The sequence below is a fragment of the Limnohabitans sp. 2KL-17 genome, assembly GCF_003063415.1.
Classification (GTDB): Bacteria; Pseudomonadota; Gammaproteobacteria; order Burkholderiales; family Burkholderiaceae_C; genus Limnohabitans_A.
In genome coordinates this window covers 1-40,845 of the sequence record NZ_NESK01000032.1, presented here as the reverse complement: position 1 = coordinate 40,845, position 40,845 = coordinate 1, and the positions used below count along the sequence as shown (strand labels likewise).

General features: G+C 55.9%; 37 protein-coding genes. 24 read left to right on the top strand and 13 right to left on the bottom strand.

The window, feature by feature from the left end:
• The first annotated feature begins 241 nt into the window (after positions 1-241).
• The gene (locus B9Z45_RS14735; protein WP_158270436.1) at positions 242-1,363 is read left to right on the top strand and encodes a rhamnan synthesis F family protein; all 1,122 of its coding nucleotides are present in this window, start codon (positions 242-244) and stop codon (positions 1,361-1,363) included.
• On the opposite strand, the gene B9Z45_RS14730 is transcribed toward B9Z45_RS14735, so the two are convergent.
• Genes B9Z45_RS14730 through B9Z45_RS14715 form a run of 4 tightly spaced genes read right to left on the bottom strand, consistent with a single transcriptional unit; the run spans position 1,303 to position 5,380 of the window.
• Positions 1,303-2,520 (bottom strand): O-antigen ligase, encoded by a 1,218-nt coding sequence (locus B9Z45_RS14730; protein WP_108407972.1) that lies wholly within the window; start codon positions 2,518-2,520, stop codon positions 1,303-1,305. The two genes, B9Z45_RS14735 and B9Z45_RS14730, sit on opposite strands and share 61 nt — an antisense overlap.
• Positions 2,517-3,644 carry a UDP-N-acetylglucosamine 2-epimerase gene (neuC, locus tag B9Z45_RS14725; RefSeq protein WP_108407971.1) on the bottom strand — a complete coding sequence of 376 codons (1,128 nt, stop codon included), beginning with the start codon at positions 3,642-3,644 and terminating at the stop codon, positions 2,517-2,519. The genes B9Z45_RS14730 and neuC overlap by 4 nt, the downstream gene beginning before the upstream one ends.
• Entirely contained in the window at positions 3,641-4,687 is a 1,047-nt protein-coding gene (locus tag B9Z45_RS14720) for an N-acetylneuraminate synthase family protein (protein WP_108407970.1), read from the bottom strand. Before B9Z45_RS14720 ends, neuC begins: the two co-directional genes overlap by 4 nt.
• Before the next feature lie 9 nt (positions 4,688-4,696).
• Positions 4,697-5,380: a cytidylyltransferase domain-containing protein gene (locus tag B9Z45_RS14715; protein ID WP_199221919.1), complete on the bottom strand. Its 684-nt coding sequence runs from the start codon at positions 5,378-5,380 to the stop codon at positions 4,697-4,699.
• Positions 5,381-5,498: 118 nt separating this feature from the next.
• Between B9Z45_RS14715 and B9Z45_RS14710 the strand changes: the two genes are divergently transcribed.
• Both B9Z45_RS14710 and B9Z45_RS14705 read left to right on the top strand, forming a co-directional pair.
• The gene (locus B9Z45_RS14710) at positions 5,499-6,866 is read left to right on the top strand and encodes a 3-deoxy-D-manno-octulosonic acid transferase (RefSeq protein ID WP_158270435.1); all 1,368 of its coding nucleotides are present in this window, start codon (positions 5,499-5,501) and stop codon (positions 6,864-6,866) included.
• Positions 6,863-8,116: a 3-deoxy-D-manno-octulosonic acid transferase gene (locus B9Z45_RS14705; RefSeq protein ID WP_108407968.1), complete on the top strand. Its 1,254-nt coding sequence runs from the start codon at positions 6,863-6,865 to the stop codon at positions 8,114-8,116. The genes B9Z45_RS14710 and B9Z45_RS14705 overlap by 4 nt, the downstream gene beginning before the upstream one ends.
• Positions 8,117-8,131: 15 nt before the next feature.
• Here the strand turns inward: B9Z45_RS14705 and B9Z45_RS14700 are convergent, their stop codons facing one another.
• On the bottom strand, positions 8,132-9,535 hold the full coding sequence (locus B9Z45_RS14700; protein ID WP_108407967.1) for a phosphomannomutase/phosphoglucomutase: 1,404 nt from the start codon (positions 9,533-9,535) through the stop codon (positions 8,132-8,134).
• 194 nt (positions 9,536-9,729) lie between these two features.
• Between B9Z45_RS14700 and B9Z45_RS14695 the strand changes: the two genes are divergently transcribed.
• Both B9Z45_RS14695 and B9Z45_RS14690 read left to right on the top strand, forming a co-directional pair.
• Entirely contained in the window at positions 9,730-10,260 is a 531-nt protein-coding gene (locus B9Z45_RS14695; protein WP_108407981.1) for a methylated-DNA--[protein]-cysteine S-methyltransferase, read from the top strand.
• Positions 10,257-11,153, top strand: coding sequence for a DMT family transporter (locus B9Z45_RS14690; RefSeq protein WP_108407966.1), 897 nt, complete (start codon positions 10,257-10,259; stop codon positions 11,151-11,153). Before B9Z45_RS14695 ends, B9Z45_RS14690 begins: the two co-directional genes overlap by 4 nt.
• Here B9Z45_RS14690 and B9Z45_RS14685 read toward each other — a convergent pair.
• A complete protein-coding gene (locus B9Z45_RS14685) occupies positions 11,134-12,186 on the bottom strand; it encodes an RNA methyltransferase (protein WP_108407965.1) in 1,053 nt (350 codons plus the stop codon). The two genes, B9Z45_RS14690 and B9Z45_RS14685, sit on opposite strands and share 20 nt — an antisense overlap.
• A 17-nt stretch (positions 12,187-12,203) precedes the next feature.
• Complete coding sequence (locus B9Z45_RS14680) at positions 12,204-12,425, bottom strand: SlyX family protein (RefSeq protein WP_108407964.1); 222 nt, start codon at positions 12,423-12,425, stop codon at positions 12,204-12,206.
• 178 nt (positions 12,426-12,603) lie between these two features.
• On the opposite strand from B9Z45_RS14680, the gene metK reads away from it, so the two are divergent.
• Positions 12,604-13,785, top strand: coding sequence for a methionine adenosyltransferase (gene metK / locus B9Z45_RS14675; protein WP_108407963.1), 1,182 nt, complete (start codon positions 12,604-12,606; stop codon positions 13,783-13,785).
• A 198-nt stretch (positions 13,786-13,983) separates the two neighbouring features.
• On the top strand, positions 13,984-14,637 hold the full coding sequence (locus B9Z45_RS14670) for a phosphoribosyltransferase (protein ID WP_108407980.1): 654 nt from the start codon (positions 13,984-13,986) through the stop codon (positions 14,635-14,637).
• Between the two features lie 27 nt (positions 14,638-14,664).
• Here the strand turns inward: B9Z45_RS14670 and B9Z45_RS14665 are convergent, their stop codons facing one another.
• Positions 14,665-15,099, bottom strand: a complete 435-nt coding sequence (locus B9Z45_RS14665; protein ID WP_146180927.1) for a host attachment protein — start codon at positions 15,097-15,099, stop codon at positions 14,665-14,667.
• 243 nt (positions 15,100-15,342) lie between these two features.
• Between B9Z45_RS14665 and B9Z45_RS14660 the strand changes: the two genes are divergently transcribed.
• From B9Z45_RS14660 to B9Z45_RS14650, 3 genes are read left to right on the top strand one after another with little or no spacing between them, the layout of a single operon-like run.
• The gene (locus tag B9Z45_RS14660) at positions 15,343-16,080 is read left to right on the top strand and encodes an ABC transporter ATP-binding protein (protein WP_108407961.1); all 738 of its coding nucleotides are present in this window, start codon (positions 15,343-15,345) and stop codon (positions 16,078-16,080) included.
• A gap of 7 nt (positions 16,081-16,087) precedes the next feature.
• Positions 16,088-18,457, top strand: coding sequence for an ABC transporter permease (locus B9Z45_RS14655; protein ID WP_108407960.1), 2,370 nt, complete (start codon positions 16,088-16,090; stop codon positions 18,455-18,457).
• The gene (locus tag B9Z45_RS14650) at positions 18,454-19,692 is read left to right on the top strand and encodes an efflux RND transporter periplasmic adaptor subunit (protein ID WP_108407959.1); all 1,239 of its coding nucleotides are present in this window, start codon (positions 18,454-18,456) and stop codon (positions 19,690-19,692) included. Before B9Z45_RS14655 ends, B9Z45_RS14650 begins: the two co-directional genes overlap by 4 nt.
• Positions 19,693-19,740: 48 nt before the next feature.
• Here B9Z45_RS14650 and B9Z45_RS14645 read toward each other — a convergent pair whose 3' ends face one another.
• Together B9Z45_RS14645 and B9Z45_RS14640 are read right to left on the bottom strand one after the other, a co-directional pair.
• Complete coding sequence (locus B9Z45_RS14645) at positions 19,741-20,667, bottom strand: hypothetical protein (RefSeq protein ID WP_108407958.1); 927 nt, start codon at positions 20,665-20,667, stop codon at positions 19,741-19,743.
• Complete coding sequence (locus B9Z45_RS14640) at positions 20,664-21,125, bottom strand: CBS domain-containing protein (RefSeq protein ID WP_199221917.1); 462 nt, start codon at positions 21,123-21,125, stop codon at positions 20,664-20,666. The genes B9Z45_RS14645 and B9Z45_RS14640 overlap by 4 nt, the downstream gene beginning before the upstream one ends.
• 281 nt (positions 21,126-21,406) lie before the next feature.
• Between B9Z45_RS14640 and B9Z45_RS14635 the strand changes: the two genes are divergently transcribed.
• Entirely contained in the window at positions 21,407-21,985 is a 579-nt protein-coding gene (locus B9Z45_RS14635) for an HPF/RaiA family ribosome-associated protein (RefSeq protein ID WP_108407957.1), read from the top strand.
• Between the two features lie 66 nt (positions 21,986-22,051).
• On the opposite strand, the gene B9Z45_RS14630 is transcribed toward B9Z45_RS14635, so the two are convergent.
• From B9Z45_RS14630 to B9Z45_RS14620, 3 genes are all read right to left on the bottom strand, one after another.
• Positions 22,052-22,486 (bottom strand): Hsp20/alpha crystallin family protein, encoded by a 435-nt coding sequence (locus B9Z45_RS14630; protein ID WP_108407978.1) that lies wholly within the window; start codon positions 22,484-22,486, stop codon positions 22,052-22,054.
• 164 nt (positions 22,487-22,650) lie between these two features.
• Entirely contained in the window at positions 22,651-23,403 is a 753-nt protein-coding gene (locus B9Z45_RS14625; RefSeq protein WP_108407956.1) for an SDR family NAD(P)-dependent oxidoreductase, read from the bottom strand.
• Between the two features lies 1 nt (position 23,404).
• Positions 23,405-25,300 (bottom strand): adenosylcobalamin-dependent ribonucleoside-diphosphate reductase, encoded by a 1,896-nt coding sequence (locus B9Z45_RS14620; protein ID WP_370445848.1) that lies wholly within the window; start codon positions 25,298-25,300, stop codon positions 23,405-23,407.
• A 168-nt stretch (positions 25,301-25,468) separates the two neighbouring features.
• On the opposite strand from B9Z45_RS14620, the gene groL reads away from it, so the two are divergent.
• The 13 genes from groL to kwaB all read left to right on the top strand — a co-directional run bounded on the left by groL (position 25,469) and on the right by kwaB (position 40,721).
• Positions 25,469-27,115, top strand: coding sequence for a chaperonin GroEL (groL, locus tag B9Z45_RS14615; RefSeq protein ID WP_108407976.1), 1,647 nt, complete (start codon positions 25,469-25,471; stop codon positions 27,113-27,115).
• A 52-nt stretch (positions 27,116-27,167) separates the two neighbouring features.
• Complete coding sequence (gene ftsH, locus B9Z45_RS14610; protein WP_370445850.1) at positions 27,168-29,000, top strand: ATP-dependent zinc metalloprotease FtsH; 1,833 nt, start codon at positions 27,168-27,170, stop codon at positions 28,998-29,000.
• 229 nt (positions 29,001-29,229) lie between these two features.
• Positions 29,230-29,646, top strand: coding sequence for an archease (locus B9Z45_RS14605; protein ID WP_108407975.1), 417 nt, complete (start codon positions 29,230-29,232; stop codon positions 29,644-29,646).
• Between the two features lie 3 nt (positions 29,647-29,649).
• Positions 29,650-31,080 carry an RtcB family protein gene (locus tag B9Z45_RS14600; protein WP_108407954.1) on the top strand — a complete coding sequence of 477 codons (1,431 nt, stop codon included), beginning with the start codon at positions 29,650-29,652 and terminating at the stop codon, positions 31,078-31,080.
• A gap of 585 nt (positions 31,081-31,665) precedes the next feature.
• Positions 31,666-32,883, top strand: a complete 1,218-nt coding sequence (locus B9Z45_RS14595) for a tyrosine-type recombinase/integrase (protein WP_370445849.1) — start codon at positions 31,666-31,668, stop codon at positions 32,881-32,883.
• A 364-nt stretch (positions 32,884-33,247) separates the two neighbouring features.
• Positions 33,248-33,652, top strand: coding sequence for an AlpA family transcriptional regulator (locus B9Z45_RS14590; protein ID WP_108407952.1), 405 nt, complete (start codon positions 33,248-33,250; stop codon positions 33,650-33,652).
• A 2-nt stretch (positions 33,653-33,654) separates the two neighbouring features.
• On the top strand, positions 33,655-34,857 hold the full coding sequence (locus B9Z45_RS14585) for a hypothetical protein (RefSeq protein ID WP_146180926.1): 1,203 nt from the start codon (positions 33,655-33,657) through the stop codon (positions 34,855-34,857).
• Positions 34,858-35,124: 267 nt separating this feature from the next.
• A complete protein-coding gene (locus B9Z45_RS14580; RefSeq protein WP_146180925.1) occupies positions 35,125-36,681 on the top strand; it encodes a hypothetical protein in 1,557 nt (518 codons plus the stop codon).
• A 96-nt stretch (positions 36,682-36,777) separates the two neighbouring features.
• The gene (locus tag B9Z45_RS17625) at positions 36,778-36,996 is read left to right on the top strand and encodes an AbrB/MazE/SpoVT family DNA-binding domain-containing protein (RefSeq protein ID WP_108407949.1); all 219 of its coding nucleotides are present in this window, start codon (positions 36,778-36,780) and stop codon (positions 36,994-36,996) included.
• Positions 36,997-37,192: 196 nt separating this feature from the next.
• Entirely contained in the window at positions 37,193-38,218 is a 1,026-nt protein-coding gene (locus B9Z45_RS14570) for a UPF0149 family protein (RefSeq protein ID WP_158270433.1), read from the top strand.
• A 38-nt stretch (positions 38,219-38,256) separates the two neighbouring features.
• Entirely contained in the window at positions 38,257-39,075 is an 819-nt protein-coding gene (locus tag B9Z45_RS16925; RefSeq protein ID WP_146180924.1) for a hypothetical protein, read from the top strand.
• 198 nt (positions 39,076-39,273) lie between these two features.
• Positions 39,274-39,894, top strand: a complete 621-nt coding sequence (gene kwaA / locus B9Z45_RS14555; RefSeq protein WP_146180923.1) for an anti-phage protein KwaA — start codon at positions 39,274-39,276, stop codon at positions 39,892-39,894.
• Positions 39,891-40,721, top strand: a complete 831-nt coding sequence (gene kwaB / locus B9Z45_RS14550; RefSeq protein ID WP_108407945.1) for an anti-phage protein KwaB — start codon at positions 39,891-39,893, stop codon at positions 40,719-40,721. Before kwaA ends, kwaB begins: the two co-directional genes overlap by 4 nt.
• Positions 40,722-40,845: the final 124 nt, after the last annotated feature.

Genomic DNA, 40,845 nt, shown 5'->3' with positions numbered 1-40,845 from the left:
GGAGGGCCAGAACATGCGTCCTGCCAACAGGTGCCGACGGTGTCGGCTTTGAACCCCTGTCCCCGATCAATTCAGGTGGGGGATTTTGAAGTGGCCATAAGTGGGGGAATTTGGGTGGCCATCAGGGATGCAAAATATAAAATGCGAATTGATCACTGTAGACGCTGAACTTAACATGCTAATCAACAACAAAATTAAACGCGAGCTTCTTCGAATCTTGAACCAGATGCGCAGTTTGATCATGAACACCTATGAACCCTACAAGCGTTGGAAACATGCTCGCAACAGAAGCGAAAACCCAAATATTTGCCTTAACTCAGCCCATACACGGAAGGACAAAGTAGCGGTCTATTTGGTTTTCCAACCACAGGGATTGATGACCTCCACCTGGCTAACACTGGAACACCTGAACAGAAAGGGATACAGCACGCTGTTGGTTAGCAACTCTGCGCTGACTCCCGAAGACAAAGCTCGCGCTTTGCCTCTTTGCTGGCAAATCATGCAGCGTCCGAATTTTGGATATGACTTTGGCGGTTATCAAGACGGCGTAATTGCTGTCATGGAATCAAGCCATACTATTCAACAAATGCTGATATTGAACGACAGCATTTGGTTTCCGCTTCAGCGCCAGTGTGATTTTTTGGATCGCATAGAAACCTCTGATGCTGGCTTCGTGGGTGCATTTCAACTAGAGCCCACCCGCGACAGGAGCAAGATGCAAGGCAAAAAACGGCCATTCATGGGTTCGTTTTTCTGGCACTTTAAGCAACCCGTTTTACTCAATCCTGTCTTTATGGCGTTCTGGCGGAACTACAAAGCAACCAGTAGCAAGTACGCAACCATCCGCCGTGGCGAAAGACGCTTCACTCATCACTTATTAGACGCTGGTATCGTGGGTGAGGCGATGTACAGTCGACTTGAATTTGACAGATGGATCAAAAAAATACGAGGTCCAGATGTACGCCAAGCACTAGAACGATTGTGCACAGCAGATGCTGCTCTTTCCACTCAAAGAACAGCCTTGTTGGCCAGATATCAGCTTGACGAAGCTTGGGAAACAGAAGCCAAATACCTGGCTTTTTTGATCACCAAGTCACAGAACATCATCGCTACTGCTCCCTTGTACATGGTGGGCGATCTGAAATTACCATTTCTAAAAAAATCTGGCGATGAGGCCAACTTACTGGCTTTGCAGGAACTGAACGTTTTTTTCACAAACCATCCGGAGCTGATTGACACCTGCGTACTGGATGAAATTCGACAGGTTCTCCATCGACGTTCAAACAAGCAACCCTCTGCGAATCAATCGTACAGTCCTGAAGAACCTGACGCCAACAACGCCATGATGCCGAATGAAAAATAGGCCTCCATAAAAAGCCAAAGGGGCCCATGAGCCAACGCATCGACCATAAAAATGAGCAGAAAAGCCAAAAACAAGGTTTTTTCTGACTGGCTACGTTTCCATGCCATCAATATCGCGGCCCCTAAATAGGCGCAGATCAACATGAGACCCACTAGACCATGGTCAACCGCCAAAAAAAGAAATTGGTTATGCGGATGAAAACAGCCAATTTGGCACATCGTGTCATTTGCAAAAGCCGCCTTGGCCAATTCATGATAAGCACCCGTACCATGCCCAAACCAAGGTGCCTGCATCCACAAATTTATTGACGTAACCCACATGTGCAGGCGGGCACCGGTAGAAGTAAACACATCCCCTTGCTTGTAGGATCCCGCCTCGCTGAACACTTGTTGCACGCGTGTCCCCGCAAGATCAGAAAAAAACAACACCACCAATATAGCCAAGGCCGCAATAAAAGCTGCGTAAATAGCCCATCGACGTGGCAAACTGAGCAATGGCAATAAAACAACCAAGACTAACGCAACCCCATACCCAATCCGACTGGACGTGAGATGGGTGATGCTAAATATCGCTGCAACAAATAATAAGAAAAACGATAGACGCAACAGCCATGAGCTTGCACGGACTGTCCCCAGCCAGAGTAAGGTTGAAAATAATCCTATGACCAAACTTTGCGCGATGTAATCGATGAACACAGAATGATCCACCCCAAAGCCAAGATTCTGGGTTTTTGACCACGGCAGCAATATGAAAATGTTGAGATACGTGGAGAGCAGAACCACACTACAACCGGTGATGAAGGCCCACCACATCCAGCGACGGTGGCGTTGATCTGTGAGAAGACTAATGATCATCAGCACCAAAAAGAACTTGCTGTAGCGCTCCCAGTGCTCTTGAACATCACGCCAAGGCGCACTTGTATAGAGCGCTCCCAACAACAACATAGACCAAATACCCGCTATGGGCCAAAACAAAGGTGTTTTACGAATGTTGGACCATTTATCTTTGTATTGACCAGAAAAAATACTTCCTAAAATGATCAAAAGAGCTGCAATATTAAACAGTGCTCGAGATGTAGGAATGGCAAAACCTAGCAAAACACAACCCAACACGCCTGCATGGAATGCGGTCATCTGAAGCCGCTGAACAATCTTCATTTTTGAAAACCGATCTGCCAAAAGACGAATGAAGAAACCGCATGAACGAATTGAACAGACGCCAGCCCCTTGCCGTAGGCATTATTCATGGCAGATCGCACACCCCATTGATTGGATAAAAATTTAATAATGGCTTGTGTCTCATGCGCACAGCACGCAGTGACCGACATAGATTGCGCCCGATTATTTTGCCTCGTCCCAACATCAAGGCTTGGCAACCCCAGAAATGGGGCCTCACGAACTCCCGCGCTGCTGTTGCCGACCATAACAGCCGCATTTTTCATTAACTCGCTGAAATAATTAAAACGCATAGACGGGATAATCCGAAAACGCTCAGAGGGAAGCTGCTCCAAAGTAGCAAAAATCTCATCCGTCCCCGGATCGTTGTTGGGTGCAATCACCACAAAGTTTTTGCCGCTGGCTTCGAGGCAAGCAAACAGCGATTTCGCCTGTGCACCGATGGTGTCGGCCTCTGACGTGACGGGGTGAAAAATCACGATGCCGTAGTCGTCAAACGGGATCGCATAACGTGTTTTGACTTCTTCAATTGTTACGCCCGATGGCCGTGCATGCGTGTCCAGCTCAGGTGAGCCGATGTTGTACACCCGGTCGGGGGCCTCGCCCAGCGCCAGCACGCGCTGGCGTGCGGCTTCAGAGCTCACAAAGTGGGTTGCGCAGAGTTTGGTGTTGCAGTGGCGAATGCTTTCGTCGATGGTGCCCGACACCTCTCCGCCTTCGATGTGCGCAGATCGGATGTAGCGCATGGCGCAGACGATGGAGGCGGCCAGTGCTTCGACCCGGTCACCGTGGATGATGACCAGATCCGGGCGGTGCTCGTGCACAAAATCTGAAAAGCCCAAAATGGTCTTGGACAGGATGAACTCGAGCGCGTCGCCTTCGCGCTGATTCACAAATTCAAAAAATTCGGCACCGGCAAAGCGTTTGACTTCCAGCCGCGTTTCGCCATAGCGACCCATCATGTGCATGCCGGTGATGAAAAAGCCGATCTCAAAACCCGCCTGTTGGGCCGCATGGGCCAGCGGTTCAAGTTTGCCAAAATCGGCACGGGTGCCGGTCACAAACAGCAGCTTCTTGCCCGTCACCGGCGCAGTCAGGTCCGTCATTGCGGCTTCTCCACACCGTCAAAATCGCTCCAGCGCAATTGCTGGTTGCGCGTGACCGCCTGTGTCAGGCGTGCGCCGATCAACTGGTCAAAGTACTGCACCGAGATCTCGCCAGACCCCGGGCGACGTGCCCAGATGTCGGCTTCTGTGACGACATGGCCTGCAGGCAGGTCTTTGTCAGCCACCACCGAGCCGCGCGCAAAGCGGTAAACATCTTCTTCGGGGGCCGTGCGCACTTTGGGGTTGTTGAGTGCCGTGTGGATTTCCTTGGAGCGGTCGATCAGAAAACGCAATTCGGCCGGGTCCATCGAGCAAGAAATGTCAGGCCCTTTGCGGTAGCGTGTGTCGGTGAAATGGCGCTCCAAGATGCACGCCCCCAAGGCCACGGCCGACAAGGCCATTTCGGGGCCAATGCTGTGATCTGAAAAACCGACCACCGCGTTGGGGAAAGCTTGGCGCAAATCGGTGACGCCCTGCAAGCTGACGATTTCAGGCGGTGAGGGGTAGAGGTTGGTGCATTCCAGCAGGGCGTATTCAATGCCTGCGTCTTCCAGAATCTGGACCGACGGTTTCATGCTCTCGATGGTTTGCATGCCGGTGCTCATGATGACGGGCTTGCCCATGCGGGCAATGTGTCGGATCAAGGGCAAGTGGTTGCATTCGCCCGAGCCGATTTTGAAAGCGGCCACACCAATTTCGTTCAAAAAGTCAGCCGCCGCCCGCGAGAAAGGCGTAGAGATGTAAATCATGCCCAGCGATTCGGCATGTTTTTTCAGCGCGATCTCGTCGTCTTTGCCCAAAGCGCACTGTTGCATGACGTGCCAGATCGAGATGTCCGCATTGGGCGGGAAAATCGACTTGGCCTCGTCGGTCATCTCGTCGTCCACAAAATGGGTCTGGTGTTTGACCATTTCACAGCCGGACAGACGCGCAGCGGTCACCATGGCCTTGGCCACCTCCAGGCTGCCCCCGTGGTTGATGCCGATCTCAGCGATCACCAGCGGCGCGTGGCGCAAAGAAATGTCCCGGTTTGCAATCTTCATCACTGTTTCCTATTCTTTGGGGGTCAGCACTGCTTCACAGCGCTCAAAATCGGCCAGGGTGTCAATGTCCTGGCTGCGTTCTGCGCTCATTGGCACCAAGCCAATGCGCTCGCTCACAAAACTGCCGCGGTCCAGAAACCACTGGGCCTGCATCACATACACCGCGCCATTGGGACGCACCACAGGCGGCAAACTCTGGCGGTTCGAAAAGCAATACGCTGGATCGCTCAGCGGCAAAAAGCGGTCGCCGTCGACCCGCCCCCACTTGAGGACGCCACGGTCAGCCTCGGTCACCGACATCACCAGTTCGTGCCGCCCCGTGGCAAACACATCCAGCGCCGCCAGAACATCGGCCACCTGGCGCAGGGGTGAGGTGGCCTGCAGCAAGACCACCGTGCCTCGGCAGGACGCAGCTTGCAAGGCATGCACCAACACAGGGGCCATCGGCACGGCGTCACCGCACAAATCAGCTGGCCTTTGAATGGCCTGCACCCCGATGGGCAATGCGGCAGACAAAACCTCCGGGATGTCCGAGCTCAGAATGACGCGTCCAGCGCCAGCTGCCAAAGCGAGGTCGACCGCGTGCCGGAACAAGGGTTTGCCCGCCAGCATGCGTGTGTTCTTGCCTGGCAGGCCTTTGGAGCCCGCCCGCAAAGGGATGACCGCAGTCCATGGCGCGTGCATCGGGGTCATTGAGAGGCCGTTTTGTGGTGTTGAAACAGATTGAGCGGTAAGTATACTGACGCACCCTGCCCCAATGGGGCCTTTGCCCGCCTCCCGCTTTTTTCTGCCAGACACCCACCCACCCGCCATGAAAACCCGTTTCCCACCCACCTGGGGCATGCGCCTGGCCATTGCGCTTTACCAGGCCGTCTGGGTTGTTGCCTTGCCTGCGTTTTTGGCATTTCTGTGGCAAAGGGGTCGGCGCGAACCGCTTTACAGGCAGTTCTGGGCCGAGCGCTGGGGCAAGGCGCCCACAGCTTTAAAGAACCCCATCTGGGTGCACTCGGCCTCCATGGGCGAAATTCGGGGCGCGGCGCCTCTGGTGCGCGCCCTGCTGGCGGCGGGTTATCCAGTAATGGTCACCACCCTGACCCCGGCTGGCCGCACAGCAGCACAAAAGCTGCTTGAACAGGCCATTGCGCAAGGTCAAGCCCAGGTGGCCTACTTGCCTTTTGAGCTGGGGGGATCGGTCCGGCGCTTCATTCGGCATGTGCAGCCGCGCTGCGCCATGATGACCGAGATCGACACCTGGCCGGTGCTGCTGACCACCATTCGCCAACAAGGCATTCCCCTGTGCATGGCCAACGCCCAATACCCCAAGAAAAGCATTGAGCGCGACCTGCAGCGCTGGGGCGGATTTCGAGCCAAGCTTTTTAGCGCTTACCAATTGGTGATGTGCAAATCCGAAACCCATGCCCAGCGCTTTCGGCAGGTGGGCTGCGCACGGGTCGAGGTGGTGGGCGAAACCCGGTTTGACCTGCCAGTGTCTGCCCCCCAAATCGCAGCCGCTGAGCAGTGCGTGCAAAGCTGGCAGCTGGGCCTGAGCCAACGCCCGGTGATCGCCTTTGCCAGCGCCATCGTGGGCGAAGACGAGCCATTCATCGAAGCCATGAAGCTGATCCAGCAGGGGCTGGCCGCAGCAGGGCAGGCCAAGCCGCTGTTTGTGTATGTGCCGCGCAGTCCACAGCGGTTTGATGCGGTGCACGGGTTGATGCAAAACGCTGGTCTTCAAACCCTGCGCCGCAGCCAAGTGTTCGATGCAGCACTTCAGGCGAAAAATCTGCCCATGGCCATCGGCGATGCGGATGTGTTGCTGGGCGACTCTTTGGGCGAGATGTACTTTTACCTGGCCTTGTCGCAAGCCGTGGTGGTGGGGGCTTCTTTCGTGCCCATGGGGGCGCACAACGTGATCGAGCCTTTGGCCCTCAAAAAGCCGGTGATGGTGGGCCCCAGCATCTGGGGCATCGAATACCCGGGCGTCGAAGCGCTGGCTGCAGGCGTTTTGCAGCAACACATGGACATCCCCTCGCTGGCCCAAGCAATGGTTCATTTGCTGACAGCGCCGGGTGCCTACGCGCAGGCGATGGCCGGTGCTGAAAAGTTTTATGAAGAACACGCAGGCTCAACGGCCAAACACATGGCGGTGTTGGTGCCCTGGCTCAAGGCCTTGGCATGAGCGTTTCGCGCTCATGGGCCTTGCAAGGCTATCTGTGGCTGGCCAAGGCCATGGCGCCCGTGTGGCGCTGGGCTTTGCAAAAGCGCCTACAGCGCGGCAAGGAAACCCCTGATAGCTTGGCCCAGAAGTGGGTCACTGACCCGCCCAGCAGGCCGCAGGGTCCGCTCGTCTGGGGGCACGCGGTGGGCGTGGGTGAAGCCATGGCGCTGGCGGGGCTTTTTGCGCAAATGGGCGTGCACTGGCCACAAGCCCGCTTCTTGATCACCACCACGGCCCGCACCTCGGGCGATGCCCTGCACAAGACGGGCTTGCCGCCGCGCTGCATGCACCAGTTTGCCCCCGTCGACACGCCCGACACGGTGGCCCGATTTCTGGACCACTGGCAGCCCGCGCTGGCGGTGTGGTGTGAAATGGATTTATGGCCCGCCTTGATCCACGCCACCGCCCAAAGAGGCATCGCGCATGCCTTGGTCAATGCCCGACTGGACGCCAAAGCTGTTGCCAAACGCCGCTGGGGCAGATTGATTTACCAGGCACTTCTGCCAGGCTTTAGCACCTTGTGGGCGCAAAACACCACCACCCGAGACGGATTGATCGCGCTGGGTGCAAGGCCTGATCGCGTGGTGGTGACAGGCACCATCAAATCCATGTCGCCCCCACTGGCTTGCGATGGTCAACACCTGCAAGCGTGGCGGCAGTGCCTGAAAAGCAGACCTGTCTGGCTACTGGCTTCGAGCCACCCGGGCGAGGAAACACTGGCATTGCAAGTGCATGGCTTGTTGCGCCTGCAGCACCCAGACGCCTTGCTGGTGATCGCGCCCCGAGCCCCCGCCCGAGGCCCAGAAATTTTGGGCTTGTGCCCCGATGGCAGCTTGCTGCGCAGCGCCAGTAACGCGCTACCCATGCCCAGCGACAGCGTTTATGTGGCTGACACGATCGGGGAAATGGGCTTGTGGTTCCGGCTGGCCCCTGTGGCGATGCTGGGAGGTTCATGGACGCCAGTGGGTGGCCACAACCCGCACGAGCCCCTGGCACTGGGCTGTAGGGTTTTACATGGCCCCCACGTGTGGAACTTTGCCGAAAGCTACAGCGACCTGGACGGCCAGAACCTGAGCCAAATGCTCAGTGAAACAACGGCCCTGGCCCAAGCCGTCAGCACCAACTGGGCGCAGCCTGCAACGCCAGCAAGCGTCCAGCCGCAAGCAGCGCTTGAACCCTTGCTCAGCCTGATTCAGCTGGCGCAAGATTGAGGCTTGAGTGCCTTTTCAGTGCGCCGAAGCCTGAATCTGCGCATCCGGCTTGACTGAACGCAACAAGGCCAGCATCTCGGCCTCGATGCGGTGCAAGGCGGCCTCGGTCTGGCCTTCAAAGCGGAGCACCAACACGGGCGTGGTGTTGGACGCCCTGATCAGGCCAAAGCCGTCTGGCCAGTCCACGCGCAGGCCGTCAATGGTGAAGATTTTGGCGGGCGCCTTGAATACGTCACCAGCCAGCACTTGCAAGGCGCTGGTCACGCTGTGCGGCTCGCCCTCGGCGCAAGTCACGTTCAACTCGGGTGTGCTGAAACTGCTGGGCAAAGCGTTCAGCACCACATTGGCATCTGGCGCTTTGCTGACAATCTCCAGCAAGCGGCAACCGGCGTAGGTGCCGTCGTCAAAACCATACCAGCGTTCCTTGAAGAAAATGTGCCCGCTCATCTCGCCACCCAGTGGCGCCTGACCGCCCTCGGCCTCAATGGCTTTCATCTGAGCCTTGATCAGCGAGTGGCCGGTTTTGTACATCAGGGCTTTGCCACCCGCCGCTTCAATGGCCGGGGCCAGACGCTGCGAGCATTTCACGTCGAACAAAATGGTGCCGCCCGGCACGCGGCTGAGCACGTCCTCAGCAAACAATTGCATCTGGCGGTCGGGGTAGATGTTGTGGCCATCGGCAGTGACGATGCCCAGGCGGTCGCCATCGCCATCAAAGGCCAAGCCAAGTTCTGCGCCGGTGGTTTTTAAAGCCTGTATCAGGTCTTGCAGGTTTTCGGGCTTGCTGGGGTCAGGGTGGTGGTTGGGAAAGTTGCCATCCACCTCGCTGAACAACTCAATCACCTCACAGCCCAAGGCCCGGAAGATGCCTGGCGCAGAGGCCCCCGCGATGCCGTTGCCCGAATCGATCACGATCTTCATGGGGCGCGACAAGCGGATATCGCCCACGATGCGCTGGCTGTAGTCGGCCAGCACATTCAGGTGCGTCACTCCGCCGCCAGCCTTGTGCTGCCAGGTCTCGGTTTCCATCATCTGGCGCAGGGCCTGGATTTCATCGCCATAAATGGCACGGCCAGCCAAGACCATCTTGAAGCCGTTGTAGTCCTTGGGGTTGTGGCTGCCCGTGACCTGAATGCCACTTTGACAGGCGGTGTTGGCCGCAAAGTAGAGCATGGGGGTGGTGGCCAGGCCGATGTCGATCACCTGTATGCCCGTGGCCACCAAGCCCCGAATAAGTGCGGCCGACAAGCTTGGCCCGCTCAGACGGCCATCACGGCCCACAGCCACCGTGGTCTGGCCTTCGGCCATGGCTTGCGTGCCAAAAGCTTGGCCCAGCCCCTCGGCCACTTGCTCATTCAGGGTCGATGGCACCACCCCACGGATGTCATAGGCTTTGAAGATGGAGGGGGTGACTTGCATGAGACTTGCCTAAAAAAATAAGGCCACCGGGGCCCAGCTTAATCATCGAATTTGTATTTTAGGTGGGAAATTTTGGGTGGGCTCCCGAAATTTCCCACCTGATCTGCCAGTGGGCCACCGCATCCCCAGCAGCAGGTCTTGCGTTCAAGCCATTGCAGCTAACATGGGCCGCCATGCCATTCCCGGAATTTGCGATGACATCACTCAAAACCCTGCGCATCGAAAGCCCTCTCGGGCCGATCACCCTGGCGGCCAGCCAGATGGGGCTTTGTGGCCTGTGGTTTGAAAAACAAAAGCACAGCCCCACCGATGCCGACAGACAAAACTGGCAAGCTGATGCACAGCACCCTTTGCTGCAAAGTGCCGCAGCCCAGGTGCAGGCTTACTTTGCCCATACACCGGTGGTGTTTGACCTGGCGCTCGATTTGTCGGCAGGCACCCCTTTTCAGCAATCGGTTTGGCAGGCCTTGCTGAGCATTCCGTCGGGCCAAACCCGAAGCTATGGTGACCTGGCAAAGCACTTGGGCAAAGCCAGTGCTGTGCGCGCCGTGGGTGCCGCCGTGGGGCGCAACCCTGTGAGTATCATCGTCCCCTGTCACCGTATTGTGGGCGCCGCTGGCCAACTCACAGGCTATGCAGGGGGTCTGTGGCGCAAACAGGCGCTGCTGAAACGGGAAGGGCATCCCATGGCCCTGCCCGTTTCGCCCCCACTTTTCTCAGAATGAACACCTCACACACCAAAGGCTGGTTGGCCGATTTCTTGCTGCTGGCTGCCATTTGGGGCTCCTCTTTTTTGTTCTTGCGCGTGGCCGCACTCGAGCTGGGTGCACTGCCCACAGCCGCCATGCGGGTCGCCATTGCCTCGGCGTTCTTGCTGCCCCTGCTGCTGGCCAAAGGTCATTGGCCAGCGCTGCGCCAACACTGGAGGCCTGTGCTCTTTGTGGGTGTTTTCAACAGCGGTATTCCGTTTGCCCTTTACTCTTTTGCGGTGATGCACATCACCACCGGTTTTTCATCGATCCTGAACGCCACCGTGCCCTTGTTTGGCGCCCTCGTCGCCTGGCTTTGGCTGGGTGACAAACCCAACCTGTCGCGCTCAGTGGGTCTGGCCATCGGCTTCGGCGGTGTGGTGCTGCTGGCCGGTGGGCAGGCCAGCTTCAAGCCCAATGCTTCGGGCATTGCCCCCGCCTGGGCCGTGCTGGCTTGTCTGGCTGCGACCACCTGCTATGCCTTTTCTGCAAGCTTCACCAAAAAATACATTCACAGCCTGCCCCCACTGGTCACGGCCACAGGCAGTCAGGTCGGCGCCACCCTGGCTTTGGCCCTGCCTGCGCTCTGGTTCCTCCCAGATCACTGGCCCAGCGCCTCGACTTGGTGGTCTTTGATGGTGGTGGGTGTGCTTTGCACCGGCGTGGCCTATGTCCTGTATTTCAAACTGATTGAAAGTGCCGGTCCTTCACGCGCCCTGACCGTCACGTTTTTGGTCCCGGTCTTTGCCATCGCTTACGGCATGTTTTTTCTGGGAGAAAACATCACAGCCTGGATGCTGGTGTGTGGCGCCGTGATTTTGCTCGGCACATCCTTGTCCAGCGGCCTGATTAAGTTGCCAGGGCGTTGATACGGCGGTGAAACGTGACGGGCTGCGACTGCTGCCCCAATTCACGCGCCCGCAGTTGGCCGCAACCGCCCTCCACATCCTGCCCCGCAGACTGGCGCAACTTGGTCAGCACCCCACGCTGGTGCAAGCTGCGCGCCATTTCGGCAGCACGCTCCCAACTGGGACGGGCATAAGGCAAGTCGGGCACAGCGTTGTAGGGAATCAGGTTCATCAACGCGTATTTGCCTTTGAGCAAACGGACAATGCCCTCCACTTCTTCTGTGCTGTCGTTCACGCCCTCAATCAGCGTCCACTGGTACTGGATCGGGTAACCGGTGGCGCGGGCATACGCTTCACCCGCCTCCACAAGGTCTTGCGGGTCAAAGCGCGGTGCGCGCGGCAACAACTGCGCCCGCAAATCAGCCCGTGTGGTGTGCAGCGACAAAGCCAGCGCAGGCTTGACCCGGCCTTGCGGCAAGCGCTCAAAAACCCGCACATCGCCCACCGTGGAAAACACCAGATTCTTGTGCCCGATGTTGCCCACCGTGCCCAGCAGATCGATGGCCTCCATCACCTGGTCCAGATTGTGCGTGGGCTCCCCCATGCCCATGAAAACGACCTTTTTAACAGGCCGAAGCGTGCGGGCCAAAGCCACCTGCGCCACGATTTCGGCGCTGCCCACCTGACGGATCAATCCTTCACGGCCCGTCATGCAAAACACACAACCCACCGCACACCCCACCTGTGAAGAAACGCAAAGCCCGTCTCGCGGCAGCAGCACAGTCTCGACCGTTTGTCCGTCGTGCAAACCCACCAGCAAACGGGCCGAGCCATCTTGCCCCGGGTGCTGCTCGCGCAATGTACCCAGTCCAGCCAATGACAGGCTCAACGCGGGCAAAGCCTCGCGCAGCGACTTGGGCATGAAGCTTTCTAGCGGCCTGCGGCCACTGTCCTGGGGTTTGGCCTGTGCCCAGAGGCGCAGCACGCGTTGCGCATGCAGGGGGCTGGCGCCCAAGGCCCACAAATGGTCACGGACGTCTTGAATGCTCCACATGGCGGTCAAGACCTGCTTCAGTAATGTGGCGGAATTTCATCGCGCAAATTGCGCATCTCGGCACCACCGCCCGACTCAGGCAGGCGGTCGCGCATCTGACGCAGCTCTTGAATCAGCGCGTCAATTTGCTGCTGCTGGCGGTACACCTGCGCATTGAGTTGGTCGAGCAGGTCTTCAGTAAAGCCGGCCTTGATTTCGAGGTCAACCAGGCGATTTTCGATGTGGGTTGGAATGTCCATGCGCTGTATTGGACATGATTTTGGCGGGGGTCTCTCACATGTTTTACAATTTAAGCCATCGCCGAGTTAACTGAACTACTTGCAGGGCGATTCATAAATTCTGCTAAAGCGTTCGCCAGGCTCCGGGTTTTCAGGGTCGGCAACGCCGACAAACCCCTGAAACCAAGGAACCTTTTTCATGTCCAGCAATTACCTCTTCACCTCCGAATCCGTCTCGGAAGGCCATCCCGACAAAGTGGCTGACCAGATCTCTGACGCGATTCTGGACGCCATCTTTGAGCAAGACCCCCGCAGCCGCGTGGCCGCCGAAACACTGACCAACACCGGTTTGGTGGTGTTGGCTGGAGAGATCACCACCAACGCGCACGTGGACTACATCCAGGTCGCCCGCGACACCATCAAGCGCATTGGCTACGACAACACCGAGTACGGCATCGACTACAAGGGCTGTGCCGTGATGGTTTGCTACGACAAACAATCCAACGACATTGCCCAGGGTGTGGACCACGCCTCCGACGACCACCTGAACATCGGCGCGGGCGACCAGGGCCTGATGTTCGGCTATGCCTGCTCTGAAACCCCTGAGCTCATGCCCGCCCCCATCTATTACGCCCACCGCCTGGTCGAGCGTCAGGCACAGTTGCGCAAGGATGGCCGTCTGCCCTTTCTGCGTCCCGATGCCAAAAGCCAGGTGACCATGCGCTACGTCGACGGCAAGCCGCACAGCATCGACACCGTGGTGCTGTCCACCCAGCACAGCCCCGACCAATCGGAAACCGCCACCAAGATGAAGGCCAGCTTCACCGAAGCGATCATCGAAGAACTGATCAAGCCGGTGCTGCCCAAAGAGTGGCTGTTGGACACGAAATTCCTGATTAACCCCACCGGCCGTTTTGTCATCGGTGGTCCTCAGGGCGATTGCGGCCTGACTGGCCGCAAGATCATTGTGGACACCTACGGCGGTGCCTGCCCACACGGCGGCGGTGCGTTTTCGGGCAAAGACCCCTCCAAGGTGGACCGCTCGGCGGCTTACGCAGCCCGTTATGTGGCCAAAAACATTGTGGCCGCCGGTCTGGCCACCCAGTGCCAGGTGCAGGTGGCCTACGCCATCGGCGTGGCACGCCCCATGAACATCACCGTCAACACCGCCGGCACAGGCGTGATCTCGGACGACCAGTTGTCCGCGCTGGTGGCCGATCAATTTGACCTGCGCCCCAAAGGCATCATCCAGATGCTCGACCTGTTGCGCCCGATCTACAGCAAGACGGCTGCATATGGCCACTTTGGCCGGGATGAGCCCGACTTCACCTGGGAGCGAACCGACCGCGCTGCCGCATTGAAAGCAGCTGCAGGTCTGTAAGCCACAACCCACGCAAAACTCAGGGCGTCCAAGCCCAGAGCACAAGCCGCTCGGCGCAAGTCGAGCGGCTTTTTTCGTCTTTGGTCTCTGAAAAGGCCCATCGAACAAGTCCCTGGCATGAAACCATTTTGTGGCGCCTGGTACAGACAAACGCTGCGGCTTGTTTTGACAATTCAGCAAAACACCCCAACAGGAAACATCATGTTCAAAGACCGACTGGATGCTGCACGACAACTGAGCAAGGCTTTGGCGAAATACCAGGGGCAAAACCCACTGGTGCTGGCCATTCCTCGGGGCGGAGTGCCCATGGGTGCGTGGATAGCCCAAGCGCTGAATGGGCAACTCGATGTGGTGCTGGTGCGCAAACTGCGGGCACCGTTCGAGCCCGAAGTGGCCATTGGCGCAGTGGATGACACAGGTTTGGCCTATCTCTCACCCTATGCCGCCACCTTGGGCCTGGACCCGCAATATGTAAAGGACGAGATCAAGCTGCAAATGAAAACCATCAAGGAACGCCGCAAGCAATACAGTCAAGCCCGAGTACCTGTAGAGGTCAAAGGACGTGTGGCCATCGTGGTGGACGATGGCCTGGCCACAGGCGCCACCATGATGTCGGCCCTCAAAGCCACACGACAAAAACAGCCACGCCATTTGGTGTGTGCCATTCCGGTGGCCAGCCCGGACGCCCTGGCAAAAATCAAACCACTGGCCGATGAAATCATCTGCCTTTCAGCCCCCGAAGACTTTATGGCAGTGGCACAGTTTTACCGCCAATTTCCACAAGTGGACGATGAGCAGGTGTTTGCATTTTTAAAAGCCAGCGCACAAGCAGCCCCAGAGGGTCACCACTGAAGGCGCTGCAGGTCATGTGACAGGTGATCACAAACGGAATTCGGTGCGCAGCCGATTGTCCAACTCTTTGACGTTCAAAGACGTCAGGTCCAGCACATGTTTGGCATCGATAATTTTTTCTACGGGTGCATCCAGATGCGCCAACAACTCGCCCATGAAAGGATTTGACACGACCAGTGCCAAAGAATTCACACGGTGGGTCAAAGCAGCCTCGTGAAAATAGGTGGCCAAGGTTTTTGCAAACTCACTGCGGTGCAAATGCTTGAGGTCTGCCCGAGGTGCCAACCCGGATCGTCCAGCCAGAGACTGCCCCAGCGGGGATCGCTCGGTTTCACTGGCTTGCATGCGGCTTTCCGGATGTTGCCAATCGGTCAACTCCAGCAGGGGTTCGGTGAACGATGTCCGCTCAAAAACCCGTGCCTGCGAAGCGTTGGCCACCAAGATCCAATGTTTTTGAGCCATGCCCGAATCCTTTTTTTTACCACGTGAACGAAGCTTGAATTTTTCAGTCAATCAACGCAGTGGTCAATTGATCGGAGGGTATAGAACCACTGGCGCAAGGCTTGCGCAGAAGGGCAGGGGTTGATCGGCATCAAGCCTTTTTTAGAAAAGACATGCGTCAATTCAAGGCTGCCAAGGAACGCCGCTGACACAACCGATCGGACTCACACGCCACATGCCAAAACCTGCCACTTGTACAACGTGATGTCGCACACTCCAAAGTCGCCCGAATGCGTTTTCATGGCCCAGAACCTCACCAAGGTCTATGGCGAAGGCGCCGCTGCGGTTCATGCACTGCGCGGGGTGAACCTGCGTATCACACAAGGCGAGTTTGTGGTGCTGCTGGGCGCTTCGGGCAGCGGCAAATCCACCTTGTTGAACATTCTGGGTGGGCTGGACAATGCCACGGCAGGCACAGCCCAATGGTTTCACCAAGGCGAAACACACGCGCTAACAGGTGCCAGCGATGCCGAGCTCACCCGCTATCGACGCGAGCATGTGGGCTTTGTGTTTCAGTTCTACAACCTGATCCCCAGCCTGACGGCGTTGGAAAACGTGGCGCTGGTCACCGACATTGCGCAAGACCCCATGCAGCCTGAAGACGCTTTGGCCTTGGTCGGTCTGTCGGACCGCATGAACCATTTTGTGTCGCAAATCTCGGGCGGTGAACAACAACGCGTGGCGATTGCACGCGCCATCGCCAAACGCCCGCAGGTGCTGCTTTGCGACGAACCCACAGGCGCTCTCGACTGTGCCACCGGCATCGTGGTGTTGCAGGCCATCGAAAAAGTCAACCGCGAGTTGGGCACCACCACCGTGGTCATCACCCACAACGCCCCGATTGCCGGCATGGCCGACCGTGTGATGCGCATGGCCGATGGCCGGATCGTCGACATTCAGGTGAACCCCCACAAAGTGGCTGCGTCCAGCCTGATCTGGTGATCTGCGCATGAAAGCCCTCCACACCAAACTCTGGCGCGACCTGCAACGCTTGTGGGCGCAGGTGCTGACCATCGCCGTGGTGGTGGCCATTGGTGTGGCCGGTTTTGTAGGCATGTTTTCGGTGCATGAATCGCTCAAGGGCTCACGCGACAACTTTTACCGCGACAACCGCCTGGCCGAGGTGTTCACGCACGTCAAACGTGCACCGGTGGTCCTGCGCGACCAACTGGCCGCCATAGAAGGGGTGGCTGAAGTCCAGCTCAGTGTGGTGATGGACGCGCAAATCGCCCTGCCTGATGCGCAGGCCCCGGTCACGGGCCGCTTCATCGGTCTCGACCTGGCACGGGTGCATGGACAACGGCAAGGCCTGAACGCACTGAGCCTGCGCAGTGGCCGCTGGCCAGAGCGGGGCAACACGGTGGAAGCGGTGGTCAGCGACCGTTTCGCTGTCGCCAGGCACTTGCAGCCTGGTGACCGTGTCAACGCCATCCTGAACGGTCGGCTGCAGCCAATCCACCTGGTGGGAACGGTTGTGTCACCCGAATATGTTTTTGCCTCGCGCGGTGGCGCACCCGACGACAGGACGTTTGGTGTCTGGTGGATCGACCACGAACGCATGGCGCAAGCCTTTGACATGCAGGGCGCCTTCAACCAGGCCTCACTGCGCCTGCACGCCCCCTCTTGGCTGCAACCCGTCATTGAAAGAACCGACCGCCTGCTGGACCCCTATGGCACGCGGGGCGCCGTGGGCCGGGACAAGCAAATTTCTGCACGAATTGTCAGCGACGAACTGTCGCAACTGAAGGTCATGGGAACAGTTCTGCCCTCGATTTTTCTGGCTGTCTCGATGTTCATCCTGAACGTGGTGGTCAGCCGCCAAGTGGCTACACAACGCAGCCAGATTGCTGCACTCAAGGCCTTGGGCTATGACAACAGGGCCATCATCTGGCATTACCTGGGATTGGCCATGGCCATCACGGGCTTGGGTCTGGTCACCGGTTTGATGCTCAGCCGCTGGATCGGCCTGATGGTTTTGGACATGTACGACGAAATATTCCGCTTCAACCAATTGGCCTACGGCACCACACCTTGGCTGGTGATCGTCGCGGCATGCGTGGCCTTGACTGCGGCCATCCTGGGCACATGGGGGGCCATTCGCACCGTGGTGAGGCTGAAGCCAGCCGTTGCGATGCAACCCCCGTCACCCCCTTCTTACCGACAGACACTGATCGAGCGACTGGGACTAGGCCAACACCTCAGTGCTGGCACCCTCATGGTGGTGCGCAATTTCGAGCGCCGCCCCTGGCGCTCGGTGTTCACGGTCACGGGCATTGCATTGGCTGTCGCCCTGCAAATCTCGGGCGCATTCTGGCTGGATGCGATTGCACACATCGTGGACATCCAGTTTCGCCAAACACAGCGCGGCAATGTGGTGGTGAACTTTCAGCAGCCTGTGCCGCCCTCGGTGGTGCAAGACCTGAAACGCCTGCCTGGCGTGATCCACGCAGAACCCTACCGAAGCGAGGCGGTGCGCGTGCACTGGCGTGGCGTGACCGAAGACGGTAACTTGCTGGGGCTGTTGGGTAACACGCGGCTGTTGCGGCCTGTGGACGAGCAACGTGGCCCCCTGCAAATCCCGCCTCAGGGCATTGCCGTTTCGTGGTTGCTGGCCAAAAAGCTAGGGCTCCAGGTGGGTGACCGGGTCGAGGTTGAATTTCGCATGTGGCATCAGACCCGCGCCACCGTCGAGGTGGTGGACATCGTGCACACCTTGATGGGCAAGCAAGCCTTCATGGATTTTGAAACCATGAACACTTTGTCGCGCGATGGCACGGGCGCAAGTGAAGCTACGATGCAGGTCGATCCTCTGGCCATGGCCGCGTTTTGGGAAGCCGTCAAGCAGGCACCCGTCATCACCGCCGTGTTCGACAAGGCCGCCTCACTCGCCAGCTTTGAGGAAACCACCTCGCGCAGCATGAGCGTTTTCAGCACCATCCTCACCTTGTTTGCCGTGGCCATGGCGGTCGGCATTGTCTACAACGCCGCACGCATCAGCTTGTCGGAACGGGCGTGGGAGCTGGCCAGCCTGCGCGTGCTGGGCATGACACGCGCCGAAGTCTCGGTCTTGCTGCTCGGCCAACTGGGCAGTGAAGTCTTGCTGGCCCTGCCCATTGGCGCGGTGACAGGTTGGGCCTTGGCGAGCGTTCTGATGCACTTGATGTCCTCCGACAACATCGACTTCCCCGTCATCATCGCGCCTTCTACTTATGCATGGGCTGTGCTCATTGTGCTGGCAGCTGGTCTGCTCAGTGCCCTGCTGGTACGCCGAAGAATTGACCAGCTTGACTTGGTGGCTGTTTTGAAAGTACGCGAATGAACCTAAATTCTTTCCTTGTTGATTTGAAGCGCTGGGCACCTTGGGGCTTGGCCGCACTCGCCTTGGCAGGCTTGGCATTTTGGGCGCTGATGCCACGCGCACTGCAGGTAGAAGTCGGCATGGTCACCATCGGCCGCTTTGAACAAGCCATTGACGAGGACGGCCAGTTGCGTTTGAAAAACCGTTACGTCATTTCAGCGCCCATGGCTGCCGAGTTGATCAGGCCCGAGCTCAAAGTGGGCGACAGCCTTCGTACTGGGGATGTAGTGGCCACACTGAAACCACTGGCCCCCAGCATGATCGACGAGCGCAACCGACTGGTGTTGCAACAACGTGTAGGCCGTGACGATGCCGCACGCATGGCTGCGGCCGCCCAACTGCAACGACTGCAAACCAGCTTGGCGCAAACCGAGCTGGAAGTTCAAAGAGCCCAAAAACTCGCCAGCGACAACTTCATCGCACCCGCAGCTCTGGACCAGGCGGTTTTGGCCAACCGCGCCGCAGCGCAGGCCCTCGCAGCAGGCCAGGCGCAGTTGCGTGCTGCGGAATTCACGCTGGCCGAATCGCAAGCCGCTTTGGCCAGCGCAAAACCCGCCAGCCAGGGCACAAAAAACGCCTGGAGAATCCAGAGTCCGGTAGACGGCCAGGTACTCAAGCTGCACCTGACCAGCGGTGCGCCGGTCATGGCAGGCCAGCCCTTGCTGGAGATCGGAGACATCCAGGTGATGGAAGCGGTTGTGGATGTTTTGTCCTCTGATGCCCGGCAGCTTGCACCTGGTGCCAAGGTGCTCGTTTCACCAGGTGTTGGTGCACCCCTTTTGTCTGGGCAAGTCACGCGCATTGAGCCGGTGGCCTTTACCAAGGTATCCGCCCTTGGGATCGAGGAGCAACGGGTCAATGTGATCATCGAACTCGAGCGCTTGCCTGACGGCGCTCAGCGCCTGGGTGAAGGCTTTCGGGTGGATACACGCATCACCCTGTCTTCTCACGAAAACGTGCTCTTGGTACCCAGTGCGGCACTGTTGCGAGAAGGCATGCGCTGGCAGGTACTGGTACACCAAAACGGTCGTGCGCGCGCCAGGAACGTCACCATCCAGGCGCGCAATGCCGATGTGGCCTGGATCAAGCCCGATGACACGAACGGCGTGCGGGCCGGTGATGCCGTGCTGCTCTACCCGGGGACCATCACGGATGGTCAGCGCGTCAAAGTCAAACCCGGCAGGGGGCAACGGTAAATGCTTGAGCGCAGCACCAAGGACATAGTTCTTGGTGAACAGCGGCCCTCAGCCACCGTTCAGGACACCTTGAACATGCCCATTGGCATGCAGGCTCAGGGTGTAAGGGTGCGCACCGGTTTTCAAGGACTTCAGCCTGCGGGCAGCATCGACCATGGCCCGTGCAGCAAACTGGTGAACATCGAACCGGGCTTCGAGCAACAGACCCGCATGCTGGCCTGCATCTGCACTTTCAAGACGTTCCAGCACCAGGCCTTGGCGCTCCTGCGCTGCCAACGTACTCAGACTGTCTATCTGAAAAATCCGGCTTGACTCGCCAGCAAACAACGGGTCGGACTCGATGAGATCGTGAACGGTCTCCCACGAAGCACCTGGCATCAACTCGACATACACATAGCGCACCAACTGGCCATCCGGACCGCTGAACTCACCCTCCAATGCCTGCTTGACCCCTGGCAGATGGCTCACAGAAACGCTGTGGTGCATCTGAACCGCCGGATGCCGGTGCGCCACGCTGCGGCCTCGCGGTATCAGGACATGGAAAGCGTTGTTCATCAGGGGCAATACCCCCGGGTTCCAGCCAGCGCCATAAACAGCGGTTGCGCGGTAACGGTGGGCTTGTTCCTCCAGTGCTTGGTAATGGGCCATCAAGGCCACCCCCTCAAGACGGGCGCACTCGACCATGGGTATGCGCGATTGCAACAGGTCATGGGCCACAGCGCCAACCTCCAATGGCGGCACGCACACTAAAGCCAGGTCGACCTCCGGCAAATCACGGATGTGCGTGACGCGGACGGTGTTTTGCAATCGGCCTCGCAAAAATCCTGGAAAACCTGGGCGCTCAACTACCCCAGCCAGCGCCAGATCGGGGTCATCGAGCAAAGCCAGTGCACAGGCGCGGCCAAGTTTCCCCGGACCAACCACTGCCACCTGCAAGCGTTCTGGCGATTCACTCAGTGCGTGATTTTTACTCACTGCCGACGCGCACGCTCTTGCTTGATGCCTACATCAATCGAACCAACCAATGTGTTCATCTCTTGCGCCAGTATCTTGAGCACATCGTCCATCGTGACAATGCCCATCAGTTCATCCTGAAAGCCGACCACAGGAACACGGCGCACACCGTGCTCACGCATGCTTCGCATCAGGTCGAGCAAGGAATCGGCTTCGTTGGCCGTTACCACGTGCTCAGACATGATGTCTTCCAGCCTCAAGGGCTCGGGGTCCAGCCCTGTGGCCACGACCGACATCACGATGTCGCGATCAGTGACAAGGCCCCGCACCTGACGACTGCCGTTTTCATCGTCGACCACCACCAAAGAGCCCACATGGTCTTCGCGCATGAGTTGCGCAGCAGCCACCAGACTGGTTTGTTTGTAGCCTACGGTGACTTTGCGTTTGCAAATATCGCCTGCTGTCAGTTGTTTACCCATCATGGCTCCTTGAAAAGGTGACAACGCCACTTGAAGCTGTCAGGGTCAGGCGAACGGCCTGACAACGAAGTTCAAGAGAAAGTCTTTTGATCATGTCCTGTGATGTCCAGCGTGTCGGTGCAACAACACACGGCTTGTCATCGCCTAGGTGATGCAAGAAACAGACAGGCGGCACAACACACAGCAACATGATCAATCGTTCGATCCCAAGCCCACTTAAGCCTTTTTTAATGGGTTCGGTCTTACCCCTTTTCTCATGTTTGCCATCAAGGACCCGCCCTATGAGCACCACCAAACCCATTCCCATGCAAGTCATTTTTCGCAACCTGGAGACCTCTGATGCGGTGGAAGCCCGGGTTCGCGAAAAAGTCGACAAGCTTGGGCGTTTCTACCCGAGCATCAACAATTGCCGAGTGGCCATTGAGCAGCTCCACCGCCACCATCACCAAGGGAATCACTTTCATGTTCGAATTGACCTGAAGGTGCCCGGACACGAGCTGGTTGCTGACCGAGAGCCCGATGAGAACCATGCTTATTCCGATGTGTATGTGGCGCTGCGAAATGCCTTCGATGCGATGCGTCGACAACTTGAAGACCTTATTCGGCTTCAGCAAGGCCATGTCAAACACCATGAAGAACGGCCACACGGCCATATCACCGAAATATCCCCCGACAAGACCTTTGGGCGCATTGAATCGATCGATGGCCGATGGCTGTACTTTCACCGAAACAGCCTGATCGGTGAAGACCTGGACAAACTGCAGGTCGGAACACCTGTTTACTATGTTGAAGACACCGGTGAGGAAGGGCCACAAGCCAGCAGCGTTTACCCGGTTGGAAAGCACCACATCCTGGTTTGAGCTTCAGGCGCTGAACCACCAAAGCGCCACCCCACACTTGGGCCTCGGCCCAAGTGTGGGAATTCATCAGACGATTTTGAGCAGATGGCTTTGCCCATTGGGTTTTTTAGGCAGCGTCAGTTGCAACACCCCGTCTTCGTATTTGGCAGAAGCTGCAGACTGGTCTACGCTCTCATCGAGCGTGAAACTGCGTGCCACGCTGCCGTAGTAGCGCTCACTGCGAATGATCTTGGCACCCTGCTTCTCTTCTTTCTCCTTTTTCACTTCTGCACTCAGGGACACCTGATTGCCTTCCACAGACACTTTGATGTCTTCTTTTTTAACGCCTGGAATTTCGGCTTTGACAAAGAAATTTTTGTCGTCCTCGGTCAAGTCCAGTCGCATTTGCGGCTCACCCTCCATCAATCGGTACATGGGCCGCATGGCAAACCCTTTGAAAAAGTCTTCACTGAAGGGATCGCGCAGTTCGCTGAATGGGTTAAATCGTGTGAGGTTGCTCATGGTGTTTTCTCCGGTTTTCAAAAAAATGGGCCGCAATTGCGCCGCAAGACAATGTGGAGCGCGGTGGAATTACGCATCGCCCCAAGGGTCATTTCGAAAAATGCCCCTGCGATCACTGTCTGTTTTTTTACACCCAACGTCTGTTGATCAACTCACAAATACCATCAGGATTTACCTGCACTGAAACCCCCATCCACCAGCAACTGAGATCCGGTTACAAAGCTGGCCTCATCACTCAACAAAAAGAGCGTGGCACTGGCCACTTCATCAGGCCTTCCCAAGCGCCCCCAAGGGTGAAGACCGATGAGAAATTGACGCTGCGCATCGGTGATACCTGACAGCAAAGGGGTATCGATGTAGCCGGGGCAAACGGCATTGACACGCACACCATGTTCGGCCGCCTCCAATGCCAGCGTGCGGGTAAGGTTAACCACCCCGGCTTTGGCGGCGCTGTAAGCAGCTGTGCGACTTTGGCCCTGCAAACCCAGAATCGAAGCGCAGTTCACAATGCTGCCGCTGCCTTGCACAATCATCTGGCGCAATGATGCACGCGCTACACGGAACACCCCCATCAGGTTGATGTCCATCATACGCATGAAGTCCTCATCGCTGTAATGGTCGGCGGGACTCAGGCCTCCAATGCCAGCATTGTTGAAAACGCCGTCCAGACGACCAAAGGTGTCCAGCGTGCGCGCAACCATTTCATCCACCTGGGCTGTTGAAGTGACATCCACAGGAACAAAGTGACAACGGCCCGGATACATCAAGGCCCAATCTTCAGTTCTTTCACGGCCAGCAGATTCAGGCAAATCGGCCAACACCACACGTGCGCCTTCTTGCAAAAATCGTCCGATTGCAGCCAGTCCGATGCCACTGGCTGCTCCGGTCACAAGAATGGTCTTTTGGGGGATACGCATGTCAATCTCCGGAGGAACGAGAGGGCTGAATAGGGGGCTGAAGCACAGCCTTATGGACCCGATTAGGCCGAAAGATCGTCAAGCCTTTGAGGCCCTCACGCCAGGCCTGCATGAACAGTGCACCGATGTCGTCGGCACTGGTATGGGCAGACAGGTTCAAGGTTTTGGAGATGGCGCCGTCCACAAAGGGCTGCACAGCCGCCACCATGGCAATGTGGTGTTCAGGCCGGATTTGCAAAGCCGTCACGAACGCTGAAGGCAAGCGCAACGCAGAAGACCCCAGACTTTGGTAAATGCGCCAAGCATGGTCTTGCGCCTCAAAGCGATGGCGATGGCCATCGGCCGCATGAAAGTGCCGCGTATACGACCAGTCAAAAACAGGCTCAATGCCAGTAGAGGTGTTGTCAGCAAAAGCCAGACTCACGCTGCCGGTGGGTGCAATCGACAGCAGGTGGCTGTTGCGCAGACCGTGCTTGCGAACAGAGGCTCGCAAGGCAGGCGACAGCCGACTGGCAAAGGTGCCGGGGGCCAAGCAAACATCGGCATCAAACAAGGGGTAAGTGCCCCGCTCTTTGGCCAAGGCCACTGAGGCGGTGTAGGCGTGGTCGCGCATTGTCTGGGCGATGGTTCGGGCCATCTTGCGTCCTTGCGGCTGGTCATAGCGCAGCCCCAGCATGACCAATGTGTCACCCAAGCCCGTGAAGCCGATGCCGATCCGGCGCTTAGCGCGCGCCTCACTGGCTTGTTGTGGCAAGGGCCAGGCAGTGATGTCCAGCACGTTGTCCAGCGCACGCACTTGCCAACGCACGGCTTGTGCAAAGGCCCTCGTGTCAAATGCTGCCGCCCCCCCTTGACCGAAAGCGTTGCGAACAAACCGCGGCAAGACGATTGGTCCAAGAACACAACCACCATAAGACGGCAATGGTTGCTCACCGCACGGGTTGGTGGCTTCTATGGTTTCGATGGCACGCAGGTTGTTGTCCCGGTCAATGGTGTCCAGAAACAACAAGCCAGGCTCAGCGCTGTGGTGTGCAGCATGGCTGATGGCAGACCACAAGGTTCGGGCTGGCAATGTTTTGTAAACCCACAGTCCATCACCTCTGACATAGGGGCCTGTGGCCAAGCTGGCGGCCAGACCTGCCGGGGGCCTGAGGTCGCGAGGTGAGACGCGGTGCACCAAGTCCCACATCTGGTCATGCTCGACCGCTTGCATGAAAGCATCGGTGATGCCAACCGACACATTGAAAGAACTCCAGCGCCCCGGCGTTTGTTTGGCCGCAATAAAGGCCAGCACATCGGGATGGTCACAACGCAAGACGGCCATTTGAGCGCCTCGTCGGGCGCCCATGGATTGCAAGGCCAAGCAAGACTTGTCAAATGCATCGATGAATCGGCAAGGCCCAGAAGCATTCAGGCCCGTGCCATTGATGCGCGCCCCTTGGGGCCGGATACGGGAAAAGTCATAGCCCACACCACCGCCGCGGCGCAAGGTCTCGGCCGCTTGAGCCAATGCGTCATGTATGCCAGGGTAGCCCCCTTCATCGCGCCCACCCAAGCAATCACCCACCGGTTGCACAAAACAATTGGCCAGCGTCACGGCCATGCCAGTGCCTGCACTGGCCATGATGCGACCGGCCCCGATGGCCCCGGCTGCGAGGTGTAGACGGAAAACCGCCTCAAAGTGGGCCTGTTGATCGGGGGCTTCGATCGAAGCGATGGCTTTGGCAACGCGATCAAAGACATCCCCTGCAGTCAGCTCACCTGGCTGAAGGTATTTGCTTTTCAAGACCGCTTGGCTCAGGGCTTGTGGTGCCAGGAATGACGCCGGCAAAGGCGCACACGGCGCCGCAGCAACAGGCGCCATGGCCTGCTCGGATGTATGGGCAGAAGGTGTCATTGCGCCTATTGCAGCGCAAGTGGGCCCACAAAGCATTACTTGAAAAATGGTAGCCCGCCCACCATTACCCATTGGCTTGCGTTAGCGCAAGAGCGCAGGTCGATGGTTTGTTCAGTATTGATTTTTCTGCACAAAACCGGGTCAAGTTTGCCCCAGGAAGGACCCATGATGAAAGCCAAGCACCTGATTTTTCACGACGAGGCGCGCGACAAAATTCGCCGAGGTGTCGATGCTTTGGCCGAGGCCGTGAAGGTGACGATGGGTCCACGAGGCCGTACGGTGATTTTGGAGCGCGAATGGGGCCCGCCACAAATCGTGAACTCAGGTGTTCTGGTTGCCAAAGCGATTGACCTGGAAGATCCTTTCGAAAACATGGGTGCACAACTGTTGCGGGAGGTGGCGGCTCGAACCAGCGAAATGGCAGGTGACGGAACCACCACAGCCACGGTGCTCGCTCACGCCATGGTGCACGAAGGTCTGCGCTACTTGGCTGGGGGCATGAAACCGATGGAACTCAAACGTGGCATTGAGCGGGCCATAGATGCCGTTGTCGCCGAGCTCAAGGGCATGTCACAAACCTGCGCCGACTCCAAAGACATTGCGCATGTGGCCACCATTTCTGCCAACAACGATCGCTCGATTGGCGAGTTAGTGGCCAGCGCCATCGACAAAGTAGGCCGTGAAGGGGCCATTTCAATAGAAGACGGCTCAGGTCTGGTCAGCGTGCTGGAAGTGGTTGAGGGCCTGCAGTTTGGCAACGGCTACCTGTCCCCCTACTTCATTAACAACACCGAACGCCTGAGTGCCTTGCTGGACGACGTTCGCATCCTTTTTTGCGAAGGCCGGCTGGCCTCCCTCAAAGACCTTTTGCCTTTGCTGGAGGAAGTGGTCAAGTCCGGTCAGCCCTTGCTGGTGATTGCCGAAGACCTGGACAACGACACCCTGGCGGCACTGGTCATCAACACCATACGGGGGTCCATCAAAACCTGCGCGGTCAAGGCCCCTGGCTTTGGCGCACACCGCCAGGCCATGCTGCAAGACATGGCCATCCTCACGGGCGGAAAAGTTGTCAGCGAGACCATGGGCCTGAGCCTGACCAAGCTGAAGTTGACCGACCTTGGGCGAGCCAAGCGGGTGGAGATAGGCAAAGACAGCACCACCTTGATTGGTGGCGCTGGCGACCCACGGGCGATCCAGCAACGCATCGCCGTGATCCGCAAAGAACGCGAAGCCGCTGAAAGCGAGTACGACCGAGAAAAGCTCGACGAACGCGCGGCCCGCTTGGCAGGTGGTGTGGCGCTCATCAAGGTCGGCGCCACCACCGAAACCGAATTGAAGGAACGCAAGATCCGCGTGGAAGACGCGCTGCACGCGACACGCGCGGCCATCGAAGAAGGCATCGTGCCAGGCGGTGGCGTCGCCTTGTTGCGTGCACGCAAGGTGTTGAGCCCAATGCACGGCGAATCACTCGACGAAACATCGGGCATCCGCTTGGTGGCAAGGGCATTGGAAGAGCCCTTGCGCCGCATTGTGATCAACGCGGGCGATGAACCCTCAGTGGTCGCCCAGCGGGTCGACGACTCTTGCGAACCAGCCTTTGGCTACAACGCTGCCACCCGCCAATACGGTGACTTGCTGAAAATGGGCGTGATCGACCCAGCCAAGGTGACGCGCCTGGCTTTGCAAAACGCGGCCTCGATCGCAGGTCTGATTCTGACCACCGACTGCATGATCGCCGCAGTGCCTCAACCCGCAACCAAGGCCACCGACACAGCCATGTCACCGGCCATGGGGCAGCAGATGGACATGTTTTGACACACCCCACCCTGTCAAACCCATGAGCAGACTTCCCTCCGCAGGCAGCAGCCTGAACCCCAGGCAAAGCTGGACATTGGCGTATGTCGTCGTTGCGACCTTGTTGCTTTTCTGGCTGCAAGGCGTGCTTCAAGGCACTGCAGCCACCGAGACCGTGCCTTACAGCCAGTTTGAACAAGCCCTGGCCGATGGGCGCATCTCCGAAGTGGCCATCTCGGACCAAACCTTGATCGGTCGCTTGAAAGAGCCTGTCGGTAACAAGACCCGTTGGCTGACCGTGCGCGTCGAGCCCGCGCTGGCAGCCAGGTTGGAAACCTACAAAGTGCCCTACACCCGCGTGATTGAAAGCACTTGGCTGCGCGATGTGATGTCCTGGATCTTGCCTTCCTTGGTTTTTTTCGGGCTGTGGTTCTTTCTGATTCGCCGTCTGGTCAACCAGCAAGGTGCGGGCAGCTTTTTGAACATCGGCAAAAGCAGGGCCAAGGTGTATGTGATGCGGCACACCGGGGTCAACTTTGCCGATGTCGCCGGGGTGGACGAGGCCAAGCAGGAACTGGTGGAAGTGGTCGACTTCTTGAAGCACCCCGAAGACTATGGCCGCCTGGGCGCGCACATCCCCAAGGGCGTGCTTTTGGTGGGTCCACCTGGCACTGGAAAAACCTTGCTGGCCAAGGCCGTGGCGGGCGAAGCAGGTGTGCCCTTCTTTTCGATGTCGGGCAGCGAGTTTGTCGAGTTGTTTGTGGGTGTGGGGGCCGCACGGGTGCGCGATCTGTTTGAGCAAGCCCGCCTGACCGCGCCCGCCATCATTTTCATCGACGAATTGGACGCGCTGGGACGCGCCCGCGGGGCGTTTCCGGGCTTGGGCGGACACGATGAAAAAGAGCAAACTCTCAACCAGTTGCTGGCCGAGATGGACGGGTTTGACACCTCGTCCGGCGTGATCATCCTGGCCGCTACCAACCGCCCCGAGATACTCGACCCGGCACTGCTGCGAGCCGGCCGCTTTGACCGGCAGGTGCTGGTGGACAAGCCTGACAAAAAAGGCCGGATCGACATCCTGAATGTGCATGCCCGAAAAGTGCGTTTGCACCCGCAACTCTCGCTGGAAGCCGTGGCCGCCATTACACCGGGCTTTACGGGCGCCGACCTGGCCAACCTGGTGAACGAAGCCGCCATTGTGGCCACACGGCGCAAAGCAGACAACGTGACACTGGCGGACTTCACCGCTGCCGTAGAGCGCATCGTGGCGGGCCTGGAAAAACGCAACCGCGTGCTCAACCCCAAAGAACGTCTGGCCGTGGCCCACCACGAGATGGGCCACACGCTGGTGGCGCTGGCCTTGCCGGATACAGACACAGTGCACAAGGTGTCCATCGTGGCGCGCGGCATTGGCGCCTTGGGCTACACCATCCAGCGCCCAACTGAAGACCGCTATTTGATGACACAAGCCGAGTTGCAACGCAAGATTTGCGTGCTGCTGGGCGGGCGCGCCGCAGAAAAGTTGATGCTGGGCCACATTTCAACTGGAGCTGCCGACGACTTGGCCAAGGCTACCCAGATTGCCCGCGAAATGGTCATGCGCTATGGCATGGACGAGTCACTGGGTTGTGTGAGTCACGACAGCAACCGCGTTGTGCCCTACAGCATGGGTGAAAACCTGTTCATGCCACCCTCAAACCCGGTGTCTGAGGCCACCCAACAAAAACTGGACGCCGCCATAGCCGGCCTGCTGAGCCACAACCTGGAAAGGGCAACCCGCATATTGAGCACCAACCGCACACTGCTGGAGCGCTGCTCACAAGAATTGCTGAAAGTGGAAACGCTGGATTCAGAAGCCCTGAAAGTCTTGACCGCAGACATGGTGCAAGAGCCCGCTTTGAGCTGAAAACACAAGAACTGGGAAGTATCGAATCTGTTCGTGCAGGATGGGGCTTGTTTGGGGGGGGCGCATGTCCAGTCACTGCGTGGCGATGCTTTGACCACGCAACATCCGGGCCAAAATATTCTTGCGTGGGCTGCCTCCTTCTGCTGCAAAGCTTTGATCAGGAAGCGCATCACAGAGGTTGTGCGGCCACACACAGACCCACCACAGCGCACTGCGAACAATCAGCCCCATGCAAACACGTTGGGAACATTTCGAACACGGCGCCGACATCGGGGTGCGTGGATGGGGGGCATCCAAGGCCGAGGCTTTTGAGCAAGCGGCTTTGGCCATGATGGCCGTGATCACCACCCCCGATCATGTCGCCAACAAAGAAGCGATCGAAATTGACTGCGAAGCCCCCGACGATGAAATGCTGCTGGTGGACTGGCTCAATGCGTTGGTTTATGAAATGTCAGTGCGTCGCATGTTGTTTGGTCGCTTTCACGTGCAACTGAACAACCACCATTTGGTAGCACAGGCACTGGGCGAGGCGACATCGGTGCAACGCCACCATCCGGCTGTTGAGGTCAAGGGCGCGACTTTCACCACCTTGAGTGTGGTGCCTGTAGATGGTGGCTGGCTGGCCCAGACCGTGGTGGATGTCTGAGCCATGGACCTCGACCGCCTGAAAGCTCTCAGTCCGTTGGCATGGCAAGTGCCAGTGAAGGCCAGCATGCGTGTCCCCGCTGTGATTTATGGCAGCCGGGAACTGCTGCGCGACATGGACGACAAAGTGCTGGAACAAGCCATGAATGTGGCCGCCCTGCCCGGCATTGTGGGTGCCTCATGTGTGATGCCCGACGGGCATTGGGGCTATGGCTTTCCCATCGGAGGCGTGGCCGCATTTGACGCAGATCAGGGGGGTGTGGTGTCGGCAGGGGGTGTCGGATTTGACATTTCATGCGGCGTGCGCTGTCTGCTAACAGGTCTGCGCCGGGCTGACATCATGGCGGTGCAAAAGCCCCTGGCCAAAGCACTTTTCGAGGACATCCCTGCTGGCGTGGGAAGCACTGGCCACATCAAGTTGAACGAAGTGCGCATGGACGCGATGCTCAGCGGCGGTGCACGCTGGGCCGCGCAGCAAGGCTGGGGATCGGCCGCTGATTTGCTGCGCATTGAAGAGTGCGGCCAGATGCTGCACGCCAAACCTAAATTTGTCTCACCCCAGGCGCGGCGCAGACAGCGCGAAGAGATGGGAACGCTGGGCAGCGGCAACCACTATCTGGAGGTGCAGGAGGTCACGGCCATTCACGATGGCGCTGCAGCGCAAGCCTTCGGTCTGGAATTGGGCAGCGTCGTGGTCATGGTGCATTGCGGCTCTCGCGGGTTGGGCCACCAGATTGGCACCGAATTTTTGCGCCGCATGGTCGAGGCGGCACCCAGCTTCGGGCTGAAGTTGCCAGACCGCGAACTGGCCTGCGCGCCCATCCACTCCGACCTGGGGCAAGAGTACCTGGGGGCCATGCGCGCCGCCATCAACTGCGCGCTGGCCAATCGCCAGATCATCACCCACCTGGTGCGCGAGGTGTTTGCCGATCTGCTGCCCGCGGCGCAACTGTCTCTGCTGTACGACGTATCGCACAACACCTGCAAACAAGAAATGCATGAAGTGCAGGGTCACCAGCGTGAGCTGCATGTTCACCGCAAAGGGGCTACGCGCGCTTGGGGGCCAGGCCACCCTGAACTGCCAGATGCGCTGCGGGCTGCAGGCCAGCCAGTGCTGATTGGGGGATCGATGGGCACAGGCTCGTATATTTTGGTGGGCACCCCACAATCGGAAGGATTGGCATTTTCCTCGGCTTGCCACGGTGCAGGCCGGGCCATGAGCCGACATGAGGCCGCACGAGGGCGCAGTGGCCGTGTAGTCATTGAGCAACTGGCCGAACGCGGCATTGTGGTCATGAGCGCGTCTTCACGCGGCGTGGCCGAAGAAGCGCCCGAGGCCTACAAAGACATTGGCGCCGTAGTGGATGCCACCGATGCAGCAGGCTTGGCACGCAAAGTGGCACAACTGGCGCCGCTGATCTGCATCAAGGGTTGAGCATGGCGGGCCATCCGAAAAGTCAGAATGATCAGCGACTGCCCCGCGAAGCAGACAAAAAACACATCACCCTTTGGGCAGTCACTTTTTAAATGATTGCGCCAAAAATTCAACTACTAAAATATTTTTTCATCAAGCCGCCCGCGCATGGCCGGTCATCTTTCGCGTTGACCTGCTTTAGCACAAGTCCCTTTAAACCGCCACCACAGACACGCCCCCTCCAGGCAGGTTCAAGGCAAAGCGCTGCCCCACGCGCCATGCATGCGCCACCTTTGGCGAGACCACAAACGTTGTCAGCATAAGTTCAAACAGATTTGATGGCGGGTAAATTGGTAGGTAGAAATAAAAAATGCGCCCAAAGGCGCATTTTTACTGACTTACTGGCGGAGTGGACGCCATAGAAATCCAGCTCCGCGAATGATCGGTATCGGCCGAAAACCTTATTGCTGACAATGGGTTACGCGAAACCTATCAGCCGCTAGTGATCGCTACTGGACGCGATTATCTCGGGCTTTCCTGTGAGTCAAATTGTGAGTCGAATCACACTCCATGAACGCCAACAACCGCAAATCCATTCAAGATCAGATCGATCAAGCCCTGCCAGATTCCAACGGCAAAACACGCAAGCTTTACCGCATCCAAGGCGCAGACTTCCTGCTCCAAGTCACGCCACAAGGTGTCAAATCCTGGTGCTATCGGTACACACTCAACGGCAAGACCCGCGTCATGGGCTTGGGCTCAGCCAATCGGATTTCATTCGATGAGGCCAGCAAAAGAGCCCGAAAGGTACGAGTCCTGTTGGATGACCGCATTGACCCACTGGCCGAACGTGATCGACTGAAGGCCGAACAAGCGCAGCAAAAGGCCCAAAAAATCACCTTCCGTGAGTGCGCAGAGACCTTCATTGAATCGCACCGCGCAGAGTGGAAATCAGCCAAGCATGCGGCCCAATGGTCAACAACACTGGCGGAATACGCCTACCCTGTACTTGGCTCCTTGTCAGTGCAGGCCATCACGGTTACACACGTCAAAGCGGTCATTGAACCCATCTGGCACACCAAAAACGAGACTGCTGACCGTGTCCGCTCACGCATCGAAAAAATACTGGGCTGGGCTGCAGTGCATGGCTATCGTCACGGCGACAACCCTGCACGCTGGTCAGGGTATTTGAGCGAGATTTTCCCAAAGCGTTCTGCTGTACGAAAGATCCAGCACCACCCCGCGTTGCCCTATGCAGAGATGCCGGAGTTCATGCGGCAGTTGCAGCAGTCCCCCGGCATCGGCAGTCTTGTCATGCAATTCTTGATTCTCACCGCCACCCGAACCACAGAAGCACGAGCCGCCGAGTGGTGCGAGGTTGACATAGAGGCTGGTCTATGGAGCATCCCCGCTGAAAGAATGAAGGCCTACCGCCCCCATAGAGTCCCGCTGTCAAGACCGGCTGTGGAAATTCTGCGCCACATGAAGGCCATCAACGATGCGCATCCAATACCCTCAAAATATGTCTTCAACGGACAGCAATGGGGAAAACATCCGTCAGAAGCCATCATGCTGGTGCTGCTCAAACGCATGGGACGCACGGACATAGTGCCGCACGGTTTTCGTAGTACCGTGCGCGATTTTTGGGCGGAGCAAACTACATTCCCTCGGGAAGTCGCCGAAGCCGCTTTGGCACATGCGTTGAAGGACAAAACTGAAGCCGCTTACCAGCGTGGGGATTACCTCGAAAAGCGCCGCGAAATGATGGATGTGTGGGCTGCTCACTGCATGTCGGCAAGTTGTTGCGGAAATACTACCAATTAGCATGTGCCGGAATCGCCCGCCGTTTGCCTTCGTGCAAATCTGTGCTATAGAATTTAGCCACAACTACAAAAACGGGGTAGTCGGGCAGCTTCTCTAGAAGCTGTTAGGGATGACACACTGCCCTCTTTCGTCATTCCTCCTGTCCTCTAGATTGAGCTTTTTGGTCAAGTAGAGGAGAGCATTAGGCGCCAACACTCATGTGCTGGCTTTGCGTCAACACCTTTGTGTTGGTGCCCCATGCGCATGGAAGCCGGGCCACAAGGACTTCTATACGTGTAGGTGCTAGGTAAATCCATTAACTACAGCCACAGCTGGGCGATTAAATGCGCTCCCCGCTCGCAGTGGTGTGTTTTGGAAATTTACTATGTCAATAAGCACACAGAAAACAGATGTTCAAAGCGTTCTGATTCAGAAAAATAATCACCTTTTGCGCGATGTCGAGGTTCAAAAGCTGACCGGAGTGCGCAAGACCCGCCGGGCTGATCTGATGCGCAACGGCAAATTCTCGCAGCCCATCAAAATATGCGGAGGCCGCACGAATTACTGGCTGGCATCGGAAATCGACCAGTTCATCGCTGCTCAGATCGCACAACACCGCACAGAACAAGCTGAAAAGCTGGCGCAACTCGCAAGCGATCCCTTCAACGTTCTGATGAATGCCTTGGCAGGGAAATCGGCACCCGCCGCCCATGAACAAGAATCATCCCGTGGTGTAGTGAACCCGAATGATGCAATGTATCAAACGGGCATGAACGAAGGGGGGATTTAATCATGACTACTTTCAAGATTAATTTTCCTGAAATCGTGACAAGAAAAATTCATTCCATTGAATTTGGCACAAGCACCTCCAAACGATTACGGTCAATTACCAAAAAATTCCGATTACCACTAACACGGGCTCCATGGAGCCTAGTCATTACCGAATCTATTCTTCCTGACAACAATAAAGGCTGCGATGTATTAATGTCAGGCAGCTTTCATGAAGTTTTGATGGGTGACAGTTGTTTGACTGAGCCCATGCTAGAGCCGCTGCTATCGCTCATGTTTAGCCTTGCCAAGCACGAGTTGATCCAAGAGTACACAGAGCTTGAATATGAATTGAGTGCTATAACGTTGAATCAATGTGAAATCTTGGATTTGGAGCAGCCGCTCTATTTTAAATTTGACACCCCAGAAGATGTGATTCAACAATATTTGGATATTCAATCGCACTGTGAAGTGATGCTTGATGGTCAACGCTACTCAATGGCCGCGAAAGGAAAGAAGTGCTATGTGGATCAAACAGTGTCCCGGATTTCCAAAAGCAAAAAATCACGTTGGGAATTTCACGTTGAACTTCCATTCGGCAGGGTTTCATTCAGCACCATTCTTCAATCTTCCAATTGGCCGGAAGGATTAAAAACCATAGAGGGCCCTACAGATCAAGAGAAGGTTTTACCCGTTTTGAAATGTCTTCTCCAAGCCACTTTCCATGTGAATTTAAAGGATTTTCAATTGGAAGGGAACATTCTTCCATCGAACCCAATGAATTGGACAAAGACAGAAATCCCAAACAGTCCATTTCAACTGATTTGGGATGCCGTACTGCGTGAACTATGGTTGAATTTAATTATTCCCAAGAACGTGCAAGATGTCGATCAAAGTCAATTGAAGTACTCTGAACAAGAGGTCTTGGGAATGTATTTCAACGCTCCAGAGCGTAACTTATTGAACTCAAACCGAATGAAGGACCCCATTGATCGAATGAAAATTCATACAAACATCATCAACAAGACAGGCATCAATATGGAGGTGCCTTGGGTGATTTTGAAAAACAACAGATCTGAAATCGGTGACCAACTGGCTCGTTTTATTAACCCTAGCGAAGTGGAGCCACTATCGCGCTACACGCTTACGCGGGCGTTCATTGCAGAACAAGTTGAGCGACTTGAAAATGCTATTGAGCAGAAGCGCTTGAGTGACGATTGGCCTTGATTGAGCTTGAGTGAGGCGGCTGAATTTTGCACGGTTCAACGTGCAATTTTCAGCCGATACGTAACGCATAACCGATCAGATTACGTCGAGACGCTATGCGTTTGAAAGATACACCGCCACATCACTTGCCTGTTCGAATCATGGGCATAGAGCTTCAAATAAGCCACTTCAGGCCAAGCCACAGCAACCGAAAAGTGCATATTAGTAACCACTGCATTTTTCACAGCCAGACAGCCGTAACAATCCAGCCAAGTTAAAGATTAAACCATGGCAGACTCTCTCAACTTCTTTGTACCAATCGACACGATGACGGATGCAGACTACCGTGAGTGCAACTATCCTGGACAAGCGCTGCTAAAGGTCAACCTCAATGGCGAATATGGTGGACTAATCCAACGCTGGATTAAAGTCCCAGGACTCGCCAAAGGTAATCACTTCAAGATCCGTGGTATGTGGGCAGGTGATCCAAGTGAGCTTAGACTTTCCGGATATCAGATCAGTATCAACGTTCCAGCCAACACCATTGGAAACAATGCACTGCTGACGAATGGAGTTCCACGCGCCACAGAATTAGCAGTCCTCATCCTCAAGTGCTGGCTAAAAAGCCAAGGATGCACTTACAAGGGAATTGATGCGCTGGACTTTGAAAACTCAAAATACATGGATGTCACGCCCACATTTCTGCACGAATGTGGAACGCATGGAAATGCAAACCAACGGCAGAGTGACTTTATTACTGCTTCTGAAATCAGAAACGCGGATAGGTATTCAGGCGAGTTTGAAAGCGCCACTGAATTCACACCCAAGGCTTTCAGTTACGGATCATCCAAGGTTAAAACTGCCTACTTGTCAGAGCGCACACACAAAATACCTGCATACGTAAAGAGTCGTCATACAAAATCCACCGCAGTATTTTCCTGCAATGAAGTTCGAGAGCGCATAATTGATGCAGCAGAATCAAAGCTTCGTGTCGAATGCAAGGTATATGAGAAATGGTTGAAAGACAATCAACTTACACGCCCCGAAGATTGGCGTCTTTATGGTGATGAGGCCGCCTACCGGAAAGTCTACGCATTGATTCGGGCGGGGCTTCTACTTGATAAGGGTCTGCGCAGTCGTGCCCCAAAGCAAACAGATATTGCAAAACTTTGCATGGCAGACCAAGAGGTATTGCGCTGGCATTTAGATGAAGATGATAAACACCAAGGCCGAAATCATCCTTCGATATTGAATAAGGGCGACAGAATTGCACAACAAAAATATTTCTCGGCCATCAAACGTCGCGTTTTTAAAGCCTTGGGCCTAGATATTTCGTTGCCTTGGAAAATTCAGTCCGCTGCGATGTCCACCAAACTCGGGGAACTGTTGGTCTACCCTGGACTGTATGAACCGCCGTCAGACCTTGAGGAACATGTTTTCTCCCCCACCAGCGTGGCCCGGATGATTCACACACTGAAGGTACGACTGGATCGAGAACGCACTCGCAGTATCTGTCATGACCACATCCACCCGGACCTCCAAGATGAGCCGCCAATTCGTTTGGGGCAACTGCACGTCAGTCCACTCGCTCGACAACATCTCAACCACCATCGAGAGCCTCTGCACAAGTATTTGAGTTGCCATAAATGGGGGGTACACGGGGAGCTGTCACTGAGCCAAATTCAAACCATGACAAGAGCAGCCGCGAACTTGGAGCCAGTCCAGTCACGGTATCTTATTGGCGATAAACACCTTATTGTTCAAACAGAGCACCGCCCTGTTGATGGTTCGGGTGCAGATCCCATGACCCAAGTTCGTGTTGAAGGAGAGTCCGACATTTTGTGATCCTTAAAGCTTGTTCGTGAAAGCGCTATGGGCAAGGCGTGCTGCAACACCAATTTGAACCAATGACTATCACTGCCATTGAAAGGAGTTGCTACCATGCCCACAAAGCTTTGCCGCTGGGGTCACAGTCTCGGGGTGCGCATACCATCCGTTATCGCCCAAGCTGCGGGTCTGAAAGCCGGGAGTTATCTGGAGGTTCGGCTACTTGACTGTGGGGAGATTCGACTGCGGCCCGTTGGACACATCGCCACTGTGGACGCAAGCGCTGAAAAGGAAGTCGTGGTTGCTAAAGCGCCGAAGGAGTCCAAATGGTGAACCTCGTTACAACCAGACTGCGCGAATGGCCTGCATGTTGCCCAAGGCACGAGAAGGTCAAGCACAGGATTTTTCTCGTTGTGATTTTGTCGCTGGGCATCACCTGTATGGCGTTCATATAACGACCAGACGCTGATTGCTACGACAGGGGAAGGCCCGAAGATTTTGCGGTCTTTTCCCTTATATGATGTTGAGCATGACCGAGGACATCGACATCATCCATTCTCCATTGGAGCAGACCTACAACGCTGACGGCCACAGTGTGCGCATTCAAATCTACCGCAGCGCTGACAGCCAATGGATTCTTGAAGTGGTGGACGAACATGGAACCTCCACCGTGTGGGATGACCAGTTTGAAACGGACAAGCTGGCGCTAGAAGAAGCCTTCATGGCCATTGAGACCGAAGGCATTGGCAGCTTTATCGCCAAGGCCCACAACGAGGCCAAAGCTGCAGAACCGGAATTGCTGAAAGCACTGGCACAGGGAAAGATTCAACCCACAGCCCAAGAAGTGCAGGACATGATGGCACCACTGTCCGACGAGGAGCTTGAAGAACTCGATCAGTTCTTGCTCTATGGCGTGGACAACGACGAAGCCATGACGCTGGACACGTTGGACGGCTATTTGCATGCCATCGCCATTGGGCCGCAGACCATCATGCCCAGTCAGTGGTTACCCAAAGTCTGGGGTGAAGACAGCGCCATGATGCCCCCCACGGACAGCATTGACCAACTCAATCACATCATGGGCTTGGTGATGCGTCTCTACAACAGCATCATTCACGGTTTTGAGAACAAACCGCCGTTGGTGGCACCCTACTGGGACACTTACGAATACGACATCGGAGAATTTGAAGAGGCCGATGGCTGGGCCTACGGTTTTACCGAGGGTGTGGCGCTGAACCGTGCGGCGTGGAAGCCCTTGTTCGACAGCCCGCAAGGCCAACGGTGGTACAGGCCCATTGGCTTGCTGGGTGAAGAAAGCTTCTCTGCCGATCAGGACGAACTGACCAAAACCCCCGAGCAACGGGAACAACTGGCCCAGCAGATTGAAGACAGCTTGGCCAACATCCATGCCTTTTGGTTGCCGCTGCGCGAGGCGATACACGAGCGGGAAACGGCCCAACGGTTGCGCACCAAGGTAGGCCGCAACGAACCCTGCCCCTGTGGCAGCGGCAAGAAGTTCAAGAAATGCTGCGGGTCAGCGTCTGAGCTGCATTGAGAAGATGCCTAAATTTGACACGGTTGCAAAGGTAAAAAATGGATATCGCAAGGTGCGCTGAAGATGGTCAAATTTACTTAGCTGTAACTTTTGCTGCATTACCTTCCTTAGATTTAGAAAGGATGCGCCAACAACTTTCGTGTCCAGAGTGTGGTGGGCCCGCTTTTTTCCGCAAGGCCTCGCGAAGTGGGCGAGCAGCTTGCTTTGGTGCTCGCCCACATCACCCAGGATGTAACCTAGCGGCACAAGATACTGAGCGGGTAATTGAAGGGGAAGGAACTGATCTTGACGTTCTGAATAATCCTGCTGAGCGAATTGTGATTGATCTGGGATTTGGAGGACGCTCGCAAGAAATCCACAGCGATCATAATGAGGCCTATGGACAGACTGGAAGAGCCTATCGATATACTGGAGGTAATCATCGCCCAGATGCGAGAATGCATCGTCGACTCAGCTCGCTACTGCGCACCTTAATTGAAGCGCCTTATTTTTCTGAATCCCAACAATTATTAGAAATTCCTAATCAGCCAGAAATTCGTGTATGCGATTTTTTTGTCCCTCTTCTTGAGGTGAACTCAAGCCTTCAATCAAAAATAAGAGGTTGGTGGGGCCTAGTTTCTGATGCAAAAAATGGTTCTGACAACTCTCTATGGCTGAACAGTGGCCGTAAGGGTACGTTCAGCATCTGCCTTCCGACTGATATGTGCGCACTTGTTCTAGATCGATTCCGACTCGAAGACAACGAGCAAATTGCCGGAGCTTATGTGCTGGCAATAGCAGATCTTCGCATTTCTGCGAATGGCAAGATGTATTGCGTGATCGAATCACCAAATCACATTGCGATACGTTTGACGTAGCGATCACTTAATCGTCAGATGCCCCAATTGCGCGAAATATATTTTCGCTTTTGATATTTTTGACTATCGATAAGTGCGCGTTATCGCTAGTTAGCTTGCAGCACGTTGTACGACTGAAGCACAAGCGCCCTGACTCGGCATCATCGAAGGCTTCTTTTGCTATAACACTACAGTACTATATACCCAGAGGTAAAGAACATGAATACAAACCCGATTCGAATGTGCCGACTGGTCAAGGTTGGGATGTACCTGTTGTCACTTTGGCTGTTGCTGATCTTGATTGTTGTCAACAAGATCAGTGTTGACGTGTGTTTTCAGTGCAACTTAGCTTCATGGGATGAGCTCAAGGCGATTGCGGAGAGTAATTATTTGCCCCTCATTTGTGTCGTCATTTTGTGCATCTCGTTGGTCTTCTATGCGGCTTTTGTGCGAGTCATTGGAGGCGCAAAGGATGGTCCATTCAAAATCGTGGAGATGGAAGACAAAAGCGCAGATCATCTGGTTTTTCTTGCAACCTACGTAATTCCGCTGCTCAGTTTTGGACTTGATAATCCAAGGCAAATAATCAGCCTAAGCATCATATTGACGTTGATTGGTGCAATCTATGTTCGCACCAATCTGTTTTATGCAAACCCAACGCTCTCATTGCTTGGGTTCAAAATATCCACCGTCAAATTTGATGCGGTAGGTGGTAATGCCCCAGCTGGAATGACTGTATTGATTGCGCGAGAGGATTTTGAAATTAATACAAGCGTCAATCTAGTCCGACTAGATAAGAACATTTTCTTTGCAAGAAAGGCGATTTCGATAAAACCATGAAATCAATACAAGAACTCAGAGCAACTTTGACTGAAATTCTGCATGCCGACGGAATCAATCTTAAGTTATATCTAGGGGTGGGGGACAGTGATAACAGGGACTACAAGTTAGCAGATTTTGACGATGGGGCCACTGAGTCGGTCTGTCAGCAATTCGTTGGCAGTGTTGATCATTTTTTTCTTGACGAAAATCTGACAACGCTGCCCCTTTCGCAGATGGATCACCGGGCGGATACGTTATACAAGTACGATTTTGATGAGGTTCCCAGCGAATTTCAAAAAATTCGCGCCCTATTGTCGGGAGCTGATCCGCAGTTATTCTCGTTCGAAAATAATGCGCTATCTCGTGTAACAAGTCTAGTAATTAAAATTTCATCAGCCCAGAAATCTGTCACTTTTTTCAAGAAATTTTACCCTGTTTCTCTTGTTAAGCGTGATCAGATTCTGTTGGTCGTGAAATCAAATACGCGCTTCGCTGTACTCGATGAAGATGTATTTAAAGTGACCGGAGGATTTGAGTTGATTTTGATAGATGATGAGTTCTACATCAACGACTTTGGAAAATTCGAAAAGTCATTTTCTTTTGACCGAATTGCCAAAAATGCAATGAGTCAGGTTGCCCAAAAAATATTAGCCTTAGATATGGTGAATGATTTAAAAGGCTACTTAAGCGCGGGCGTCGCCTCTAGGAAGGATGTGTTGAGGGCAGGAGGTAGTCGCGTGCTGGATTTGGATAAAAATGTCATTCTTGCTTTTGCAATGCAGAAGCACAATCAGATTGGACTGCGGGTAGTTGACGGAAAGTTACAGCTAAATTCGAAGGATTGAAGTGGACCCCGAATTTGGGACAGGTGTTTAAGTGGGACACTATCCAAAAAAACGGGTTACCAATGACTGAATCAAAAAAACGCAGAGTTCATCCGCCGGAGTTCAAGGCCAAGGTGGGGCTGGA

What these genes read in the sequence shown, in the direction of transcription:
- B9Z45_RS14735 (WP_158270436.1), top strand. Translation starts at nt 242, where the DNA reads ATGAACACCTATGAACCCTACAAGCGTTGGAAACATGCTCGCAACAGA.
- B9Z45_RS14730 (WP_108407972.1), bottom strand. Translation starts at nt 2,520, where the DNA reads ATGAAGATTGTTCAGCGGCTTCAGATGACCGCATTCCATGCAGGCGTG.
- neuC (WP_108407971.1), bottom strand. Translation starts at nt 3,644, where the DNA reads ATGACGGACCTGACTGCGCCGGTGACGGGCAAGAAGCTGCTGTTTGTG.
- B9Z45_RS14720 (WP_108407970.1), bottom strand. Translation starts at nt 4,687, where the DNA reads ATGAAGATTGCAAACCGGGACATTTCTTTGCGCCACGCGCCGCTGGTG.
- B9Z45_RS14715 (WP_199221919.1), bottom strand. Translation starts at nt 5,380, where the DNA reads ATGACCCCGATGCACGCGCCATGGACTGCGGTCATCCCTTTGCGGGCG.
- B9Z45_RS14710 (WP_158270435.1), top strand. Translation starts at nt 5,499, where the DNA reads ATGAAAACCCGTTTCCCACCCACCTGGGGCATGCGCCTGGCCATTGCG.
- B9Z45_RS14705 (WP_108407968.1), top strand. Translation starts at nt 6,863, where the DNA reads ATGAGCGTTTCGCGCTCATGGGCCTTGCAAGGCTATCTGTGGCTGGCC.
- B9Z45_RS14700 (WP_108407967.1), bottom strand. Translation starts at nt 9,535, where the DNA reads ATGCAAGTCACCCCCTCCATCTTCAAAGCCTATGACATCCGTGGGGTG.
- B9Z45_RS14695 (WP_108407981.1), top strand. Translation starts at nt 9,730, where the DNA reads ATGACATCACTCAAAACCCTGCGCATCGAAAGCCCTCTCGGGCCGATC.
- B9Z45_RS14690 (WP_108407966.1), top strand. Translation starts at nt 10,257, where the DNA reads ATGAACACCTCACACACCAAAGGCTGGTTGGCCGATTTCTTGCTGCTG.
- B9Z45_RS14685 (WP_108407965.1), bottom strand. Translation starts at nt 12,186, where the DNA reads ATGTGGAGCATTCAAGACGTCCGTGACCATTTGTGGGCCTTGGGCGCC.
- B9Z45_RS14680 (WP_108407964.1), bottom strand. Translation starts at nt 12,425, where the DNA reads ATGGACATTCCAACCCACATCGAAAATCGCCTGGTTGACCTCGAAATC.
- metK (WP_108407963.1), top strand. Translation starts at nt 12,604, where the DNA reads ATGTCCAGCAATTACCTCTTCACCTCCGAATCCGTCTCGGAAGGCCAT.
- B9Z45_RS14665 (WP_146180927.1), bottom strand. Translation starts at nt 15,099, where the DNA reads ATGGCTCAAAAACATTGGATCTTGGTGGCCAACGCTTCGCAGGCACGG.
- B9Z45_RS14660 (WP_108407961.1), top strand. Translation starts at nt 15,343, where the DNA reads ATGTCGCACACTCCAAAGTCGCCCGAATGCGTTTTCATGGCCCAGAAC.
- B9Z45_RS14655 (WP_108407960.1), top strand. Translation starts at nt 16,088, where the DNA reads ATGAAAGCCCTCCACACCAAACTCTGGCGCGACCTGCAACGCTTGTGG.
- B9Z45_RS14650 (WP_108407959.1), top strand. Translation starts at nt 18,454, where the DNA reads ATGAACCTAAATTCTTTCCTTGTTGATTTGAAGCGCTGGGCACCTTGG.
- B9Z45_RS14640 (WP_199221917.1), bottom strand. Translation starts at nt 21,125, where the DNA reads ATGGGTAAACAACTGACAGCAGGCGATATTTGCAAACGCAAAGTCACC.
- B9Z45_RS14635 (WP_108407957.1), top strand. Translation starts at nt 21,407, where the DNA reads ATGAGCACCACCAAACCCATTCCCATGCAAGTCATTTTTCGCAACCTG.
- B9Z45_RS14630 (WP_108407978.1), bottom strand. Translation starts at nt 22,486, where the DNA reads ATGAGCAACCTCACACGATTTAACCCATTCAGCGAACTGCGCGATCCC.
- B9Z45_RS14625 (WP_108407956.1), bottom strand. Translation starts at nt 23,403, where the DNA reads ATGCGTATCCCCCAAAAGACCATTCTTGTGACCGGAGCAGCCAGTGGC.
- B9Z45_RS14620 (WP_370445848.1), bottom strand. Translation starts at nt 25,300, where the DNA reads ATGACACCTTCTGCCCATACATCCGAGCAGGCCATGGCGCCTGTTGCT.
- groL (WP_108407976.1), top strand. Translation starts at nt 25,469, where the DNA reads ATGAAAGCCAAGCACCTGATTTTTCACGACGAGGCGCGCGACAAAATT.
- B9Z45_RS14605 (WP_108407975.1), top strand. Translation starts at nt 29,230, where the DNA reads ATGCAAACACGTTGGGAACATTTCGAACACGGCGCCGACATCGGGGTG.
- B9Z45_RS14600 (WP_108407954.1), top strand. Translation starts at nt 29,650, where the DNA reads ATGGACCTCGACCGCCTGAAAGCTCTCAGTCCGTTGGCATGGCAAGTG.
- B9Z45_RS14590 (WP_108407952.1), top strand. Translation starts at nt 33,248, where the DNA reads ATGTCAATAAGCACACAGAAAACAGATGTTCAAAGCGTTCTGATTCAG.
- B9Z45_RS14585 (WP_146180926.1), top strand. Translation starts at nt 33,655, where the DNA reads ATGACTACTTTCAAGATTAATTTTCCTGAAATCGTGACAAGAAAAATT.
- B9Z45_RS14580 (WP_146180925.1), top strand. Translation starts at nt 35,125, where the DNA reads ATGGCAGACTCTCTCAACTTCTTTGTACCAATCGACACGATGACGGAT.
- B9Z45_RS17625 (WP_108407949.1), top strand. Translation starts at nt 36,778, where the DNA reads ATGCCCACAAAGCTTTGCCGCTGGGGTCACAGTCTCGGGGTGCGCATA.
- B9Z45_RS14570 (WP_158270433.1), top strand. Translation starts at nt 37,193, where the DNA reads ATGACCGAGGACATCGACATCATCCATTCTCCATTGGAGCAGACCTAC.
- B9Z45_RS16925 (WP_146180924.1), top strand. Translation starts at nt 38,257, where the DNA reads ATGGATATCGCAAGGTGCGCTGAAGATGGTCAAATTTACTTAGCTGTA.
- kwaA (WP_146180923.1), top strand. Translation starts at nt 39,274, where the DNA reads ATGAATACAAACCCGATTCGAATGTGCCGACTGGTCAAGGTTGGGATG.
- kwaB (WP_108407945.1), top strand. Translation starts at nt 39,891, where the DNA reads ATGAAATCAATACAAGAACTCAGAGCAACTTTGACTGAAATTCTGCAT.